General features: G+C 74.0%; 54 protein-coding genes (1 of these 54 running past the window's edge). 25 read left to right on the top strand and 29 right to left on the bottom strand.

All coding sequences use genetic code 11. From position 1 onward, the window contains the following. Positions 1–119: 119 nt before the first annotated feature. The 4 genes from ACGF07_RS23530 to ACGF07_RS23515 all read right to left on the bottom strand — a co-directional run bounded on the left by ACGF07_RS23530 (position 120) and on the right by ACGF07_RS23515 (position 3,130). Positions 120–779: a zinc ribbon domain-containing protein gene (locus ACGF07_RS23530; protein ID WP_392901745.1), complete on the bottom strand. Its 660-nt coding sequence runs from the start codon at positions 777–779 to the stop codon at positions 120–122. Between the two features lie 272 nt (positions 780–1,051). Further along, positions 1,052–1,300, bottom strand: a complete 249-nt coding sequence (locus ACGF07_RS23525) for a hypothetical protein (protein WP_350741176.1) — start codon at positions 1,298–1,300, stop codon at positions 1,052–1,054. A 218-nt stretch (positions 1,301–1,518) separates the two neighbouring features. Further along, on the bottom strand, positions 1,519–2,469 hold the full coding sequence (lepB, locus tag ACGF07_RS23520) for a signal peptidase I (RefSeq protein ID WP_392901743.1): 951 nt from the start codon (positions 2,467–2,469) through the stop codon (positions 1,519–1,521). A 64-nt stretch (positions 2,470–2,533) separates the two neighbouring features. Then, positions 2,534–3,130, bottom strand: a complete 597-nt coding sequence (locus ACGF07_RS23515) for a helix-turn-helix transcriptional regulator (RefSeq protein WP_350741180.1) — start codon at positions 3,128–3,130, stop codon at positions 2,534–2,536. Between the two features lie 240 nt (positions 3,131–3,370). On the opposite strand from ACGF07_RS23515, the gene ACGF07_RS23510 reads away from it, so the two are divergent. Further along, positions 3,371–4,744 (top strand): NAD(P)/FAD-dependent oxidoreductase, encoded by a 1,374-nt coding sequence (locus ACGF07_RS23510; RefSeq protein WP_392901741.1) that lies wholly within the window; start codon positions 3,371–3,373, stop codon positions 4,742–4,744. Positions 4,745–4,881: 137 nt separating this feature from the next. Here ACGF07_RS23510 and ACGF07_RS23505 read toward each other — a convergent pair whose 3' ends face one another. Then, a complete protein-coding gene (locus ACGF07_RS23505) occupies positions 4,882–5,802 on the bottom strand; it encodes a RimK family alpha-L-glutamate ligase (RefSeq protein ID WP_392901740.1) in 921 nt (306 codons plus the stop codon). A 278-nt stretch (positions 5,803–6,080) separates the two neighbouring features. On the opposite strand from ACGF07_RS23505, the gene ACGF07_RS23500 reads away from it, so the two are divergent. Continuing rightward, positions 6,081–7,682 (top strand): ABC-F family ATP-binding cassette domain-containing protein, encoded by a 1,602-nt coding sequence (locus tag ACGF07_RS23500; RefSeq protein WP_392901738.1) that lies wholly within the window; start codon positions 6,081–6,083, stop codon positions 7,680–7,682. Positions 7,683–7,831: 149 nt separating this feature from the next. Beyond that, positions 7,832–9,139 carry an aldehyde dehydrogenase family protein gene (locus ACGF07_RS23495; protein ID WP_392901736.1) on the top strand — a complete coding sequence of 436 codons (1,308 nt, stop codon included), beginning with the start codon at positions 7,832–7,834 and terminating at the stop codon, positions 9,137–9,139. Positions 9,140–9,213: 74 nt separating this feature from the next. On the opposite strand, the gene ACGF07_RS23490 is transcribed toward ACGF07_RS23495, so the two are convergent. Beyond that, positions 9,214–9,720, bottom strand: a complete 507-nt coding sequence (locus tag ACGF07_RS23490; RefSeq protein WP_392901734.1) for a DUF664 domain-containing protein — start codon at positions 9,718–9,720, stop codon at positions 9,214–9,216. 363 nt (positions 9,721–10,083) lie between these two features. Between ACGF07_RS23490 and ACGF07_RS23485 the strand changes: the two genes are divergently transcribed. After that, positions 10,084–10,860 carry a L,D-transpeptidase family protein gene (locus ACGF07_RS23485; protein WP_392901732.1) on the top strand — a complete coding sequence of 259 codons (777 nt, stop codon included), beginning with the start codon at positions 10,084–10,086 and terminating at the stop codon, positions 10,858–10,860. 172 nt (positions 10,861–11,032) lie between these two features. On the opposite strand, the gene ACGF07_RS23480 is transcribed toward ACGF07_RS23485, so the two are convergent. Then, positions 11,033–12,700 (bottom strand): Imm49 family immunity protein, encoded by a 1,668-nt coding sequence (locus ACGF07_RS23480; RefSeq protein ID WP_392901730.1) that lies wholly within the window; start codon positions 12,698–12,700, stop codon positions 11,033–11,035. Positions 12,701–12,888: 188 nt separating this feature from the next. Further along, positions 12,889–13,287 (bottom strand): VOC family protein, encoded by a 399-nt coding sequence (locus ACGF07_RS23475; protein ID WP_350742648.1) that lies wholly within the window; start codon positions 13,285–13,287, stop codon positions 12,889–12,891. A 220-nt stretch (positions 13,288–13,507) separates the two neighbouring features. Here ACGF07_RS23475 and ACGF07_RS23470 point away from each other — a divergent pair, with 220 nt between their 5' ends. The 4 genes from ACGF07_RS23470 to ACGF07_RS23455 all read left to right on the top strand — a co-directional run bounded on the left by ACGF07_RS23470 (position 13,508) and on the right by ACGF07_RS23455 (position 16,977). After that, entirely contained in the window at positions 13,508–13,963 is a 456-nt protein-coding gene (locus ACGF07_RS23470; protein WP_392901728.1) for an SRPBCC family protein, read from the top strand. A 214-nt stretch (positions 13,964–14,177) separates the two neighbouring features. Next, the gene (locus ACGF07_RS23465; protein ID WP_392901726.1) at positions 14,178–14,588 is read left to right on the top strand and encodes a hypothetical protein; all 411 of its coding nucleotides are present in this window, start codon (positions 14,178–14,180) and stop codon (positions 14,586–14,588) included. Positions 14,589–14,677: 89 nt separating this feature from the next. Continuing rightward, the gene (locus ACGF07_RS23460; RefSeq protein ID WP_392901724.1) at positions 14,678–16,471 is read left to right on the top strand and encodes an FAD-dependent oxidoreductase; all 1,794 of its coding nucleotides are present in this window, start codon (positions 14,678–14,680) and stop codon (positions 16,469–16,471) included. Between the two features lie 377 nt (positions 16,472–16,848). Next, positions 16,849–16,977: a hypothetical protein gene (locus ACGF07_RS23455; RefSeq protein WP_392901723.1), complete on the top strand. Its 129-nt coding sequence runs from the start codon at positions 16,849–16,851 to the stop codon at positions 16,975–16,977. 214 nt (positions 16,978–17,191) lie between these two features. On the opposite strand, the gene ACGF07_RS23450 is transcribed toward ACGF07_RS23455, so the two are convergent. Further along, on the bottom strand, positions 17,192–18,769 hold the full coding sequence (locus ACGF07_RS23450) for a CocE/NonD family hydrolase (RefSeq protein WP_392901721.1): 1,578 nt from the start codon (positions 18,767–18,769) through the stop codon (positions 17,192–17,194). A 746-nt stretch (positions 18,770–19,515) separates the two neighbouring features. On the opposite strand from ACGF07_RS23450, the gene ACGF07_RS23445 reads away from it, so the two are divergent. The 3 genes from ACGF07_RS23445 to ACGF07_RS23435 all read left to right on the top strand — a co-directional run bounded on the left by ACGF07_RS23445 (position 19,516) and on the right by ACGF07_RS23435 (position 22,524). Then, on the top strand, positions 19,516–20,277 hold the full coding sequence (locus tag ACGF07_RS23445) for an iron-containing redox enzyme family protein (protein ID WP_392901719.1): 762 nt from the start codon (positions 19,516–19,518) through the stop codon (positions 20,275–20,277). A 17-nt stretch (positions 20,278–20,294) separates the two neighbouring features. Further along, the gene (locus tag ACGF07_RS23440) at positions 20,295–21,590 is read left to right on the top strand and encodes a pyridoxal phosphate-dependent aminotransferase (RefSeq protein WP_392901717.1); all 1,296 of its coding nucleotides are present in this window, start codon (positions 20,295–20,297) and stop codon (positions 21,588–21,590) included. 238 nt (positions 21,591–21,828) lie between these two features. Next, positions 21,829–22,524, top strand: coding sequence for a YitT family protein (locus tag ACGF07_RS23435; protein ID WP_392901801.1), 696 nt, complete (start codon positions 21,829–21,831; stop codon positions 22,522–22,524). Between the two features lie 84 nt (positions 22,525–22,608). Here ACGF07_RS23435 and ACGF07_RS23430 read toward each other — a convergent pair whose 3' ends face one another. From ACGF07_RS23430 to ACGF07_RS23405, 6 genes are all read right to left on the bottom strand, one after another. Beyond that, positions 22,609–22,917 carry a hypothetical protein gene (locus tag ACGF07_RS23430; RefSeq protein WP_392901716.1) on the bottom strand — a complete coding sequence of 103 codons (309 nt, stop codon included), beginning with the start codon at positions 22,915–22,917 and terminating at the stop codon, positions 22,609–22,611. Further along, positions 22,886–23,476 (bottom strand): RNA polymerase sigma factor, encoded by a 591-nt coding sequence (locus ACGF07_RS23425; RefSeq protein ID WP_392901714.1) that lies wholly within the window; start codon positions 23,474–23,476, stop codon positions 22,886–22,888. The genes ACGF07_RS23430 and ACGF07_RS23425 overlap by 32 nt, the downstream gene beginning before the upstream one ends. Before the next feature lie 7 nt (positions 23,477–23,483). Further along, entirely contained in the window at positions 23,484–23,573 is a 90-nt protein-coding gene (locus ACGF07_RS23420) for a GGIII-like transmembrane region-containing protein (protein ID WP_392901712.1), read from the bottom strand. A 315-nt stretch (positions 23,574–23,888) separates the two neighbouring features. Further along, a complete protein-coding gene (locus tag ACGF07_RS23415) occupies positions 23,889–24,542 on the bottom strand; it encodes a CatB-related O-acetyltransferase (RefSeq protein ID WP_392901799.1) in 654 nt (217 codons plus the stop codon). A 273-nt stretch (positions 24,543–24,815) separates the two neighbouring features. Next, positions 24,816–25,574, bottom strand: a complete 759-nt coding sequence (locus ACGF07_RS23410) for a class I SAM-dependent methyltransferase (protein WP_392901710.1) — start codon at positions 25,572–25,574, stop codon at positions 24,816–24,818. A 725-nt stretch (positions 25,575–26,299) separates the two neighbouring features. Beyond that, the gene (locus ACGF07_RS23405; protein WP_350742623.1) at positions 26,300–26,878 is read right to left on the bottom strand and encodes a helix-turn-helix domain-containing protein; all 579 of its coding nucleotides are present in this window, start codon (positions 26,876–26,878) and stop codon (positions 26,300–26,302) included. Positions 26,879–27,034: 156 nt separating this feature from the next. On the opposite strand from ACGF07_RS23405, the gene ACGF07_RS23400 reads away from it, so the two are divergent. Together ACGF07_RS23400 and ACGF07_RS23395 are read left to right on the top strand one after the other, a co-directional pair. After that, on the top strand, positions 27,035–27,796 hold the full coding sequence (locus ACGF07_RS23400) for an SDR family NAD(P)-dependent oxidoreductase (RefSeq protein WP_392901708.1): 762 nt from the start codon (positions 27,035–27,037) through the stop codon (positions 27,794–27,796). A gap of 278 nt (positions 27,797–28,074) precedes the next feature. Further along, on the top strand, positions 28,075–28,749 hold the full coding sequence (locus ACGF07_RS23395) for a glyoxalase (protein ID WP_392901706.1): 675 nt from the start codon (positions 28,075–28,077) through the stop codon (positions 28,747–28,749). An 18-nt stretch (positions 28,750–28,767) separates the two neighbouring features. Here the strand turns inward: ACGF07_RS23395 and ACGF07_RS23390 are convergent, their stop codons facing one another. Continuing rightward, on the bottom strand, positions 28,768–29,544 hold the full coding sequence (locus tag ACGF07_RS23390; RefSeq protein WP_350742617.1) for a putative adhesin: 777 nt from the start codon (positions 29,542–29,544) through the stop codon (positions 28,768–28,770). 349 nt (positions 29,545–29,893) lie between these two features. Between ACGF07_RS23390 and ACGF07_RS23385 the strand changes: the two genes are divergently transcribed. After that, the gene (locus tag ACGF07_RS23385) at positions 29,894–30,274 is read left to right on the top strand and encodes a VOC family protein (protein ID WP_350742615.1); all 381 of its coding nucleotides are present in this window, start codon (positions 29,894–29,896) and stop codon (positions 30,272–30,274) included. A 207-nt stretch (positions 30,275–30,481) separates the two neighbouring features. Here ACGF07_RS23385 and ACGF07_RS23380 read toward each other — a convergent pair whose 3' ends face one another. After that, entirely contained in the window at positions 30,482–31,192 is a 711-nt protein-coding gene (locus tag ACGF07_RS23380; protein ID WP_392901704.1) for a rhomboid-like protein, read from the bottom strand. A 224-nt stretch (positions 31,193–31,416) separates the two neighbouring features. Here ACGF07_RS23380 and ACGF07_RS23375 point away from each other — a divergent pair, with 224 nt between their 5' ends. The 3 genes from ACGF07_RS23375 (at position 31,417) to ACGF07_RS23365 (ending at position 34,826) form a co-directional block, all read left to right on the top strand. Beyond that, complete coding sequence (locus ACGF07_RS23375) at positions 31,417–32,145, top strand: rhomboid-like protein (protein ID WP_392901702.1); 729 nt, start codon at positions 31,417–31,419, stop codon at positions 32,143–32,145. 323 nt (positions 32,146–32,468) lie between these two features. Continuing rightward, complete coding sequence (argG, locus tag ACGF07_RS23370; protein ID WP_350742609.1) at positions 32,469–33,881, top strand: argininosuccinate synthase; 1,413 nt, start codon at positions 32,469–32,471, stop codon at positions 33,879–33,881. 276 nt (positions 33,882–34,157) lie between these two features. Then, positions 34,158–34,826 carry a GAP family protein gene (locus ACGF07_RS23365; RefSeq protein ID WP_392901700.1) on the top strand — a complete coding sequence of 223 codons (669 nt, stop codon included), beginning with the start codon at positions 34,158–34,160 and terminating at the stop codon, positions 34,824–34,826. Positions 34,827–34,919: 93 nt separating this feature from the next. Here the strand turns inward: ACGF07_RS23365 and ACGF07_RS23360 are convergent, their stop codons facing one another. The 3 genes from ACGF07_RS23360 to ACGF07_RS23350 all read right to left on the bottom strand — a co-directional run bounded on the left by ACGF07_RS23360 (position 34,920) and on the right by ACGF07_RS23350 (position 37,003). Beyond that, positions 34,920–35,669, bottom strand: coding sequence for a hypothetical protein (locus ACGF07_RS23360; protein ID WP_392901698.1), 750 nt, complete (start codon positions 35,667–35,669; stop codon positions 34,920–34,922). Then, positions 35,666–36,235, bottom strand: coding sequence for an RNA polymerase sigma factor (locus ACGF07_RS23355; RefSeq protein ID WP_392901696.1), 570 nt, complete (start codon positions 36,233–36,235; stop codon positions 35,666–35,668). Before ACGF07_RS23355 ends, ACGF07_RS23360 begins: the two co-directional genes overlap by 4 nt. A 291-nt stretch (positions 36,236–36,526) precedes the next feature. Further along, positions 36,527–37,003: a MarR family winged helix-turn-helix transcriptional regulator gene (locus ACGF07_RS23350; RefSeq protein ID WP_392901694.1), complete on the bottom strand. Its 477-nt coding sequence runs from the start codon at positions 37,001–37,003 to the stop codon at positions 36,527–36,529. A 234-nt stretch (positions 37,004–37,237) separates the two neighbouring features. On the opposite strand from ACGF07_RS23350, the gene ACGF07_RS23345 reads away from it, so the two are divergent. Continuing rightward, positions 37,238–37,648, top strand: coding sequence for an organic hydroperoxide resistance protein (locus tag ACGF07_RS23345; RefSeq protein WP_350742600.1), 411 nt, complete (start codon positions 37,238–37,240; stop codon positions 37,646–37,648). A 150-nt stretch (positions 37,649–37,798) separates the two neighbouring features. On the opposite strand, the gene ACGF07_RS23340 is transcribed toward ACGF07_RS23345, so the two are convergent. Further along, on the bottom strand, positions 37,799–38,266 hold the full coding sequence (locus ACGF07_RS23340) for a hypothetical protein (RefSeq protein WP_392901692.1): 468 nt from the start codon (positions 38,264–38,266) through the stop codon (positions 37,799–37,801). 244 nt (positions 38,267–38,510) lie between these two features. Between ACGF07_RS23340 and ACGF07_RS23335 the strand changes: the two genes are divergently transcribed. Continuing rightward, on the top strand, positions 38,511–38,882 hold the full coding sequence (locus tag ACGF07_RS23335; protein WP_350745784.1) for a hypothetical protein: 372 nt from the start codon (positions 38,511–38,513) through the stop codon (positions 38,880–38,882). Between the two features lie 472 nt (positions 38,883–39,354). Here the strand turns inward: ACGF07_RS23335 and ACGF07_RS23330 are convergent, their stop codons facing one another. Beyond that, positions 39,355–40,005, bottom strand: a complete 651-nt coding sequence (locus ACGF07_RS23330; RefSeq protein ID WP_350745787.1) for a beta-glucanase — start codon at positions 40,003–40,005, stop codon at positions 39,355–39,357. A gap of 131 nt (positions 40,006–40,136) precedes the next feature. Further along, a complete protein-coding gene (locus tag ACGF07_RS23325) occupies positions 40,137–40,793 on the bottom strand; it encodes a CBS domain-containing protein (protein WP_392901690.1) in 657 nt (218 codons plus the stop codon). Positions 40,794–41,059: 266 nt separating this feature from the next. Here ACGF07_RS23325 and ACGF07_RS23320 point away from each other — a divergent pair, with 266 nt between their 5' ends. Beyond that, positions 41,060–42,997: a hypothetical protein gene (locus tag ACGF07_RS23320; RefSeq protein WP_392901688.1), complete on the top strand. Its 1,938-nt coding sequence runs from the start codon at positions 41,060–41,062 to the stop codon at positions 42,995–42,997. Here ACGF07_RS23320 and ACGF07_RS23315 read toward each other — a convergent pair. Further along, a complete protein-coding gene (locus ACGF07_RS23315) occupies positions 42,981–44,240 on the bottom strand; it encodes an FAD-dependent monooxygenase (protein ID WP_392901686.1) in 1,260 nt (419 codons plus the stop codon). The two genes, ACGF07_RS23320 and ACGF07_RS23315, sit on opposite strands and share 17 nt — an antisense overlap. Before the next feature lie 112 nt (positions 44,241–44,352). Here ACGF07_RS23315 and ACGF07_RS23310 point away from each other — a divergent pair, with 112 nt between their 5' ends. Both ACGF07_RS23310 and ACGF07_RS23305 read left to right on the top strand, forming a co-directional pair. Continuing rightward, positions 44,353–45,072, top strand: a complete 720-nt coding sequence (locus ACGF07_RS23310) for a TetR/AcrR family transcriptional regulator (protein ID WP_392901684.1) — start codon at positions 44,353–44,355, stop codon at positions 45,070–45,072. Between the two features lie 287 nt (positions 45,073–45,359). After that, entirely contained in the window at positions 45,360–45,629 is a 270-nt protein-coding gene (locus ACGF07_RS23305; RefSeq protein WP_350745797.1) for a GlsB/YeaQ/YmgE family stress response membrane protein, read from the top strand. A 53-nt stretch (positions 45,630–45,682) separates the two neighbouring features. On the opposite strand, the gene ACGF07_RS23300 is transcribed toward ACGF07_RS23305, so the two are convergent. After that, positions 45,683–47,584 (bottom strand): amino acid transporter, encoded by a 1,902-nt coding sequence (locus ACGF07_RS23300; RefSeq protein WP_392901682.1) that lies wholly within the window; start codon positions 47,582–47,584, stop codon positions 45,683–45,685. Positions 47,585–48,083: 499 nt separating this feature from the next. Between ACGF07_RS23300 and ACGF07_RS23295 the strand changes: the two genes are divergently transcribed. The 3 genes from ACGF07_RS23295 (at position 48,084) to ACGF07_RS23285 (ending at position 52,066) form a co-directional block, all read left to right on the top strand. After that, complete coding sequence (locus ACGF07_RS23295) at positions 48,084–49,649, top strand: N,N-dimethylformamidase beta subunit family domain-containing protein (protein WP_392901680.1); 1,566 nt, start codon at positions 48,084–48,086, stop codon at positions 49,647–49,649. Between the two features lie 187 nt (positions 49,650–49,836). After that, positions 49,837–50,589, top strand: a complete 753-nt coding sequence (locus tag ACGF07_RS23290; protein WP_392901678.1) for a polyprenol monophosphomannose synthase — start codon at positions 49,837–49,839, stop codon at positions 50,587–50,589. 208 nt (positions 50,590–50,797) lie between these two features. Further along, on the top strand, positions 50,798–52,066 hold the full coding sequence (locus ACGF07_RS23285) for an aromatic acid exporter family protein (protein WP_392901676.1): 1,269 nt from the start codon (positions 50,798–50,800) through the stop codon (positions 52,064–52,066). A gap of 134 nt (positions 52,067–52,200) precedes the next feature. Here ACGF07_RS23285 and ACGF07_RS23280 read toward each other — a convergent pair whose 3' ends face one another. The 4 genes from ACGF07_RS23280 to ACGF07_RS23265 all read right to left on the bottom strand — a co-directional run. Next, complete coding sequence (locus ACGF07_RS23280; protein ID WP_350738559.1) at positions 52,201–52,650, bottom strand: SRPBCC domain-containing protein; 450 nt, start codon at positions 52,648–52,650, stop codon at positions 52,201–52,203. A 4-nt stretch (positions 52,651–52,654) separates the two neighbouring features. Continuing rightward, positions 52,655–53,128, bottom strand: coding sequence for a VOC family protein (locus tag ACGF07_RS23275; protein WP_350738556.1), 474 nt, complete (start codon positions 53,126–53,128; stop codon positions 52,655–52,657). A gap of 123 nt (positions 53,129–53,251) precedes the next feature. Further along, positions 53,252–55,231, bottom strand: a complete 1,980-nt coding sequence (locus ACGF07_RS23270) for a phosphocholine-specific phospholipase C (protein WP_350738553.1) — start codon at positions 55,229–55,231, stop codon at positions 53,252–53,254. 14 nt (positions 55,232–55,245) lie between these two features. Then, on the bottom strand, positions 55,246–55,408 hold the 3' end of the coding sequence (locus ACGF07_RS23265) for an endonuclease/exonuclease/phosphatase family protein (RefSeq protein WP_392901674.1). Its footprint extends 1,274 nt past the window's final position; the window shows 163 of its 1,437 coding nt (coding positions 1,275–1,437); its start codon lies beyond the right edge, outside the window; it ends in the stop codon at positions 55,246–55,248.

Below are 55,408 nucleotides of genomic sequence, written 5' to 3'. Positions count from 1 at the left end.
GCCCGGCGACTGCCCGGACACGGCCGCCTCGAGGGGCACGGGGGGCGCGTGGACGACGAGGGCGGGGCGCCCCCTGGACCGAGGTCAGGGGGCGCCCCGCCGTCTCCGTCGGAGGGCGTTCAGCGCCTGGTCCCGCAGGACGGGCAGAACGCCGCCCCCTCCGGCACGTCCTTCTGACACTGCGTGCACTGCACGGGCTGCGCCAGTCTCGACCCGCAGCCCGGGCAGAACGGCGTGCCGTGCGTCTCGGCCTGGCAGTGCGGGCACACCAGTTGTCGCGGCGCCCGGACGTCGAACTCCGCGCCCGACTGCTGCCCCGCCTGGTAGGCGCGGTCCGCCACCATGTCGTTGAGGCCGCGCCGCTCCGCCGCCAGCGCCTCGGCTGCCGTGTCCGGGGCGCAGCTGAGGCACAGGCCCTGGGCCGGGTCGAAGCAGCGGCCGCAGACGTAGTGGGTGCACCGGGCGCAGCGGTTGAAGTGCGTCCGGGCGTTCTCGATCGCGCGCTGGAAGGCCGCGTCGCGCGAGCCGCCCCAGGTCTGGCCGGCCAGACCGTCGGCGGCGCTGCTGATGGTGTTGGCGTTCCCGCCGATGAGGTTCCAGGCCGCGCTGACGCCCTTGCCGATCCAGCCCGCCACCTGACCGGTGGTGAACCGCTCGAACGGCGAGCGCCAGGTGTCGGAGCAGCGGTAGCAGTAGAACTCGAACTGGAAGCCCGCGCCGGTCCCGTACTGCTCGCTGAGGTCGCGGTAGTTGCTGCTGAAGTAGATCTCGGAACTCACGTCGTCCCCGGTTGCTGGTGTGGCCTGTTCGGCGGTCGATCCCAGGGACGACAGGGGTCCTGGATCGGTTCCGCCGAGGATCGCGCCTGCCGTCCGGGTCTTTCCGGTCCGCCCTCCGGGGCGCCGGTCCGCCGACCCGGAGCCCCGGGTCCGCCGTCCCGAAGACCCCCGGTCCGCCGCCCCACAGGCCACCGGTCCGCCGCCCCACAGGCCACCGGTCCGCCGTCCCACAGGCCACCGGTCCGCCGTCCGGAGACCCCCGGTCCGCCGTCTCAGAGGCCCGAATCCGGCAGCAGCCGCACCCGCTCGGGATCGAACGGCCGCCAACCGGCCGGCTGCCCGCTGCGGCTGACCCGCAGTCGGCACCACTGCCGCCCGGTCGGGTCCTGCCACCAGCCGCTGATCCGGCCGAGCGCCCAGTCGCCGTCGCCGAGGTCGACCTCGACCGGCTGGTGGACCCACCGGACGTCGGTGTCGGCCGGGTCCACGGCCGGTGCGGTGCTGTGCCGGCCCTCGCTCACGATCCCGCCTCCCGCCCGTACGAACCGTTCCGGCCGTACCCCGGCCCGCCCCGATGTGGTCCGATCCGCCGCGTACCGGGCGCGGCCCGTCGCGACCCGGGCCCGGACCTGCCGCTCACCTGCCGTCTACCGGGTGCGGCCGGTAGCGGCCCGTCGCCGGAACTCTACAGCCGCGTAGAGCACGGCGGGTGGAGTTCCGGCGAAGCCCGTACCCCGCCTCAACCCGTCCGGCGCGCGGCCCGGCGACGGCGCCACAGCGCGACCGGGACGACGCCGGCGAGCGCGAGCGCGGCCGGTGCCGGGGGTGCCTCCGCCGGAGCGCCCGCAGCCCCCGAGGGCACCTTGTCGAAGGTGTCCGGGACAGGCAGGGCGGACCAGTCGGAGATCGGCCACGCCACCACGAAGGCCCGGCCGACCACGTCGTCCACCGGGACGAAGCCGTCCCCGGTCAGGTTCTGGTGCGGCCGGGAGTCCCGTGAGTTGTTGCGGTGGTCGCCCATCACCCAGAGCTTGCCCTTGGGCACGGTGACGGTGCCGACCGGGTCGTTGTCGCAGGGCGTCGCGCCCGGGAACAGGTAGGGCTCGTCCAGTGCGGCGCCGTTCACCTTCACCGGGCTGCCCGCGTTGCACTCGACGGTGTCCCCGCCGACCGCGATGACCCGTTTGATCAGGTCCTTCTCGTCCGCCGAGGGCATCAGCCCGACGGTGCTCAGCACCTTCTGCACGGTGTCCGAGAACCCGCCGTCATGGGTCGGCGTGCCCTCCAGCCAGCCGCCCGGGTCGTGGAAGACCACCACCTCGCCGCGCTCCGGCTCGGCGCCGAACCACGGGGTGAGCTTGTCCACCAGCACCCGGTCGCCGACCTGGAGGGTGTTCTCCATCGAACCGGAGGGGATGGAGAAGGCCTGCACGAAGAAAGTCTTGATGCCGAGTGAGAGCAGCAGGGCGATCACCAGCAGGATCGGCAGCTCCTGCCAGAACGGACGCTTCTTCCGCGCGGGCTTCGCACCCGGCTCCGCCTCGTTCACGTCGGCCGCCCCGCCCGCCGTGTCCGCCTCGTGAGTCCCTGGAGCGCCGGCAGCCCCGGTCGGTCCGGCCGGTTCGCCCGGCTCCACCCGCTCCTTCGCCCCACCGCTGTCGTCGGACTCCGTGCTCTGCTGCACACTCATTCCTCGGCCCCTCCCGACGGCCTGGCGGGAGCCCGAAGTGGAAGCCCCCTGCCAGGGAACGAACCTACCGAACAGAGGTTCCCGGGCGCGCCCTGACGTGGATGCGCTCACCCTGGGGGCCGAACAGGCTGAGGAACTCCACCGGCTGCGAACCGGCGTTGCCGAAGGCGTGCGGGGTACGGGTGTCGAACTCGGCGGCCTCACCGGCCGTCAGCACCAGGTCGTGCGTGCCGAGTACCAGCCTCAGCTTCCCGGAGAGCACGTACAGCCACTCGTAGCCCTCGTGGACCTTCAGTTCCAACTCCGGGGCCGTGTTCCGGCCCGGCGGCATGATCTGCTTGAACGCGTGCAGTCCGCCGAGGTGGCGGGTGAGCGGGACGATGGTCTGGCCGTTCCTGGTGACCGGGCGCGGGTGGATCCGAGGGTCGCCGGTGGCCGGGGCGCCGACCAGTTCGTCCAGCGGCACCCGGTACTCCCGGGCCAGCGGCAGCAGCAGTTCCAGCGTCGGCTTGCGCTGCCCGGACTCCAGCCGGGACAGCGTGCTCAGCGAAATGCCGGTCGCGGCCGCCAGCTTGGCGAGCGTGGTGCCGCGCTCGCGGCGCAGGGCCCGCAGCCGGGGGCCCACCGTGGTCAGGACGTTCTCGAACTCTTCGTCGGCCATGGCTGCCATTCGCCAGGACGGCAAGGGCGTTTGTCAATCCGGCACACCGTGGATCCCTCCGCGCCCGCGCCCTCCCCCGAGGGGGGGCGGCACCGGGAGCCACGCAACGAGGCTTCCCCGACCATCCGTCAACAGGCCGGTGCGGTAAAGACGTTCAGTCGGCCGAAACGGTCACGGACCGCTTCCTGCGGCGCACGATCGGGCGCGGACACCCCGGCGACCACCACTACGCTACGTGCCATGACTTCTTCGGAGACGGCCCCCGGGCGGGGCACTGCGGTGGTGATCGGCGGCGGTCTGGCCGGGGTGGTGGCGGCCTGGGCGCTGCGGGATTGCGCCGAGCGGATCATCGTGGTGGAGCGGGACCGCTATCCGGAGGAGCCGACGTTCCGGGCCGGGGTGCCGCAGGGCCGCCACGCGCACCTGGTGCTGGAGGCCGGGCATCGGGCGATGGAGGAGCTGATGCCCGGGATCAAGCAGGAACTGCTGGCCGCGGGCGCGCACCGGGTCGCCGCGTCGGGCGATCTCAAGTGGCTCAGCTCGGCCGGGTGGATGGCCGACTACCCCGCCCGGCTGGCCTTCCTCTCCTGCACCCGACCGGTGCTGGACAAGGCGATCCTGGACCGGGCCCGCACCGAGCCCACGATCCGGTTCCTGGAGGGCACCGACGTCGTCGGGCTGCTGGGTTCGGCGCGGGCGGTGACCGGGGTCAGGATCCGCGAACGCGGCTCGGCGCCGTCCTCCGAACACAGCGCGGCGCCGTCCTCCGAGCGCGGCGAGGTCCGGGACGTTCCGGCCGAGTTGGTGGTCGACGCGTCCGGCCGTTCGACCTCCGTCCCGAAGTGGCTCGCCGAACTCGGGTGCCGGCCGGTGCCCGAGGAGCGGGTGGACGCCGGCGTCGCGTACTCCTCCCGGCTGTTCCACCGCCCGCCCGGCGCCGACCTCGGCTGCCAGGCCGTCTACCTGCAGACCAAGGCGCCGGACGAGCCCCGGATGGGCGTGCTGCTACCGGTCGAGGGCGACCGCTGGATCGTCAGCCTGGCGGGGATGCGCGGCGCCGAACCCGGGCCCGGCGAGGAGGGTTTCACCGAGCACCTGGGCCGACTGCGAGACCCGAGCCTGCGCGACGCGCTGCTGGGCGCCGAACCGGCGGGCGAGGTCCGCGGCTTCCTGCCCGGTCCGGGCGTGCGCCGGCACTACGAGCGCGGCGCCCCGGAGGGCCTGGTGGTCGTCGGCGACGCCGCGAGCACCTTCAACCCGGTGTACGGCCAGGGAGTGACGGTGTCGCTGTTCTGTGCCCAGGCGCTGCGCCGCACCGCGCTGCGGCACGGCGGCGTGGGGCACGCGACGGCCCGCGACGCCCGGCGGGAGATCGCGGCGGTGTCCAAGAACGCGTGGGTGATGTCCTGCGCCGAGGACGTCCGGTTCGCCGCCACCACCGGCGGGCCCTCCGGTGCGCTCGTCAAGCTCCAGCACCGCTTCCTGGACCGGGTGCTGGCCACGGCGACCCGCAACCCGGAGGTCACCGAGGCCTTCCACGAGGTGCTCTCCCTGGTGTCGCCGCCCTCCCTGCTCTTCCGGCCCTCGGTGCTGGCCTCGGTCCTGCGCGGCTGACGGCTGACGGCTGACGGCTGACGGCTGACGGCTGACGGCTGACGGCAGCGGAACCGGCGGCCGTGAACCGCCGGTTCCCGGCCGCCGGTTACCGGGCGTCGGGCATCAGGCTTCGGGGCGGACGGCTTCCGTCCCGCTCACCCCGCGAGGTGCGCGGCGACGTAAGGCAGCGCGATCTGCTCCAGGGCGTACGGCCCGAAGGCCGGGTGGACGTTGGCCTCGAACACCACCCCGCCGCTCTCCGCGGCGAGGTCGACGCCCGCCAGCTCCAGTCCGAGGGAGCCCGCCGCGCTGATCGCCAACTCGGCCAGGCCGTCCGGGAGTTCCGCGACGTTCAGCAGGGTCGAGACGGCTCCCCGGCACTCGTTGCAGGGCGCGTCCGGGTCCGCCTGGACGTGCTCGACCGCGCGGACCACCTCACCGCGCAGCACCACCACGCGGTACTGGTGGCGCCGGCCGTCCGGGAGGAAGTTGCCGGCGTCGCGGGCGATCAGCCAGTCCACCCCCGCCTCGGCGTAGCGGCGGGCGGCGGCCTCGAGTTGGCCCGGGGTGGTCACGTGGAAGACGTCCTCGCCGCCCATGCCGACGCAGGGCCGCGCCCAGACGTCACCGCCGAGCCGCTCGAAGGCCGCGGCAGCGGTCTCGGGGCTCGCCCCGGAGAGCACGGCACTGGGCATCTGCGCGACGCCGTCCCGGGCGAAGCGCGCGACGGTCAGGTCCTTCTCGGTGGCCGCCCGCCACGCCTCGGGGTCGGCCCCGAGGGAGCGGACGCCGAGCGCGCGCAGCCTCCGCTGGCAGTCGGCGAAGGCACGGCGGCGGTGGGGCGGAATCTCGTACACGACCACCGCCCCGGCGGTGACGCTCCGCCCGTCCGCCGTGAGCCGGACCCGTCCCTCGCCGTCGGCCTCGATCCGCCCGCTCCCGCCCGCCATGAAGTGCCGGGCGTCGAGGTGGACGGGCTCGCCGCCGGTCAGTGTCCGCACCGCGGCGGCTAGGACGTCCCGGCTGCCCTCGGTCGAGCTGTGATCGGTCAGGAGAACGAGGTCACGTCTGCTCATGCGGCCATCGAAGCGGCCCCGCGGACTCCCGGACAAGACGACCCCGCGCGCCACGCTGACCGAAACCGCACACCGGTCGCCGCGAACCCGCCCGGCGCGGGCGGCACCGCTCGCGCCACGTCCGGTGCGGAGGACCGAGCGCCGCCACCGGTAATTCGAGTGCGGTCGTTCCACCCGGTCGCTAGGGTGGCCCCCATGTCGACGCCCCGAATTTCCTAGCTGACGGACCCGCCTCCACGCCACCCGTGTGTCCATCAGCTGTTTCGGAGCGTTATCCCGTGATCACCACTCGTGGTGTCGACCTGCGCGTCGGCGCCCGCCTCCTGCTGTCCGACGTCACCCTGCACGTCGCCCCCGGCGACCGGATCGGCCTGGTCGGCCGCAACGGCGCCGGCAAGACCACCCTGCTCGCCACCCTCGCCGGCCACCTCCAGCCGGCCGCGGGCACGGTCACCCGCACCGGCCCGGTCGGCTACCTCCCGCAGGACTCCCGCGCCGCCGACCCGACGGTCACCGTCACCGACCGCATCCTGTCCGCCCGAGGCCTCGACACCGCCGTCCGCGCGCTGCGCGCCGCCGAGCAGGCGATGGCGCGGGCCGGCTCCCCGGCGGAGGAACGCCGGGCGATGGACGCCTACAGCCGGGCCGAGGCCCGGTTCCAGTCCAGGGGCGGCTACGCCGCCGAGGCCGAGGCCGCCCGGGTCGCCGCCGGGCTGGGACTACCCTCCGGCCTGATGGACTCCCCCGTCGGACCGCTCTCCGGCGGACAGCGTCGCCGGGTGGAACTGGCCCGCATCCTGTTCGGCGACCAGGGCACCCTGCTGCTCGACGAGCCCACCAACCACCTGGACGCCGACTCGGTCGCCTGGCTGCGCGGCTTCCTCGCCGCCCACCAGGGCGGGCTGGTACTGATCAGCCACGACCTGGAGCTGGTGGAGGAGACCGTCAACCGGGTGTTCCACCTGGACCCGGCCCGCGCCGCCCTCGACATCCACAACACCGGCTGGCGGTCCTACCTCGCCCAACGCGCGGCCGCCGAGCGCCGCCGCGCCCGGGAGCGGGCCAACGCCGAGCGCAAGGCCGCCGCCCTGCACGCCCAGGCCGACCGGATGCGAGCCAACGTGGCGACCGCGACCACCGCCCGCAGCATGGCCCGCCGCGCCGACCGGATGCTGGCCGGGCTGGAACCCGTCCGGCAGGCCGAGCGCACCGCCCGCGTCCGGCTCCCCGAGCCGGCGCCCTGCGGCCGGACGCCGCTCGGCGCGATCAGCCTGGCCAAGGCCTACGGCGGCCGGGCGGTGCTGGCCGGTGTGGACCTCGCCGTCGACCGCGGCAGCCGGCTCGTCGTCCTCGGCCCCAACGGCGCGGGCAAGACGACGCTGCTGCGGATGCTGGCCGGCCACGAGACCCCGGACGCCGGCCGCGTCGTCGCCGGTCCGGGTCTGCGGCTCGGCTACTTCGCCCAGGAGCACGACACCCTGGACCCGGCGCTGAGCGTGCTCGGCAACCTCGCCGCGGCCGCTCCCGACCTCACCGACGGCGAACTGCGCCACGTGCTCGGCGCGTTCCTCTTCCGCGGCGACGACGCCGGCAAACCGGCCGGCGTCCTCTCCGGCGGCGAGAAGACCCGCCTCGCCCTGGCCACCCTGGTGCACTCCGGCGCCAACGTGCTGCTCCTGGACGAGCCCACCAACAACCTCGACCCGGTCTCCCGCTCCGAGGTGCTGGCCGCGGTCGGCAGCTACCCGGGGGCGATCGTGATGGTCACCCACGACCCGGGCGCGATCGAGGCGCTGCGCCCGGACCGCGTCCTGCTGCTGCCGGAGGGCGACGAGGACCTCTGGCACGACACGTACCTGGACCTGGTCACGCGGGCCTGACACCGGAGGACCGTTCGTTCCGCGCCCGGCAGGAGCCGCCAGAAATGATTGACAAACTCAACCTTTCACCCCTAGAGTCGAAAATTGCTTCAGGTAGTGAAAGTTCCATGCGCCAAGCACCCCCACCCCCTCAAGACCGCGAGATCCTCATGCACGACAGCATCCCTTCTGTGGTCGCCCGACTGCGGGCCGAATTCAGCACCGGCCGGACCAGGCCGCTCGCCTGGCGCCTGGACAAGCTGGCCGCCCTGCGCACCCTGCTCACCGAACAGGCCGAGGTGTTCCAGCAGGCCCTGCACGCCGACCTCGGCAAGAGCGCCGCGGAGGTGCACCGCACCGAGACCGGGTTCACGATCAACGAACTCGACCACACGGTGGCGCACCTGGCGGACTGGCTGCAGCCCAGGGCCGCCGCGGTGCCGGAGGTCTTCCGCCCCGCCGAGGCCCGGGTCGTCCGCGACCCGCTGGGCGTGGTGCTGATCATCGCGCCCTGGAACTACCCGCTCCAGCTCGCCCTGGCCCCGGTGGTGGGCGCCCTGGCCGCCGGGAACACCGCCCTCGTCAAGCCCAGCGAGCTCGCCCCGGCGACCTCGGCGGCCATCGCCGAACTGCTGCCCCGCTACCTCGGCGAGGAGGCGGTCGCGGTCGTCGAAGGCGCCGTCCCGGAGACCACCGCCCTGCTCGAGCAGCACTTCGACCACATCTTCTACACCGGCAACGGCACGGTCGGGCGGATCGTGATGGCCGCCGCCGCGAAGCACCTGACGCCGGTCACCCTGGAGCTCGGCGGCAAGAGCCCCGTCGTGGTCGAACCCGGTGCCGACCTGGCCGTCACCGCCCGGCGGATCGCACGCGGCAAGTTCCTCAACGCCGGCCAGACCTGCGTCGCCCCCGACTACGTCCTCGCGATCGGCGACACCGCGGCCGGCCTGGAGAAGGAACTCGCCGACGCGGTGACCGAGTTGTTCGGTCAGAACCCGGCCGAGAGCGCCGAGTACGGACGGATCGTCAACGAGCGCCACTTCGACCGGCTCACCGCCCTGCTCGACGGCGGACGGACCGTCATCGGCGGCGACCACGACCGCACCGAGCGCTACCTCGCCCCGACCGTCCTCGCCGACGTCCCGGCCACCGCCCCGGTGATGCAGGCCGAGATCTTCGGCCCGATCCTGCCCGTCCTGGCCGTCCCGGACCTCGACGCGGCGATCGCGTTCATCAACGAGCGCGACAAGCCACTCGCCCTCTACGCCTTCACGGAGTCCGCCGACACCAAGCGGCGCCTGACCGAGGAGACCTCCTCCGGCGCCCTGACCTTCGGCTTCCCGGTCTCGCACCTGGCGATGCCCGAACTGCCCTTCGGCGGCGTCGGCGAGAGCGGCATGGGCCGCTACCACGGCGAGTACTCGATCGACACCTTCAGCCACACCAAGGCCGTCGTCGACAAGCCCCTCGCCTGACCCCCGTCCCCGAGGCGCCGGCCCTCGGCCCCCAGAGCCCGGGGCCGAGGGCCGCCGCCGGGGGCCGGGGGCCGTCAGCGGTGGGTCAGCAGGCCTCGTACGTAGGCCGCTTGGCCGACGTGCTGGAGGTCGTCGGCGATCACGCTGATCAGCCGCACCCCCAGGGTGACCGGGGGCTGCCACGACTCGTCGACGATCCTGGCGAGGGACCGGTTGTCGAGGCCGCGCACGTAGTCGACGGTCCGTGCGTGGACGGCCTCGTGGTAGCCCACGAGGAGGTCGGCGGTGGCGGTGACCTTGGCGACCTGTGCGGGCCGGTGCCCGTAACCGGTGGACGACGCGGCGAACGGCAGGGCGAACCGCCCCGCCCAGCCGTCGGCGGTCCACACCTGTTCCCGGTCGGCCGCGTCGGCGAGGTGGTCGTCCTGGATCCGGGTGAGGTGCCAGACCAGCCAGGCGATCGAGTTGGCCGAGTGCTGCACCCGGAACGACAGCTGCTCCGGGGTCAGGCCGTCGACCACGTCGGCGACGGTGTCCCGGATCCTGTCGAACGCGTCCACCAGAAGATCGGTACTGGTCACACCGGCCACAGTCGCCTCCCGGTCGAGTACCCCGCCCAGCCGGCGGCGCGGCGGATCACGCTCCGCCCCGACGATTGTGTCCCGCCCGCGGAGCCCCGGCCACCCGGGCCCGACGCGCCGTCGCCCGGGCAGCGCCTCCGGCGGCGGGCGGTGCCGTCCCCGTCCTCCACCGCGTCCGCAGCCCGGCGGTGTCGGTGCTGGCGCGGTCGCCCCGGCGACCCGATCATGGCCTGGCGTGGCCGGGACCGCCCCGGGCGGGCAAGGGCCGACCGGAGCACCACCCGGTGGCAGCGAGGAACCCCTCCCTCCCCGCACGTGCCGTTCCGCTCCGCCCCTGCCGACCCAGACCAGAAGGGCCCCTCCATGGCCGTCTCCCGGGCACCCCTCGCCGACCGCCCCGGCTCGGCGCTCCGCCGCGCGGGCGTGGCCCTCGCGCTCGGCGCCGCCGTCGCACTGACCGGCCCGGGCGTCGCCCCGCACGCCTGGGCCGACGAGAGCCCGTTCCCGGTGCCGGTGACCGTCGGCCGCGCCCACCAGGTGATCACGGTCGAGGCGGACGGCACCCGCGCCACCGTGACCCTGTGGGACCGCCGGGACGGCGTCTGGCGATCCCTCGGATCCACGGCCGACGCACGCATCGGCTCCGGCGGCCTGCACGACGGCCTCACCCGCGTCCAGGGGACGGGGACCACACCGACCGGTACCTACGGCATCACCCAGGCCTTCGGCCTCTCCCCGGACCCGGGCACGAGGATGCCGTACCACCACGTCACCGCGCACGACTGGTGGGTCCAGGACCCGTCCTCCGCCTACTACAACCGCATGCGCACCGACATCCAGGGCGGCTTCCACCTCACCGCGGACGGACCGCTCGGCAGCGAACACCTCGTCGACTACCCCGTCCAGTACGACGACGTGCTGGTCATCGACTTCAACACCTCCCCCGTGGTGAAGGGCCGGGGCGCGGGCATCTTCCTCCACGTCCTCGGCCCCCAGGCCGGCGCCACCGGCGGCTGCGTCGCCGTCCCCGCCGCCTTCATGGCCCGGACGATGCGGTGGATCGACCCCGCCGACCACCCCGTCATCGCGATCGACCGGAAGCTGCCGGGCCGCCAGGAGGTACGCACCCCCGGCGCGTGATGGTCCGTGCCGGCGGCGGCTTGGCCGCCTGGTGCCCCGGGGCGGCCGGCCGACTCGCACAGCCGGTCGCGGTCCGCGTCGACGCCGAAGCCCGGGACCGTCCGAGAACGGGCGGGGCCGCGGGCGGAGGGAGCGGCAGGGGCGCCCCCTCCCCGGGCTTCCCGGCGCCTCGTCAGGCCCGCCCGGCCGCTTCGAGCAGGCGCGCCGGGAGGTAGGGGGACCGGATGCGGACGGCCCAGCCGCGGCTGCGGCGGGCGTGGCAGGCGAGGGCGAGGATGCCGAGGTTGAGCGCGGCGGCCGGCTCGGCAGCGCGGTCGGCGACGGAGTGGTGGTCGCGGTGGGCTTCCAGGGCGTCCAGCAGAGCCAGGTTGAAGCTGGTCTCGTCGCCCCGGAGCAGCTGCGAGAAGAGCACGACCGGGGGCGGCGGGAAGCCCTTGTCCCTCGTGCGCTCCACCTGCTCCAGGGCCCGTTCGGTGGCCGGGAGCGGGTCGGCGCCGCGCAGGTGGTCGTGCAGCGCGGTGCGGTACGGGGCGAACGGTGACGGGTCCTCGGTGGCGATGGTGGGACCGGCCGCGACGAGCGGCTCGAGGTCTTCGGCACTGCCGGTGACCAGGGCGTAGGACAGGGCGGTCTCCCAGAGGGCCGGTCCGAAGGCCCTGTCCCGGCAGGCGGGGAGGCGGAGCGTCCGGCCGTCGACGGTCACCTCGGCCTCGGTGCCCGGCTCGGCGAGGGCGACCCGGAACGCGGCGGCGCCCAGCCGGGAGCCGAGCCGCAGGTTGCCGAGCAGGGCATCGGTGGCGTCGGCGGACGCCGAGGCGCGCGCCGCCAGCAGGTGGGTCTGGTAGCCCAGGGCGGCCGTGAGGTCCCACGCGTCCAGCGGCTCGCCCTCCTTCGGCGTGAGGACCTCCCGGGTGCGCCGCTCGAACCACGCCTCGTCGTCCGGGGCGGGCGAGCGCAGCGGGCCCGGCCGCTCGACGTCGACGGGCCCGGCGGCGAGCCGGGCCACGGCGTCGGGGCGCGGGTCGCGGCCCAGGGCGCGGACCCGCGGGCCGGGGGTCTCGAAGCCGGTGACCAGGGCGCGGGGCAGGTAGTCGGTGTCGACCGCCACGGTCCAGCCGTGGGTGCGGTACGCGAGGGCCGCGAGGGCGATCGGGACGAGCGGCAGGAGGCTGCGGGGACCGGTGCCGTGCGGGCCCTCCTGGAGAAGCGCGAGCAGAGCGGCGTCGAAGGCCTCGCGGTCCCCGACGGTGAGGGCGCGCAGCGCGCGCAGCCCGGGCTGCGGTTCGGCTCCGGCGTCGGCGCCCCGGAGCTCGGCCTCCCCGAAGAAGTGGGCCGCGAAGCCGTCGACGAGCTCGAGGGTGGGCGTGACCGGCTCGTCGGGCATCAACTGCCGGGCCCAGCAGAAGGCCTCGCCATGGGCGGACACCGTGTCGGCGACGATCGCCAGGCAGAAGGCGTCGAGCCATTCGCGGGCGGTGACCAGGTGGTGGGGATCGCGGTCCTGTCCGTCCTCGCGGGCGTAGCTCATCCCGAAGTTCGGGTAGTCGAGGAAGACGTGGAAGCCGTCGTGCGGGTAGTAGGCGGCGAAGGAGACGGCGCCGACGGCGGCCTCGGCGGCGTCCTTGAGGACGGCCCTGGCCTCGGCGCAGTCCAGGTCGGGCCGGGTGGTGGAGAGGGCTCCGAGGTAGTCGAGGAAGGAGTCGGCGATCAGCTGCCACTCGGTGGTGGTCATCAGGCCGGCGCGGGAGTAGGAGTGGACCTGCCTCCCGATCCGGTCCACGAAGTCCTCGCGGGCGCGTGCCACCCGCTCCTCGTCCACCTGGTGACGTTCGATCCGCACGGCCCCTGCCCCCTTGATCATCGGTGTCGGCCCAGCCTAGGCAGTGGGTCGGACATCGCGGTCGGCAGGGTCACGGCGCAGTGCCCCGGCTCGGAGGAACGGAGGCACGGAGGCGCAGAGGCACCGGCGCGGGTCGTCGTCTCCCCCGCGCGGTGTTCGTTCCGGTGGGCGCGGCGCCGTCGGCGGCCTCAGCGCGGCTCGTACGGGCTGCCGATCCGCAGCAGGTTGCCGCTGCGGTCGACCAGCGCGAACTCCCGCATCCGGTGGGCGGTGTCGACGGGCGGCGTCAGCCGGCTGCCGGTGGCCCGGTCGGTGGGCACGCCGAGACGCGCCCAGTCGCGGTGCAGCGCGTCCGCGTCCCGGACCCGCAGGTAGCAGCTGCCGGCCGTGGCCAGCGGGTCCACCCCGGGGTCGTGGCGGAAGTGCAGTTCGACCGTGCCCCGGACGACGATCAGGTAGCCGTCCGCACCCTCCCAGCGCCCGCGCGGCTCGAACCCCAGGCGGGAGTAGAACGCCGAGGTCTCGTCGAGGTCCCGGCTCGGCAGGATCGGTACCGCGTACTCGTCGCATTCGTCACCCTCGTCCATGGGCGCCACCGTAGGGCATCCCACTGACACGGCTCGTCGTCGTCCCGTGGTGCGTCATGCGTGGGCCGGGCCGGCCCGGCCGGGGGCCCGCCGGTTGCCGCGGTCCGGCGCACGGCCCAGATTGGCAGGGACAACGGCTGACAGCGGCTGCCCGGTCCCGCTCCCTCGCGGCGGGCGCTCCGCGGGTCGACCGGCAGGACGGCGCGGAAGAGGTGCGGAGATGAGCCGGGTGGAGGAGTCGATCGACGTGGACGCGCCCGTCCGCGTGGTCTACGACCAGTGGGCGACCTTCGAGGACTTCCCGAAGTTCATGGACGGCGTGGAGGAGGTCACGCAACTGGACGAGCGCCACGCCCACTGGCGCACCAGGATCGCCGGCCTCTCCCGGGAGTTCGAAACGGAGGTCGTCGACCGGGTCCCCGATGAGCGGGTCGCCTGGCGCACCACCGGCCGGAGCGTCAAGCACACCGGCACGGTCGAGTTCGAGCCGCTCGGCGCGACCCGGACCCGGGTGCGGATGGCCATGGACTTCCAGCCCACCGGCCTCGCCGAGAAGGCCGCCGACAGGCTGGGCGTCCTCGGCATCCAGGTTCGCGGCGACCTTCGCCGCTTCAAGCGGTTCATCGAGGCCCCCGCCACCGGGACCGGCCCCGGGTCGGGACCGGAGGCCGGCTGACGGCAGCGGGAGCGCGTAGCAGCGGGAGCCGGAGCGCACGGCAGTGACCTGCAAGCGGCTCGGACGCGCGCGGTGCGGCCGTCACGGCCGAGCAGACCCGGGCCGCCGAACTCCCGTACCCCCATACGGGTGAACGGTTCCGCGTCGAGGAGCCCCGGCGGCGGTGGAGTCCGTTGAGCAGCTGGACACATCACGCCCTCCAGGAAGGACTGCCATGCTCGGCCGTACTCGGCTCGCCGCCACCGTGGTCGCCGCCACCGCACTGATCGCCCCGCCGGCGCTCACCGACGCCCAGGCGGCGGTGCGGCGCGCCGTGGGCCTGGGCAACGGCGACGCCGGCAGGGCCGTCACCGTCAGGTCGGGCGACACGGTCCGGGTCAGCCTCAAGGCCGTACCGGGTGACGGGATGAACTGGGTGTGGGACGAACCCACGACCTCCGACGGCCAGGTGCTGTCACGGTCCTCGGTCCGCACCGTGGCCAACGGGGACGCCGAAGCCACCTTCCACGCCCAAGCCGCCGGGCGCGCCGCCGTCACCGCGCACCGCCGCTGCGTCGTCACTGCTCCTGGGCACGTCTGTCCCCGTGCCGTCGCCCTCTGGAACGTTACCCTCGACGTCCGTTGAGGGCCTGGCTCCCCGGTCGGCAGCCCGGGAGCCGCGGCCGGGAGCGGCCCCGACCGTGCCTCCCACCTGCGCGGGCTCGTTGACGGGGCATGCGAACGATCACGGCAGTCGAACACACCCGGCGCGCTCTGCTCACCACGGCGGCCGGGACGGCCACCGGTCTCGCGCTGGCGGCCACCGGGCCGGCGCGGGCGGCGCCGCCGTCCGACGGGCGGCCGGGGCGGCGGGTCGCCGTGCTCGGCGGCGGAGTCGCCGGTCTGAGCGCGGCACAGGAACTGGCCGAGCGCGGCTACCGGGTGACGGTGTACGAGCGCAACGACGTGCTGGGCGGCAAGGCGCGCAGCATGGACGTGCCCGGCACCGCCCGGGGCGGCCGGCGGCCGCTGCCCGGCGAACACGGCTTCCGCTTCTTCCCCGGGTTCTACCGCAACCTGCCCGACACCCTGCGCCGGATCCCCTCGTCCCCGGGGGACGCCGGCCGCACCGTCCACGACAACCTGGTGGACGCCACCGAGGAACTGTTCCCCCGCGCCGCAGGGCGCCCGGCGCTGCGGCTGCCGTTCCGTACCGTGACCACGCCGCCGCTGCTCGGCGAGCTGCTGCCCGACGCGCTGCTCCAGACGCTGACGGGTCTGCTGGACACCGCGCTGCACCTGCCGGCCACCGAGGTCGCGTACTTCGCCAACCGGATGCTGGTCCACTTCACCAGCTGCGAGCTGCGCCGCTACGAGCAGTGGGAGCGCGTCCCGTGGTGGCGGTTCATCCGGGCCGGCGAGATGTCCTACGACTACCAGCGGCTGCTGGGCGTCGGCATCACCCGCAACGTCGTCGCGACCAGGGCGGAGGAGGCCAGCACCCGCACCGTCGCCCGGGTCCTCCAGGCGTTCGTCTACAACGTCCTGGGCCGGGGCGCCGACGGCGAGCCGGACCGCGTCCTCAACGCCCCGACCAGCGAGGCCTGGATCGGCCCCTGGGAGGCCCATCTGCGCTCCCTCGGCGTCCGGTTCGAACTCGGCGCCGAAGTGGAGGAGTTGCTGTACCAGGGCGGTCGGATCTCCGGCGTGCGGCTGCGGAACGCGGACACCCCCGTCCTCGCCGACCACTATCTCAGCGCCCTGCCGGTCGAACACGCCCGTGCCACCTGGGGCCCCGCGCTGCGCGCCGCCGACCCGCAGCTCGCGCGCTGCGACCGGCTCCGGACCGACTGGATGGTCGGCGTGCAGTTCTACCTGCGCCGCCGCACCCCGATCGTGCACGGCCACGTCGACCTGGTCGACTCCCCCTGGGCCGTCACCTGCATCGGCCAGGCCCAGTTCTGGCCCGGCCGGGACTTCCGGCGGGACTACGGCGACGGGCAGGTCGCCGACTGCCTCTCGGCGATCGTCTCGCAGTGGGACACCCCGGGCATCGTCTACGGCAAGCCCGCGCTCAAGTGCTCCCGCGAGGAGGTGGTGCGCGAGACCTGGGCCCAGCTCAAGGACTCCCTCAACAGCGGCGGCCGGCGCGTCCTGGACGACGCGGACCTGGTGACCTGGTTCGTCGACCCGGCCGTCACCGGCCTCGGCGGCCCGGAACCGGCCAACCGCGAACAGTTGCTCGTCCACCCGTCGGGCACGCTGTACAACCGCCCGTCCGCCGCGACCGCCGTGCCCAACCTCTTCCTGGCCGGCGACTACGTCGCCACCGACATCGACCTGGCCACCATGGAGGGCGCCAACGAATCCGCCCGCCGGGCGGTCAACGCCCTGCTCGACGCCGACGGTTCACCGGCCCCGCGCTGCACGGTGTGGCCGCTCTACCAGCCGCCCGAGCTGGCCGCCCTCCAACAGCAGGACGAGGCCCGCTACCGCCGGGGCCTGCCGAACGCGTTCGACGCGGGCTGACGGGCGCGGCGACCGGAGGGCCGCCGTCGACCCGATCGGTCGACCACCTCCCCTCCCGCGGCGCCCGCGCGCCGGTTCCGGCCGCGCGTCGGGCGCAGGCGGGCTGAAATGCCCTCGCCCCTGGGCTCAGGTGCGCCACGGCGACCCGCGCCGGACGTCGTCCCGCACGTCGCCGGGGTCCTTTCCCGGTCGTGGGTGCGGGATTGCCCTTCGCGAGGACGGGGGAACCCGTACGGAGGGAGGGCGAGATGGCGGTGTACAGCTGGGGAAGGACCGCGTGCGAGCAGTGCGGGCATTCCCGCCAGGGGCACGAGTCCTACCGGGGGCGCTGCGCCGTCGGGTGTCCGTGCGAGGGGTTCCGGCCGGAGGAGCAGTCGGTGGAGCGGGGGCCGGAGCCGTGCCTGTGGTGCAAGCACGCGAGGCACCTCCACCTGGACCGGGCGTGCGAGGAGTGCGGCTGCGGGGAGCCGGACGAGCCTCCTGTCTGGGAGCGCACCTACTACTGACGGCTGAGCCACGGCCGCAGCCGCTGCCGGTGACGCCGGCAGGCGCGCACGTCGGGCGGGCGACGGTTGTCGACGGGCGGCTCCGGTCCTGGTGCTGCGGCGCACTCGGGAGGGTACGCGGTGCTCGCGCGGGAATCTGACTGCTGGTCGGAAGCGCTCAGGGGCCGGGGCGGCCGACCGCGGGGGCCGGCCGCCCGGAGCGCGCCCGGGGAGCCTAGCGGACGGGCAGGGAGACGTCCGCCGGGCCGAAGGTCACGGTGCTGCCCGGGGGCGTCTCGGCGCCGTACAGGTCGTCCCGCGTGCCGAGCACGAGCGCGAGGCGGTGGCCGGCCGGGAGGTCGTACGCGGTCGGGAAGAGGGTGACGTCGAGCGGGAAGGGCTGCCCGGCGGGGCGTCCGGTCCAGCTCTGCGGGGCGTGCGTGACCAGGCGGCCGACGCCGAGCGCGTCCACGTCGTAGAGGTAGGCGATGGCCGTACCCTGCGGCGCGGAGCTGGTGACGGTGGTGTGCACCCGGGCCGCGCCGCGTACCCGCAGTCCCTGCCCGTACGGCTCCGACTGGCGGACGGCGGCTGCCGAGCGGTCGATGAGCGGCACGGCGACGGTCGGCGGCTGGTGCAACCACTGGTCGACCATGCCGGAGAGCAGGACGGTGCCGCCGCTCGCACCGGAGGTCTCGCCGCCGCGCACGGTGGCGGTGCCGCCGAACGCCGGGTGCTCGGTGCGGGAGCTGACGGAGCGCCAGTCCGGGTACGCCTCGTGGGCGCCGGTCGGGCGGACCTCCAGGTCGACGCCCGGGGGCAGGCCCGCGCCCGCCGTGCCCATCAGGTGCTGGTCGAGCCAGCCGCGGGCGTTGTCCCAGGTGGCGTCGGAGAAGCCGAGCAGGCCGGTGAACTCCTGGCTCGCGTGGTCGCCCGGGCGCAGTTCGAGGCGCTTGGGGACGGTCAGCCGCTGGTAGAAGTCGGTCATCTGGCCGGGGTTGAAGAAGCTGTCGCTCCAGCCGTTGGCGAGGTAGATCGCGGCGCCGTTGGCGTTGATCCGGTCCAGGTAGCTGGCCGGGGAGCGGACGTCCGCCCACGTGATGACATCGGGCAGGTCGCGGTCGGCGAACAGGTCGTCCAGGACTTCCGCGAACTCCGGGCTCTTGCGGCCGGTCAGGCGCTCGATGTCGGCCAGCCTGGTGGCGGCGGCGGTGTGCCGGGTCCGGCCGCTGTACAGCGCGTCCGCCAGGTCGGCCCAGCCGCTCAGCGAGGCGACGGCCTTGATCCGCGGGTCGAACGCGGCGCCGAGGAGGGTGAGCCCGCCGCCGAGTGACAGCCCGATCATGCCGACCCGGTCGGGGTCGGCGGCGGTGTGGGCGAGCGCCCAGTCGATCACCGTCGAGATGTCGGCGACGTCCTTGGGCCCGGCGACGTCCACCTGCCCGCCCGACCCCCAGAACCCGCGCACCGTGTACGTCACGACGACGTACCCGGCCGCGGCGAACCTGTGCCCCTGGGCGACGTACTCCAGGTCGTTCTGCCCCCAGCTCGCCGGCTGCACCACGACCGGGTACCGGCCCCGGGCGTCCGCCCCCGGCGTCCCGGCGGGCGGGGTGAACACGTCGGCCTTCAGCACCACCCCGTCCGAGGCGGTGATGCTCGCCAGCCGGAACCCGCCGAACGCCGACGCCGCGGTCGACACCGCGGGAGCCGCAACGGCAGGCCGGGCGGCGGCGCCTACGCCGAGGGCCAGTGCCGCGGCCAGCGCGACGCTCACCGCCCGCTGTCCACCGCTGCGGCGGGGTCGTGCCATCACACTGCTCTCCCTACTGCTCATACGATCCGATCGCAGGGAGCCTAGCGATCTGACGCTGCATCAGAGGAGCCGATGATCAGCCAAACTACTGGCTGGTAACCTACCGCTTCGGGAACGACCTCGGCAGGCGGCCCACCTCGTCGACCCGACGGCCGCAGGACCCGACCCCCGGCGGCGGCGGTCGAACGGCGACCGAACGACAGCCGGAATCGGCCGCCCGCCCGGCGGTGACGGGCGGGACCAGGGGGCCGCGCCGCGCCCCGGCTGTTCACGAGCGGCTCAGCGACACCACGAGGCCGGCCCGGTCCGGGCGGCTCGGCGACGGTCCGGCGGCGACCCGCCCGGGTCGCCGCCGAGCTGGGACTCTCCGCTCCGAAGGGCGGGCCTGACCGGGAACGAGCCCGGGCGGGCCACCGCCCCGCAGACGGCCCCGATGGACCGGCCAAAAATGACCTGCCCCCGTCAAGGGCTCCCGGGCACCATGGTCGTGAGCGAACCGCCGTGCCTCAGGGCTCCGCCGCACCAGCGCGCGGGGCCGCTCCCGGTCGCCCCGCCGACGGGGCCGGGGGGCACGGCGGACGCCACGTCAGCGTGCGCGGACGAGCGACGACTCCCAGGGGGACGGACCGGTCCGGCGGCGGTCGACCGACCACGCCACGGCCGTCCGCTCCGGCACGCCCGGCCGCGCTCCGGCACTCCCATCCGTCGTGCACCGCCTGCCCAGAAAGGGAGCAAGCAGCGCTATGACCGCCACCACCGACAGCGGAATGCGGGACCGGGTCGCCGCACTGATGAACGGTTTGGGCGACCATCCGGTCTACGGCAACGAGTACTTCCGGATCCTGCGCGACGACCCGTGGACCGGGCCGGTCTACGACTTCCACCGTGCCAACTTCTTCCACCGGACGGAGGGCACCGTCAAGGGCATCGCCTACGTCTGCGCCCAGGCGGCCGCCCACGACGACCGCGACACGCTCGTGCTGTTCTCGCACATCCTCAACGAGGAGACCGGCGACGGCCGGGCCGAGCACTGCCACGAGGTGCTCATGGAACAGGCCCACAACCACTACGGCGAGGTCGAGTTCGGCCTGCCGGCGCTGACCGTGCGGGAGTCACGCGACAGCGAGCTGCTGATCCCGGAGACGGTCGAGTACCGCGACCGCACCCTGGAGCTGCTGACCGCCAACTACCACCGCATGCTGGGCGTCGCGATGGCCCTGCAGTCGCACGCCGACCCGATGCTGAGGACCTGCCGCACGGCCTTCCGCAACGCCCGGAAGAACCTGCCCGAGAAGGCGTTCGTGGACACCGTCGAGGTCTACTTCAACGTCCACGTCGGGGACGAGGGCGTCGAGGAGCGCCACGCGGCGGACGCGCGGCAGTGCGTGCTGAACAACTGCCGCACCGACGCCGACCTCGCCGAGGTCGCGCTCGGCGCCGAGCGGACCCTGGACGTCCAGCTGGCCATGTGGAGCGCGATGGCCAAGGCCGTGGGGGCACGGTGACGGCCGGAGCCGGAGAGGTGGACCCGGTCATCGTGCAGAAGAACCGCGGCATCGCGGACGCCGTCCTGAACCTGCCGGACTCCGTCACCCACGGGACGGCGGCGCGGCTCGCCGAGCTCAACCGCCACCGGCCCGCCGGGCAGCAGGTCATCGACCTCAGCATCGGGGCGCTGGACACCCCGGCCGACACCCGGATCGACGACGGACTGGTGAGGTTCGTCCGGGACAGCCCGGACCTGGCCCACTCCTTCGCGCCGGTCCGCGGGTTCTCCTTCCTCCGGGAGTCCATCGTCGCGCGGGCGCGGAGGCTGTACGGCGTCGACTACGACCCGGAGTCCGAGATCCTGGTCACCCCCGGCGGCGTCAAGGGGGCCATCTCGGTGGTCTTCCACGCCCTGCTGAACCCCGGCGACGAGGTCGTCATCCCGGTGCCGAACTGGCCGCACTACGCCGACATGGTGCGCCTGCACGGGGCCGTTCCACGCACCGTGCCGGCCGACGCGGCCAGCGGGCTGACCGCGTCGGCCCTGACGGGGGCGCTCGGCCCGGACACCAAGATCGTCATCCTGGGCGACTGCATCAACCCCACCGGCAAGGTCTACTCCACCGCGGAACTGACCGCGTTGGCCGAGGTCCTGGCCAGGCACAACACCCGGCGGGAGGCGGAGGGCCGGAGCCCCGTGCACGTCCTCTTCGACACCCCGTACGAGGCCCACGTCCTCGGCCCCCGCGCGGCGACCTTCGCCGCGATCGAGCCCCGACTGCCCGACGGCACGCCCGTACCGGTGCGGCCGTGGACCCTGCACGTCACCGGGCCGGGCAAGACCTACGGCATGCACGGCGACCGCATCGGCTACCTCCACGGCCCGCCGGACCTGGTCGACGCCGCCGCCCGCGCCCAGGTCAACCTCACCTCCTTCGCCTCCACCTACGGCCAGTTCGCCACCCACGTCGCCCTGAGCCCGGACCTGGACGACGTGCCGGTCGCCCGGGCGCGCGAGGCCCGCGCCAACCTGGAGTCCGTGCTGGCGGAGCTCCGGACCGTCCCGTCCCTGCACATCGACCTCCCCCAGGGCGGCTACTTCCTGTTCGCCGACTTCTCGGCGCACGCGGAGGCGTACCGGAAACAGGGTCACGCCACCGCCGAGCAGTTCCTGCTGGCCGAGGCCGGGGTCGCGACCCTCAGCGGCACCCACTTCACGGACGGGCACCCGCTCGACCACCACGTGCGGATCAACTGCGGCCGCTCGGGCCCCGTCCTGAGCGAGGCCGCCCGGCGGATCCGCGCCGCCGTGGGGCGGCTGAGCCCCTGATCCGGGGGTAGGACCGTCCCGACCTGCGCGCACCACCCGCTTGACGCACCACCTGCTCTACGCACCACCTGATCCATGCACGACCCGATCCACGTACGACCCGACGAGCGCCGGGAGGCGACCCACCGTGGACACCAGCGGCCACCACGTCCCGCGCCTCCAGCGCCGTCGGCCGGTACGCGACCCACAGCACGATCCGGAGCACGCCGCCGGCCCCCGGCCGCCCGCGCTCGGCTACCTGCCGCTGGCCGAGCGGCCGTTCCTCCGCCTCACCCAACTCGTCGTCGGCCTCGCCCTGTTCGGGTTCAGCCTGGCCCTGATGGTGCGCACCTCCCTGGGCGTCAACCCGTGGAGCGTGCTGTACGAAGGGCTGCACTACCACACGCCGTTGAGCTTCGGCATGATCAGCGCGGTGCTCGGCGTCCTGGTCCTGCTGCTGTGGATCCCGCTGCGGCAGAAGCCCGCCCTCGGCACCGTCGCGAACATCGCCGTGGTCGGCGCCTCCTCCGACCTCGGCCTCGCGCTCGTCCCCGAGCACCTCGGCCTGCCGGTCCGGATCGCCCTGGTCGCCGTCTGCATCGTGCTCAACGGCCTGTCCATCGCGGTCTACGTCGGCGCCCGTCTCGGCCCCGGTCCCCGGGACGGCCTGATGACCGGACTGGCGGACGTGACGGGTCGGTCGATCCGCCTGGTCCGCACCCTGCTCGAGCTCACCGTGCTCGGCATCGGCTGGCTCCTCGACGGCAGCGTCGGCATCGGCACCGTCCTGTACGCCCTCCTGGTCGGCCCGGTCACCCAGTACTTCCTGCCCCGGTTCAGCTACCGCCCGGACACCGCCGCGCCGGCCCGGCCACGGGCCTCGGCCGCGACCGGTACGGAGCGCCACCCCCGGCGACTGCGGCTGCGGCCCTCTCCGCCGGACTCGGGCTGCTGAGGGGGCCTCGCCGCAAGGGCGTCGACCGCCGCCCGCCTTCCCGGCCACGGTACGGGCGGCGGCGCTCACCCGGCATGGACGGGCTCAGGAGCCGACCTTCTCCGGATGCCGGCCGGCGACGCTCAGCCTGCAGGCGCCGTTCCGGCAGGAGCGCTGCAGCCGGCCCCGCGAGACGGTCTGCATCAGGCCGATGGCCCAGCAGGTCGGGCAGCCGCGCATGGCGACCAGTCCGACCGGCAGGAGGACCAGGCTGATCGGCCCGACCACCGGCACGAGGGCGACCGAGCCGATCAGCGAGCCGAAGCCGACCACGCCGCGCACGATGTGTTCGGGCAGGGACCTGCTCGAGAAGTCGGTTCCGTCAGACGTCGTGCCGGGCTTCGATCCGGTCATCATTCCCCCCAGGAGTCGGCTCCGGGCCGGTGAGCAGGGCCAGTTGGACCGTCCGCCGGGCCCGGTGCAGACGGGACTTCATCGCCGCGGTGGTGAGGCCGAGGGCGTCGGCGACCATCCGGCCGCTGAGGCCCTGGATGTCGCGCATGATCAGCACGCGACGCTGGTCGGGCGGCAGGGCGGCGACCGCGGCCGCCACCCTGCCGGCTTCCAGGAGTTGCAGGACCTCGTCCTCGGCCGAGGCGACGGCGGTGTCGCCCGGCAGCGGCACCGGGGTGGTCCGCAGCGCCGCCCGGGCCCGGCGCAGGCACTCGTTGCGGACGATCCGGAACATCCACGAGGACAGCGCGGCCGTGGCCCGCAGCGTCCCGATCCTGCGGTACAGGATGATCAGGGCTTCCTGCGCCGCGTCCTCCGCGTCCTCCGGTGTGGCACAGAGGGAGCGGGCGAAGCGCTGCACGTTCGGGTGGGAGCCCGACACCAGCGCGGCGATCGAGTCGACGTGTCCGCTCTGCGCGGCGAGCACCAACTGCTCACCCGGCCAGGTGTACTTCGCCACGGTGCCCTCAACCCCGCCCGGCGCGCTTGCGCCTCATGACGACCAGGCAGGTGCAGAGCAGCACCAGGACGACGGCGATGCCGATTCCGATGATCACGAGTTCCTCCATCATGTCTGCGTCCCGACGTCTGTCGGTACGCCCATAGGAGGCGCGCACGGGCAGGAAGGATTCGGCCCGCACCGAAGAAGTTTTCGACAGGCAGCCCCGTGGTCCACGACCGGCCGCGCCCGCAGAGTCAGCGCACAGCCGAGCGCCTCCGGAAAGGCGACGGCCTGGGTGCGGAGCCGGTCGGCGACCGTGGTGTGGTGGAGCCGAACAGACGTACTGACGGCTTGGTTCTCGGTGCCGGAACGGTGGATCGCGGTTCGCCGGGCGAGGTCACCCGCGCAGGTCGTCCTGGGCCGGGTCCGTTCAACGGCCCGTGGCGCTGCTGGACGTCGGGTCCTGAGGTGCCTCTTCGACGTGCCCGGGCGCCGCGTTCTCCAGGTCGTCGATGCTGCCGGACATGATGGTGCGGATGTGTTCGGTGATGTGCTGGAGCGGCCAGTCCCACCAGGCCAGGGCGAGGAGGCGGTCGACGTCGGCGTCGCTGTAGCGGCGGCGGATGAGGCGGGCGGGGTTGCCGCCGACGATGCCGTAGTCGGGGACGTCGTCGACGACGACGGAGCCGGAGGCGATGATCGCTCCGTGGCCGATGCGGACGCCGGGCATCACCATGGACCGGTAGCCGAACCAGACGTCATGGCCCACCACGGTGTCGCCCCGCCCGGACAGGCCGGTGATGAGGTCGAAGTGCTCGGACCAGGAACCGCCCATGATCGGGAAGGGGAACGTGGAGGGGCCGTCCATGCGGTGGTTGGCGCCGTTCATGATGAACCGCACGCCCTCGCCCAGCGCGCAGAACTTCCCGATGACCAGCTTCTCCGGTCCGTAGTGGTACAGCACGTTGCGGGACTCGAAGGCGGTCGGGTCGTCGGGGTCGTCGTAGTAGGAGAAGTCTCCGACCTCGATCAGTGGCGAGGTGATCAGCGGCTTCAGCAGCACCACCCGCGGCTGTTCGGGCATCGGGTGCAGCACGGTCGGGTCGGCGGGCGTGGGGGGTATCACGAATGTCGTCCTTCCTGAAGGGATGTCTGCGGGGCCGGAGGACACCCAGCAGGAGGCCGACAGGCCCGATCGCGCCGGCTCCAGCCGACCGGTCAGCAGCTGTCCGAGCGCTCTCGACGCGCGAACCCGCCGGACCCACCTTAGGGGGTATGACAGGCCGTCGCCCGGGAATAACGGATGCTCACCCGGGCCGGGACGGCCGACCGGACCCTCCCGGCCCGATCGGTCGATCTACTTGTGCGCCTCGATCAGGAAGCGCGCCGAGTGGGCCACGAACGGCCCCTCGGCCCGGATCCGGGCGTCCAGCTCGCGCAGCCGGTCCCGGTAGGCGTCGACGGTGAAGCCCGGGACCATCCAGACCACCTTGCGCAGGAAGTACACCACCGCGCCGATGTCGCGGAACTCCATCCGCAGCCGCTCGGAGCGCAGGTCCACCACCTCCAGCCCGGCCGCCCGCGCCTCGGCCGCCTCCGCCTCGGGCCGTCGGCTCTCGCGCGCCTCCGGCTGGGGTCCGAGGAAGTACTCGACCAGTTCGAAGACCGACGCCGGGCCGACGTGCTGGGCGAAGTACGTGCCACCGGGCCGCAGCACCCGGGCGATCTCCGACCACCAGGCGCGGACCGGGTGCCGACTGGTGACCAGGTCGAAGGCCCCGTCCGCGAACGGCAGCGGCGGCTCGTCCGGGTCGGCGACCACCACCGCGCCCAGCGGGTGCAGCAGCCGGGTGGCGGCGGCCAGGTTCGGCGGCCAGGCCTCGGTGGCCGCCAGGGTGGACGGGCCCCCGCCCAGCCGTACGGCGCCGGCGAGCACCTCGCCCCCTCCGGTCTGGATGTCCAGGGCGGCCGTCGCGGTGCCCAACCGCTCGGCCAGCAGCCGCTGGTAGCCCCAGGAGGGCCGCTCCTCGGAGGCCCGGCCCGCCAGCCAGGAGAAGTCCCAGCCGTCCACGGGCACGGACTCGGCCTCGGCGATCAGCTCTTCGAAGGTGTGCATCCCCGCATCATCGCGGCGCCGACCGCACCGGGCCAACTCGTCATCCCCCGGGCGAGTGCGCCATATCCAACGGACATGACAGCACCGGCAGCGCCTGGTACCACTGGGTACTGTCCTGGCGATCATGAACGCCCGCTCCCCTCCCAACTGCCGCTGCACCGCCGCAAGTGACCCCAGGTGACTCATGGGGGGCCACTCGGAAGCGGGCCCACAGGCACTCTGCAGGCCCTCGCCCGGCTCAGTGGGTACGGTCAGCATCTGCGATGCCACCACGCCAGCCGCGAGTCTTCCGTCGGTTCGTGATGCGTTCGCTTCAGGAGCACCGCGTCCAGGCGCTCGACCTGCAACCGAAGTTCGCCCGCGGCCCTCGGCGGAAGCATGAACAAAGCATCCTGCAGCTTGTCCCTAGCCCAACCCTCGCCGCAGCAGGAGCAGGTGAACTCCGCCTCCCACTGTCTCCACCGGCGCCTCGTGCCGTGAACGCGCACGGACCACACGCTCAGCGCCACCGCCACGATGCCCGGAGACAATCGTTCCCGTTCAAGCACACGGACAGCAGCATTCGCCGCTCCCGACAGACCTGGGACATCGCGATACCGCATCCAGGGGCTACCCCGGCCGCGTTCCCGCGACCGAATCGAAGCTGGTGTTCTACGAGGCACGGCCCCTTCGGATGCATGTCATGAACCGAATCCTCCCACAGCCCAAGATCGGCCGGACAGAATTCAGACACCCGTTCCGTGGGTCAGTCCGTCCAGGGTGAGGTCGAGGAGGCGTTCGGCCTGCTCGCGCTGCTCGGGTCTTCCGGCGGCCAGGGCGACGCCGGTGAGGGCGGCGAACAGGTCGGCCGCGCTGATGTCCCGCCGGATGGTGCCGGCGGCCGTGGCGGCGTCCAGGAGCGAGGTGAGGGCGGTCATCATCAGCTCGTGGCTGTGGGCGTAGGGGTTGACGCCGGTGGCCACCACGGCGCGCAGGGCCTCGGCCATCCCCAGTTTCGCGGTGGCGTAGTCGATGAAGCGCCCCATCCAGGCGCGCAGCGCCTCACGCGGCGGCATGGCCGCCAGGAGGTCGGGGGCGGAGTCGCACAGCCGGGTCAGTTCGCTGCGGTAGGCGGCCTCGATCAGCGCTTCCCGGGTGGGGAAGTTGCGGTAGAGGGTGCCGGAGCCCACGCCCGCCTCCTTGGCGATGCGTTCGAGGTGTGCCTCGAGTCCGTCCTCGGCGAAGACGCGTACGGCCGCCGACAGGATCTTCTCCCGGTTGCGCCGTGCGTCGGCCCGCAGTGGGCGCCCGGTGTCCGCGGTCACGACACGTTCCTTCCTGGCCTGGGGTAGCTAACCGGAGGCGTCGCCGCTTATAGTCCCAAGCAACCGGCGGCGCCTCCACTTCGAAAGTCTACGAGTGTCGAGGACGCGCCGTCGCGCCCGCACCGTGCGGGCACTCGACCCCCCGAGGAGCACACGATGAACCTCCCCCTCGACGGCAGAGTCGCCGTGGTCACCGGCGGCGCGTCCGGCGTCGGCCTGGGAATCGCCCGGGAGTTCGCGGACCAGGGCGCCCGCGTGGTCATCACCGATCTCGAGCGGGAGCCGCTGGACGAGGCGGTCGCCACCATCGGCCCGAACTGCTCGGGCATCGTCGCCGACGTCACCAGGCTCGCGGACATGGAGGCGATGTACCGCGAGGTCATGGCGCGGCACGGGCGCCTCGACACGGTGGTGGCCAACGCCGGCATCGGCGCCCACGCCCCGCTCGGCGCGACGACCGAGGAGCAGTTCGACCGGACCTTCGGCGTCAATGCCAAGGGCGTGCTGTTCACCGTCCAGCCGGCGATCGCCCTGCTGCCGCCCGGCGGCACGATCGTCATCATCGGGTCGACCGCGTCCGTCCAGCCCCCGGCCGGCATGGGCCTGTACGGCGGATCCAAAGCCGCGGTGCGCGCCTTCGTCAGGTCCTGGATCCAGGACATCAAGGGCTCCGGCATCCGCATCAACGTCCTCAGCCCCGGCGCCGTGGACACCGAGTCCCTGCGGCACGCCCTCGCCATGGCGCAGGGAGCCGACGCCGTCCCGGCCGCGGTCCGGACGATGGGCGAGGGCAACCCGACCGGCCGGATCGCCGACCCCCGGGAGATGGGCACCGCCGCGGCGTTCCTGGCCGGCGACGCCTCCAGCTTCATCACCGGCGTCGAACTCTTCGTCGACGGCGGCATGGCGCAGGTCTGACCTCCCGGTCGCCCCCGGCCCCTGCACCGTGCCCACCTGTTCGCGACGACGGCCGGGCTTCCCCGCCGGATGCGGCCCAGGGCGCAACTCCCTTGTTGGGCACGGGCCTTCGCGCCGGCCCCAGCCGGAACGCGGCGACGCCGACGGCGGAGGACGGGCCCGGGCGGTACCAAGCGGGGCCGGGCGAGGCACGGGGCAGGACCGGACGGGACCACGCGGGACCGGAGGACACCGGTCAGGATTCGAGAAGCCCCGCCCACCGGCCCGCTCGTAGCGTGATGCCCATGGGAACCAACGAAACCACCACGTCCGCCGTGTCCCTCGCGTCCGTGACCCTCGAGGTGCCCGACGCCGGGGCCGCCCACCGGTTCTACACCACCTTCGGCGTCGAGCAGTACGTGCGCATGCGGGAGTCCGGAGCGCCCTCCAGCGGGTTCCGGGGCTTCGCGCTGGCGCTCACGGTGTCCCGGCCTGCCACCGTCGACGCCTTCCTCGCCACCGCCGTGGACGCCGGTGCCACGCTGCTCAAGCCCGCGGCGAGGTCGCTGTGGGGCTACGGCGGCGTCGTCCAGGCGCCGGACGGGACCGCCTGGAAGGTCGCGACCTCGGCGAAGCGGGACTCCGGCCCGGCCACCCGCGAGATCGACGACGTCGTCCTGCTGCTCGGCGTCGCGAACGTCAAGGCCACCAGGGAGTTCTACGTCGGTCAGGGCCTGACCGTGGCCAGGAGCTTCGGCGGCAAGTACACCGAGTTCGCCCCCGGCGGGCCCGGCGCGGTGAAGCTGGCGCTGTACAAGCGCCCCGCGCTGGCCAAGGAGGTGGGCGTGCCCGCCGACGGCACCGGCTCGCACCGGATCGTCCTCGGCAGCACGGCGGGCTCCTTCGCGGACCCGGACGGGTTCGTCTGGGAGGCGGTCACGGCGGCCGCTTCCGCGCCCGCCACGCGGCCCTGACCCGTCTGCGTGCAGCCGCTACCCCTTCCGGCGGCGCTTGGGCGGCGCCTCCGGTTCCGGGCTCGGGGTCCTCGGCGTGGTGCGCATCATCACCGTGTAGTTGCGGTGGACGAAGAGCCGGTCGATCTCCGGGACGCTGGAGGAGCCCACTCCGCAGCAGGCGTAGTGGATCGTCAGCGGCGGGGCGTCCTCGCCCTGGTCCTCGCGGGCCTCGAGGAGTTCCTGCACCTTGTCCCGCAGCGTGCCGGCGTCGACCGAGACCGCACCCTCGGCCAGGTGCCTGGCGTCGAGGGGCATCAGTTTGTAGTTGATGACCTCCTCGCCCGCGCGGAAGGTCTTGGGGTAGTCCGGCGGCATGGGCTTGCGCTTGTTGTTGTCCCCGACCAGTTCGAGTTCGTCCGTGGTCGGGGGGTTGCCGGACTCGACGCGATTGGCCACCTCGTTCTCCAGCCACGCGCCGGGCGGGGCGTAGACGACGAGTTCGACGCCCGCGGGCACCGTGAAGGTGGCCTTGAGGGCGCGGCTGCGCGGGTTGTCGGGGTTCTTGGGCAGGCGCTGGTTGTCGCCGAACCGCCCGTGCCCGCTGATCACGGTCGAGGGCTGCTCCTGTTGCCCGTCGCTGCCGGGCATCCGCTGGACGGCCGTCGCCCGGCCCGCGAGCATCCGGCCGACGGCGGCGTTCCCGACCGTCCCCTGGAGGTCCGCCAGCGAGCGGGACCGCGACGGTGCCGCGGTGGCCGGTGATGTCGCCGGCCGCGGCGTCCTACGGGTCCGGCGGCCTTCCTGCGCGTGCATGGGCTCGCTCCCTCGGTCCGGGATCGCTCGGGACGGCGGTCAGGGGCGATGGTAGGCCCCGCGTGCGGCGGGCGGCAGGCCGCGGCGGCCACAACCGGGGGCAAGGACGGCTGCCCTCGGAGCCCGGGCGGGACCCTGGCTGCCGGGAGCGGCCGGGCGGCCCCAGGGCGGCGACGTCGCCCCACCCGCCTCCCCCGCGGGGCACCCTGCGCGGCGACCCCTCGCCACCCCTCGCGACCCCCCGCACACTCCTCGCGAACTCCTCGCGAACTCCTCGCACCGGCCGCCCGCTCGCCGGGCGACCGGCACTCGAACTCCCTAGCCTGGTAACTGAGAGGAGGCGAACACCATGCTTGGAGACGGACCGCTGCAAGCAGTCATCCCCGCCGCCGATCTCGCCCGCGCGAAGGCCTTCTACACCGACACGCTGGGCCTCAAGCTCACCGCGGAAACGGAGGAGGAACTGACCTGCGACTGCGGCGGAACCGAGTTCACGATCTACCACACCCCCAGCGGCGGACAGGCCGCCCACACCCTCGCCAGCTTCAAGGTCGCCGACCTCGACCGTGAGATGACCGCGCTGCGCGAGCGCGGCATCACCTTCGAGGAGTACGACTTCCCAGGGCTCAAGACCGTCAACGGCGTCGCCGAGAACGACGACATGCGCGCGGCCTGGTTCAAGGACAGCGAGGGCAACATCCTCTGCGTGGCCCAGCGCGTCAAGCAGTGACCGACCGGTGACCGGGGGCCCGGCTCCCGCCACCCCACCCGGCCGACGAGCGGCTCCCCGGGAACCGCCCGCCGGCCCGTTGCCGCCCCGCCGCCGCCACTGCCCCGCCGCCCCGGCGCTTGCTTCCCCTGCCCCGCCGCCCCGGCGCTTGCTTCCCCTGCCCACCCCGTACGGCGACCGACCGGCCGCCCGCCCACCGGGCGGAGCTCACTTTCCGCCGCGCCGTCGCAGCAGCGCCCGCGCCGCGGCGACCGGATCGAAGACGCCCGGCCGGTCCCGGGTCACCGGGTAGCAGGCGAGCCCGATCAGCACCGCGCTCAGGTGTCCGATGCTGGTGTAGTCCCGGTTCTGGTGGAGGGCGACTCCGTAGACGGCCAGCACCCCGGCGAGGTAGGCGTACCGCCACGGCCGCGCGATCCGGTAGGTGAGCACCCCGATCACCCCGACGAGCGCGTAGCTGACGCCGTAGTCCAGGGTGTAGACGGCCTTGGGCGGGGCGAGGCCCCGGTGGATCGCCCAGCCCAGGACCCCCTCGCTGAGGTACGTCGCCCCGACGTGGGCGACCATCGCCACCGAGATCCAGCGCAGGGTGCCGAGCCAGCGTTCGGCGGGCACGTGGAAGACGTTGTAGAGCGCGAAGTAGCCCAGCCAGCCGCCACCGGCGATCCACAGCGCACTCGTCGCGAGCACGCGGACCGGCGACACCTGGAGGTGGTGCAGGTTGGTCGAGCGCCGTTCCAGGATGCGGTCGGCGGTGGCGGTGTCGACGTGCCGGATCACCTCGGTGGTGACCAGCAGGATCGCCAGCCAGACGTAGGTGCCGGGGGCGCGCCTGACGTACGCCCGGACCGCGCGGGCCGCGCGGGCCCACCAGCGCCGCCGACGCGTCTCGGGCACCCCGGTGGTGCTGCCGGACATCGGCGCCTCCTCGACGGTTCGTCCCCACCCTCGCCCGGCGTCCCCGCGGGTCGCCGCCGCGGCGGCCCTTTCGGGTGATCCGGCCGCGGCCCCGCACCACTGCCCGGCTCGTTCGGCGCTGCCGACCAGCCCGGCGGCCACCGGGCCCTGGCATAAGCTGATCCTCCGGCCTTCCGCGGGACGGCCGGCACCTGAGACACGCGACAGCAAGGGCACCAGGCACGATGACGGACCGCCTCAGGACGACCGGACCAACGGCCGGCGACACCGTCCGTCACCCTGCCCTGCGAAGCGCCCTCCGCCTGCGGCTCACCGCGACCTACGTGATCCTGCTGGCCGTCACCGCCTGCTGGCTCGCCACCCGGAGCCACGCCGAACGGGTCCGCTTCATGCGGCACAACAGCAGCAACGTCCACCACATGGAGGTCGGCAAGTGGTGGACGATGTTCACCAGCGGCCTGGTGGTCGACGGGGTCCCGGCCTGGGTGGGGATCGCCGGCGTCGCCGCCGTCCTGGGCCTGGCGGAGTGGCGCTGGGGCCCGGCCCGCGCGGGCGCGGTCTTCGTGTTCGGGCACCTGGGTGCGACGCTGCTCACCGAGGGCGCGATGTGGGTCATGCTCACCGTCCGGATCCCCGGCGCGCTCTCCCGGGCCCGGGACGTCGGGATCAGCTACGGGCTGGTCGCCACCGCCGCCTGCCTGCTGGCGCTCGGCCACCGCTCCCTGCGCCGGTACGCCCTGCCGGCCCTCGCCGTGGCCCTCGCAGCCGCCTGGGCGCTGGACCAGCAACTGGCCGACGCCGGGCACCTGGTCGCACTGGGCCTCGGCGTCCTCGCCTCCCGCACTCCCTGGCTCCGGGCCTGCGCCGCCCAGCCCTGGGGCGGCGAGCCCGGCAGCGGGTCCGGCGCCGCCCCCGATCGCGAACCTGCCCGAAGCGGCGCCCACAGCGGCTGACCCTCCGCGCGCCCGGCGCCCCTTCCTCACGGCGGAACGCCCTGCGGCCCCGTCGGTGCCACCCAGCCGTACCGGCCGCCACCCGGCGCGCGCCCCGGCCGGTCGGCCACCCGAACTCACGCTCCGCAGCAGGGAATTGACCGCGCGGGCAGCCCTCGCCGAACGGTACGGGGAGCGCTGCCTTCCACCCCACCGCTCCGTATGCTCTTGCGCTACTCTGCAAATCTATGCCAGAGTGCGGGCATCGGATCGAATACGCCGAATCCCCTCACACGTCGCTACATCAGGAGCCCGCGCCGCGCGGGTGGGTCAAGGGTGCATGCATGTCGAAGGTCTTGAGCAAGCTGCCGGTCGGTGAACGGATCGGCATCGCATTCTCGGGTGGGTTGGACACCTCCGTCGCGGTCGCGTGGATGCGCGAGCACGGCGCCGTCCCCTACGCCTACACGGCCGACATCGGCCAGTACGACGAGCCGAACCTCGCCGACGTCCCGGCCCGCGGCCGCGCGTACGGCGCCGAGCAGGCCCGCCTGGTCGACTGCCGGGCACCGCTGGTGGAGGAGGGCCTGGCCGCCCTCGCCTGCGGCGCCTTCCACATCCGCTCCGCCGGGCAGACCTACTTCAACACCACTCCGCTCGGCCGCGCCGTGACCGGCACCCTGCTGGTGCGCGCCATGCAGGAGGACGGGGTCTCCATCTGGGGCGACGGCTCCACGTACAAGGGCAACGACATCGAGCGGTTCTACCGCTACGGCCTGCTCGCCAACCCCAACCTGCGGATCTACAAGCCGTGGCTGGACCAGGCCTTCGTCACCGAGCTCGGTGGCCGCAAGGAGATGTCCGAATGGCTCGCCGAGCGTGACCTGCCCTACCGGGACTCCGCGGAGAAGGCCTACTCGACCGACGCCAACATCTGGGGCGCGACCCACGAGGCCAAGCGCCTGGAGTACCTGGACGCCTCGATGGAGATCGTCGCCCCGATCATGGGCGTCGCCTTCTGGGACCCGGCCGTCGAGATCCAGACCGAGGACGTCACCGTCGACTTCGAGTTCGGCCGCCCCGTCCGGATCAACGGCCGGGAGTTCGGCACCGCCGTGGAGCTGGTGCACGAGGCCAACCTGATCGGCGGACGGCACGGTCTGGGCATGTCGGACCAGATCGAGAACCGGATCATCGAGGCCAAGAGCCGCGGCATCTACGAGGCCCCGGGCATGGCGCTGCTGCACATCGCCTACGAACGCCTCCTGAACGCGATCCACAACGAGGACACCCTCGCCACCTACCACGCCCAGGGCCGCCGGCTCGGCCGGCTGCTGTACGAGGGCCGCTGGTTCGACCCGCAGGCGCTGATGCTGCGCGACAGCCTGCAGAAGTGGGTCGGCCAGGCCGTCACGGGCAGCGTGACGCTGCGGCTGCGGCGCGGCCAGGACTACTCGGTGATCGACACCCAGGGCCCCAACTTCAGCTACCACCCCGAGAAGCTGTCGATGGAGCGCAGCGTGGACGCCGCCTTCGTCCCGGACGACCGGATCGGCCAGCTGACCATGCGCAACCTGGACATCGCCGACTCCCGCAGCAAGCTGGAGCAGTACGCCGGGCACGGTCAGCTGGCCCCGTGGAGCGGCCTGATCGGCGAGCTCGCGCCCGGTGGCGCCGCGCCGATCGCGGCTGGCAACGGTGACGAGGAGGACTCCACCGCGCTCGACCACGCGGCGATCGAGTCCGGCACCGACTGACCGGTCGGCGGGCCGGCCGACTGACCGGTCGGCGGGCCGGCTGACTGACCGGCCGGCCGGTCCGGCCGCCGGACGCACCTGCGCAGGGCCGTCGCACCCACCGGTGCGGCGGCCCTGCCGCGCTCCCCGCCGATCCGCCAGGGCTGACCCGCCACGGCTGAGCCACCCCGACTGACCCGTCACGACTCACCCGGACGGTCCAACCGGCCGTGCGCGCCGCCCCCGGCCGTAGCTGAATGGCGGACGGCGCCCGGCCACGGGAAGGCAGGTGCGGGGATGGGCGAGGCGATCGGCCCGATGCTGGCCTCGGCGGTGGCGGTCGCACTCAGCCCGCTGCCGTTGATCGCCGTGCTGCTGATCCTCGCCGCGCCGCGCGGCCGGACCAACGGGCTCGCCTTCACCGCCGGCTGGGTGCTCGGGCTGGGCGTGGTCGCGACCGTGGTCGTGGTGGCCGGCAACGCCCTCGACCCGGACGACGGCCGGCCGACCTGGTCGTACTGGTTGAAGCTCGGACTCGGCACCCTGCTCCTGCTGCTCGCCGTACGGCAGTGGCGCGACCGCCCGCGACCGGGTCACATCACCGCGCCCCCGACCTGGCTCCTGGGGGTCGACCGCCTCACCGCGGCGCGCGCGGCCGGCCTGGCCGTCACTCAGGTGGTGGGCCACCCGAGGACCCTGCTCCCGGCGGTCGGCGGCGCCGCCTCGATCGCGGCCGCTCCGACCGGCGCCGGGGCGAAGGCCGTGGCCGCCGCCCTCCTGGTGCTGATCGGCTCACTGGGCGCGATCGTCCCGCTCACGGTGCACCGGCGCGGCACCGAACGCTCGATCCGCGCCCTCGGCGAGTGGCGCGCCTGGGCGGCCACCCACAGCGCGGCGATCACGACCACCGTGCCGGCGGTCCTCGGCGCCGCCTACCTCGGCGACGCGCTCGCCGGGCTCACCTGACCACACCCGCCCTGCCTGCCGCTGCCACCCGGACCGGTCCCCCTGCACGCGCCCTGCGGCGGCGCTGCGGCCGGGCGGCGCAGCCGGTCGTGGTCACCGGGTCCGCGCCGCCCCCCGGCCCCGCACCATCCGCGCTCCCAGCCGCCCGCCGCCATGGCCGTCGCCATCGCCGTCCCATGCTCCGGGCCGGTCCCCCGCGCCGCCGCCGGCGCGCGCCCCGGCACCGACCGCGTCCCGGAGCGTCAGCAGGATCTCGCCGTCGTACCGCTCCGCCAGTCGCCGCGCCAGCTCGGCCGCCCCGCTCGGCCGGGCGTGCGGGGCCAGTTCCGGCAGCCGCCCGGGGCCGCTGAGGTCCTCGGCCTCGGCGGCCCAGCGCGCGGCGTCGTCCCACGCGCCCTCGGCGGCGTAGTGCACGGCCAGGCAGTGCACGGCCAGTTCGTCGCCGTACTGGACGGCGATCCGCCACCAGAAGACGCCGTCCGCCGTACGGCCCATCCCGTAGAGCAGGCAGCCGAGGGTGCGCAGGGCGGTCTTCTCGGCGAGTTCGAGGTCCAGGGCCAGTTCTCCCGGCTCCGCCGCTCCCGCGACGCCCGCGCACAGCTGCCGCAGGTCGCGCCGCAGGTCGGCCCGCCCGTCGGTCCGGGGGCGCCCGCCCGGGGACGGGACGTGCGGCGGCCGGGCAGCGGCGGGCGGCCGGGCGGGCCGCTCGCGCGCGGTCGGGGCGCTCCGTCGGGCGGCGGTCAGCCGCTCGGCCAGTCGCCGGGTGAAGGCGGCCGGGTCGTGGTCGCGGAGTTCCCGGTCGAGGTCGGTGGCGTGCGCGCGCAGCAGCTCGGTGATCCTCATGTCGCCTGCCCGTCGTCCGGGTGCTCCAGCAGGTACTCCAGGTGGCGCCGCCCGAGGCTGTAGTACGTGCGGGCGGTGGTGTGCGCGAGGCCGAGTGCCCGGCCGATGTCGTGGTAGGACAGGCCCGCCTGGCGCAGCCGGACGACGTCCGCCTGGACCGGCGCGGCGCGGGCGAGCTCCTCCATGGCCCAGTCCAGCGCGTCGAGTTCGGCGAGTTCCTCCAGCTCGTCCTGGCTGGTGTCGGGGCGGCGCTGGGCGATCACCCGCAGTCGCTTGCGTTCGGTGCGGCGGCGCTCGCGCATGACGTCGACCACCGCGTCCTTGACGATCTTGAAGGCGAAGGCCTGCGGGTCCTCACTGGCCAGGGCCCGGCGCCAGTTCCGGTAGAGCGTGGTGCCGGCATTCTGCACGGCGTCCTGGGCGTCCTCGCGGTGGCGCAGCCGCTGCTGGGCGTACCGGAGGTAGCCGGAGTTCTCACGGGTGAAGAAGGCCTCGAAGTCGGTCGGCAGGTCGTCGAGCGGGTCCGCCCGCAGACCACGCTCGTCGCCCGGCCCGGGAGTGTTCACACGCGCCCCCTCTTCCTGGGTCAGCTGGCCGGCCCACCGGGTGGCACGCCGACGGCCCCTTCGGGGGCTCGTGGTGTAACCGTCCGACGGGCCCGCGTTGTCGACCGGATCGGGCGGACAATTGGCGACCGTTTCCGTTCACTTCTGAACAGCCCCGCTGACCTGCCGGTTCGGGCGGCGCAGTCCACCACCGGCGACGGATACGTGACCCAGATCACAGCAGCCCGAGGCCCGACTTGACAACCGCCGCGACCCCGCGGCGCGCCCGTCCGCGCTCACCCCATGACCGCCCTACGGCACGGGCTCCACCACGGCCGAGTCCAGCGCCCCGGTCACGCGCTCCAGCAGCTCGCGCAGCGCGGCCAGGTCCTCGACCGGCAGCCCGGTCGCCGCGAGCAGCCGGCGCGGCACCTGCCCGGCGCGCTCGCGCAGCGCCGAACCCTCCGGGGTGAGGCCGACGGTCACCGACCGCTCGTCCTCCGCGCTGCGCTCACGCCGCACCAGGCCGGCCGACTCCAGGCGCTTGAGCAGCGGGGAGAGCGTCCCCGAGTCGAGCCGCAGGCGCTCTCCGATCCGCTTGACGGGCAGGTCCCCGCCCTCCCAGAGCACGAGCATCACCAGGTACTGGGGATAGGTGAGCCCGAGATCCCGGAGCAGGACCCGGTAGACGCCGCCGAAGGCGCGTGAGGCCGCGTTGAGCGAGAAGCAGATCTGCTGGTCGAGGCGGAGCAGTTCCTCGTCCGCCAGGCCCGGGGGGAGCGTGGTCATGGACCCATGGTACCGATGGCCATCGCGCCACTGAGTTGTGCGCAATTGAATTGCGTGCTCTACTTATCGGGCGGACAGCGACGACCGGGCCGCCGCCCGACGGGCGGGGAACCGCTCGAGCCCTGACCTGGGACCGGCCCCCGGACCCCAGGAACCCGGGAACCCGGGAACCCGGGCACAGGCTGTCCGCGACCGACGCACCGCCAGACGAGCAGCACTACGAAGGGACCCCTCATGGACGCGCTCTACACCGCCGCCGCCACCGCCAACGGCCGCGAGGGCCGCGCCGTCAGCTCGGACGGCCAGCTCGACCTCGCCCTCGCGATGCCCCCCGCGCTCGGCGGCAGCGGCCAGGGCACCAACCCCGAGCAGCTGTTCGCGGCCGGCTACGCCGCCTGCTTCGCCAGCGCCCTCGGCCTGGTCGGCCGCCAGGCCCGGGTGGACACCAGCGAGGCCTCGGTGACCGCCGAGGTGTCGATCGGCAAGGACGGCGAGGGCTTCGGCCTGTCCGTCGTGCTGCGCGTCGAGCTGCCCGACGCGCTCGCGGGCGAGGCCGGCCTGCTGCTGGTCAAGCAGGCGCACGAGGTCTGCCCGTACTCCCGCGCCACCCGCGGCAACATCCCGGTCGAGCTGGTCGTCGAGTAGGTCGCCGAGTAGGTCCAGGGCACGGGCCGGGCAGCAGCGCGGACCGCAGCCGCACGCCCCGGCCCGAGCGCGGGCGCCCGTCGCCCGTCCGGCCCGAGCACCGAGGCCCGCCGCACCCCCGTGCGGCGGGCCTCGTCGCGTACCACCGGCTCAGACACCGCTCGGTCGGCCGCCGCCCGCCAGGCCGCCGTCCGGACCGCCGCCGCCCGGGCCACCACCGGCCGGACCGCCGCCACCTGCGACGCCACCGCCCGGACCACTGCCGCCCGGACCACTGCCACCCGGCCCGTTCGCCGACCGCAGCGTCTCCAGTCGGTGCCGGTACTCCTCCGTGTCGATCTCACCCCGCGCGAAGCGATCCGCGAGCACCTGCTCCGGGGTCGGCCCGTGCGCCCAGCCACGCGGCCCGCCCGCCCAGGACCCGCCGGCCCACGGCCCGGCGGCACCCGCAGCGGCGGCGCCGTGCGGAACCGGCTGCCGCGAGCGCGAGAGGTACCGGAACAGTGCGACGGCCAGCAGCACCAGGAGCGCCAGGACCACCAGCGACCCGATCGCCATCATGGCGATGCCCCAACCGCCCGGCCCGTGGCCGGGCCCGTACCCGTGCCAATGCCTCATCGAGACCTCCTCCTCGGCCCCGACCGGGGCCCGCCGAGGTGACCGGCGCCGTGCCGCACGAGGCGCCGTGCCGCCGGAGGTGCCGTCACGCCTGGTGAGCGGGTCCGCCGGGGAGCCGGAGCCGCCCGAGGTGATCAGCGCCTTATCACCATCCTGCGCCCGGGACCGGTCAAAGCGCCGTGAAGAAAGTCTGAGAAATCGTTCCTGCGATCGCGGGCCCGGGCACCCGGTAACGTTGCCGCCCATGAACCACCACCCGCCGGACGACCACCGCTCCCCCGAGCAGCTCGTCGCCGCCGGACTGCTCCGCCACCACACCGACGGTCGCCCCCACCCGGCGCTCGGCCACTCCCCGATCGCCTACGTGTCCACCGCGCTCTGGGCCGAACTCACCGCCCTGGCCATCGCCCCCTCCGCCGCCGAGGCCACCGCCACCGCCCTGCTGCGTGCCATCGCCGACGGAGCCGTGGACGCGGCGCTCGCCCCGGGCAACGAACGCGCCCCCCGGCACGACCTGTACGTGGCCGACCCGGCCCACATCGGCCCCCACCGCCGGGCCGTCTGGTTCCGCCGCTACGGCCCGGGCGGCCCCATCACCGCCGCCTTCGCGCCCTAGCGGAATCCCCGGCCTGTGCGGCGGGGTCGCGAAGCGCCGTCCCCAGGAGGAGAGCGAAGAGCTCGCGACGGCCAGGCGGTCCTCGGCGCGGGATGCCGCCTCGCGTGATCGACTTTCCCGATGCGCTTGCCCCGTCCGAGAGTTGGTCCTTCGGCACCGCGCGCGAGCCGGCCGAGTTCTTCGCGGCCGAGGTGGTGGGCGTGCCCGGCGTCCAGCACGCCGGCAGCCAGGGCCGCACCCGTGCGGGATCCGCGGCCAGTACCTGGAGGTGCTCCTGCACCACTTCCAGCCGCAGGCGCCGGCCTCGTGACGGAGGTGCCGGCCGCCGGCCGAAGCCGGCCCGGGTCGAGGAGGCCGACCGGCAGCACCTGGTCGCCCTGCCGCCGGGCGGCCGCGCATCGCGCGCAGGGGGTGGGCGCGCCTGCCGCGGCTGCGCCCGGCCCCGGCGTTCCTCGGGAGCCGGCTTCGGCCCTCAGCGTTCGACCCGCAGGCTGTGGCACACCCAGCTGAGGCGGTTCGGGCCGTCGGCCGGCGGCCGGGCGTGGTAACTCCCGTCCGCGACCGAGAGGTTGACGATCAGGTAGGCGTGCCAGCCGGTGCCCACGCCGTGCAGGTCCGCATAGACCAGCTGACCCCCGACGTACCAGTCCACCGAGTGGGCGCCGAGCACCACCTTCAGGTCGACGGTCGATCCCGGTCCCACCCCCGCGTTGCCGCCGTGCCAGTACCGGAATCCGCCGCGGACGTGGTTGGAGATCTCCAACAGGTCCGGGTTGTCCGGGTGGTACTCGAAGACGTCCACCTCGTTGCCGCCGTCCCGCCAGGTCCAGATCGCCGGCCAGGCGCCCAGCTCGACGGGCAGCGTGACCCGCGCCGACAGCGTGTCCCCGGTGCGGACCTGGAAGCCCTCCGGACTCCCCTCGGTGGTGAGGAGGTTGCAGGTCCACAGGCCGCCGGTCGGCCGCCGGACGGCGGCGAACACCCCGCCGGGGCAGTACTGGCGGCTCAGGTAGTCGAGCTTGTGGTCGCTTCTGTTGGTCGGCCCCATCCGGGGATAGGCGCTGCTGCGCCCCGCGATCCACTGCCTGGTCGAAGTGAAGTCCGCGTCGAACACGACTGCCACGGCCGTCTCCCCAATGCTCCGGGATCCCGGCACTCCGAACCGCCGGGCACACAGAGTGAGTTACCCGATACGCTCCGCAGTATGCGAAGCGTATCAACGGCTCTTGGGGAGCGACCCTTCCGTGACCCGGTTCAGCCGACCGACGCGGTGGCGCCCCCGGCGCGCAGCCGGTCGGTCACCGAGACCACTCCGTCCACGGAGCGGCAGAGGTTCAGCACGACCGGCACCAGGTGCGCCTCCGGCACGGTGCCGCTGAGCACCACCCGACCCTGGGTGACCTCCACGCCGATCTCCGCCGGGCTCACGCCCTCGATCCGGCCGAGCACCTCCTCGACGATCTCCCGCCGAATCACCCCGTCCTCGCGCAGGAACACCCGCAGCAGGTCGCCGCGGCTCACCATCCCGATGACCCGCCCCTCCTCGTCCAGCACGGGCAGCCGCTTCAGCCCGTGCCGGCTCATCAGCCGTGCCGCCGCGACCACGCTGGTGCCGGGGGTGGTGCAGGTCGGCTGGGTCGTCATCAGGTCGGCCGCGGTGATCTCGCCACCGGGCCCGGCCTGCACCGACTCGGGCGCGGGCAGCAGGCTGCCGTGGTCCTCCTGCGCGGCCAGGGTGCGCAGCAGGTCGGCCTCCGAGACGAGGCCGAGCGGCCGCCCGTCCGGGTCGACCACCGGCACCCCGGTGATGTCGTAGTCGGTCAGCAGCGCGACGATCTCCCGGAACCCGGTCTCGGGCGTCACCCGGACCACGGGGCTGGTCATCACGGATTCGACGGTGGCATGCCGCACGCCGGTTCACCTCGTCCAACGGTGCTGTAGGTCCGGGCGCGGACCGTCCCGGCCGGTACCCGCAGCATGACCCCGAACGGGCTAGATCGCCAGGGACCAAGGGGCTGAACGGGTGGGGCCAACGGCTCTGACGTGCGAACACGGCGCCCACGTCCGGGGCGCGCGCCCCTCGGCCGCGCCCCGGGGCCACGAACGGCGCAACCATCACATGATCGACTCGTTGGACCGTCCACCACGACAGCACGCACGGCTCCGGGAGGGCCCCCTTGGCAGAACGGACGGCGGGCGCGGCGCCGACCGCCCAGCGCGCCGCGGCGCATCCGGTGGCGGAGGCCGAGGCGGCGCTGGTGCGCCACTACCGGAGGCTGGCCCGGCTCGCCTACCTGGCGCTGCCCGCGGACCGGGACCGGCACAGCCGGGTGCTCGCCGCCCACGGCGCGGTCCAGCGCGCGCTGCCCTTCCGCTGGAGCCGCCGGGGCGAGTCCGCAGCGCCGGGCGGGGATCCGGTGGACCCGGTCTACGCGGCCCTGCGCCTGCGGCTCCTGCGCGCCGCGCTGCGGCCGCACCCGGCCGCACGGTTGTCCGCGCCCCGGGTCTGGGGCCTGCGGCTGTTCACCCCGCCCGGGGGCGAGGAGGACGCGGCGCTGGACCACGCGCTCGCGGGGCTCGACGCCCCGGCCCGGGCCGCCTTCGCGCTGCGCGTGGTCGACGGGCTGGACGCCGACCAGGCGGCCGAGGTGCTGCGGCAGGCCGGGGTGGCGCTCCCGGCGGAGGCACTCGCGGCCGTCGCCGACCTCCTGCCCGGGCCGGCGGCGGAGCCCCCGGCCTTCGACCCGTGCGCCGTGCGGGTGCAGCCCACCGACCTGCTGCGCCGCCGCCGGACGCTGACCGCCGCGCTGGCGGTCGGGCTGCTCGGCCTGACCACGACGGCGGCGGTCCTGGGCGACGCCGGGCGGGCGCCGAGCGGCCCGGAGCCGACGGTCCGGGTGGAGACCGACCCGGCCCGGCTGGTGCGGGTGGCTCCGGACGCCTGGCAGCACACCGCACGGGTCGACTTCACCGCCTGGCCCGCGCGCGGTGACCGCCGCGGGGACGACGCCCTGCTCGGCCGCGCCCTGGCCGCCTGGGCGCAGCCCGGACCGCGGACCCGCGCCGAGCCCGGCACCGACACCGCCCCGCCCGCCGCTCCACCGAACCTGCTCTACGCGGGCACGGTGGACGGCACCGACGTGGTGCTGTTGTCCGACGGCCGGCGGATCGCGCGCTGGACGGACGGTCGTCCTGACGGCCGGGGCGGTGGGCTGGACCTCGCCCGGGTCGACGGCTCCGATCCGACGACGGCGGGCGCGGTGGCGCTGCACCGGACGGGCACGGCCGTCCGGTACCTGCTGGCGCCCTGGGTGGACGGCGCGGAGACGCGCCGGATCGACCAGCCCGACGCCCCGGGGCATCCGTTGGACCACCCCGACGGGCTGAGCGCGGCGGTGCCCGGCGGCGGGCTCGCCGACTGCCAGGGCGCGACCGTGCTGCAGCTGCGCTCCTCCCCGGTGATCGCCGAGAAGCACGCCTTCCTGCTGGCCGACGTGGGCGGGCTCGTCCCGGCCCACCTCACCTACGCTCCGCCGCCCGACCGCGCCCAGTCCAACCGCACGGCAGCCGACCGCACGCCGGCCGACCGCGCCCAGCCGGACCGCGGCCCGACCGACCGGGATCCGCGCGAGGCGGTCGCCCAGGACGCGTTGCAGGCCTGGGCGCGGGCCGGCTGCGCCGTCCCGGACGGCGGCCCGGGCGTCAAGCAGGTGAACCTGTGGGCGTTCGCGGTCCAGCCGCTGCCGCAGAACGCGGGCTCGGCCGCCTGGTTCTGCCTGCGCACCGACCGCTGGACGGGCGAGGGCAGCGCGGCCACGGCCGTGCTGCTGCCGGCCGCCCGGGGCGCCCAGCGCACCGGTGGCGGTCCCGGCCGGGCGTGCAGCCGGTTCGAGCAGGACACCGTGGCCTCCACCTGGTGGCGCTCCCCGCAGGGTTCGGAGTACCTGCTCGCCGCGGGCAGCCGCAGGGTCGCCCGGCTCACCGTCCGGGGTCCGGACTGGTCGGCCGACCGCCCGGCCCCGGACCACACCCTGGCCGTCGAGCGGCCGGCCCGGGCCGCCGTGCAGGTCGAGGCGGTCCTCGACAACGGCACCCGGATCACCCCGCCGCACTGACCGTTCCGGCCAACGCCTGCTCGTAGTCCGGCAGTTCGACGCTCGACACCTGCTTGCCCAGCTCCAGCATCCGCTCCAGCGCCCACCGGCGGTTGAGCACGGCGTTGCGCAACCGCAGCCCGGCCGCGGTGCGGGGCGCCAGGAACGGGCCGGTCCGGTCCCCGCCCTTCTGGCAGCCCTGGGCGTAGCCGCGCAGCAGGCGCTCGTACCGGGTGAAGGCAGCCCGGTGGTCGCCCCGGGCGAGGGCCAGCTCGCCCGCAAGGACGTACGCGGCCACCACCGCCGTCCCGGTGCCCATGCCGCCGATGGTGGCGCCGCAGGCGGCGTCGCCGAGCAGGGCGATCCGGCCGTGCGACCAGTGGGGGACGTCGGCGCGGCTGATCGAGTCGAAGTACAGCTCCGGGGCCGCGTCCAGGCTCTCCAGCAGTTCCGGCACCCGCCAGCCGAAGCCGGCGAAGGCCGTCCGCACCAGTGCTTTCTGCTGCTCCGGGTCGTGGCGGTCGTAGTGCAGCTCGGGCGAGGCGAACAGGCAGAAGGCGCCCGCCCGGGCCGGGTCCCGGTGGTCCGCGCCGACGGACATCAGCCGGCCCGGGACGTTGAGGCCGACTCCGCCGACCGGCAGTCCGGTGCGGTTCGGCAGCTGCCAGGTGGCCGCGTAGTAGCCGAGGTGGCGGACGAAGCGCCGCTCGGGGCCGAAGGCGAGCCGCCGGACGTTGGAGTGCAGGCCGTCGGCCCCGATCACCAGGTCGAACTCGCGCGGCGCGCCGTGCCGGAAGGCGACCCGGACACCCTCCGCCATCTCCTCCAGGGCCGTGACGGAGTCGCCGAAGACGTACTGGGCGCGGGCGCTGCTGTGCCGGTGCAGCAGCCGGGCCAGCTCGCCGCGCGGGACTTCCACCTCGCCGCCCGCGAACTCCGCGGGCAGGTGCAGCAGTCGGCGCCCCCGCCGGTCCACGAGGGTGATCGGGCTGCCGCCGGTGGCGAGCGCGCGCAGTTCCTCCAGGACGCCCATCCGCTCCAGCACGGTGAGGTGGGTGGCACCCCGGAAGTCGACGTCCTGGCCGCCGCCGCGCAGCGCCGGGGCGAGTTCGACCACGGTCACGTCGAAGCCGTACCGGCCCAGCCAGTGGGCGAGCGCCGGGCCGGCGATGCTCGCGCCCGAGATCAGCACCCTGGTGCGCCGGGAGCCGCGCGGAACGCCGTCCCGGGAACCGCCGTGGGCGCGGTCGAGCAGATCGTTCATGGGAACCACCCCGTCCGAGGTCGAATAACTGTGTCTGTCGGACACTGTTCGCTGCTGTGTACGGTAGACACAGTTGGCGCGGACGGGCAACCCCCGGGACGGGAGCGGATGGATGGGCGAGGCGGCGAACGACACGGTGCGGCTCCTCTGGGGCCCCCCGGCCAAGCCGACCCGGGGGCCGAAGCCGGCCCTCAGCCTGGAGCGGATCGCCGCGGCGGGCGTCGAGGTGGCGGACACCGAGGGGCTGGGCGCCGTCTCCATGCAGAAGGTGGCCGGACTGCTCGACTTCACCAAGATGTCGCTCTACCGCTACGTGCCCGGCAAGGCCGAACTCATCGCCCTGATGGTCGAGTCGGCCCTCGAGGAACCCCCGGCACCCACCGTGGGGAGCCACTGGCGGGAACAGCTCACCGCCTGGGCGCACCACTTGGCCCAGTGCTTCGGCCGTCACCCCTGGCTGCTGGACGCCACCGTCGGGCCCCGGGTGCCCGGCCCGAAGGAGCTCGCCTGGCTGGAGCGGGTGGTGGCCGCCCTCGACGGCCACGGCCTGACCGGCGCCGAACGCATGGACGCCGCCGTCCTGCTCGCCGGACACGTGCGCGGCATCGCCGAGCAGGTCCGCGCCACCCGCCCGAACGGCTCCCCCGAGGCCGAACTCCTCGCCGCCCTCGGCACCGTGGTGCACCACCACGCCGACCGCTACCCCGCGCTGGCCGCCGCCATGGCCGAGCCGGGCGGGCACGACCAGGCCCTGGACTTCGGCCTGGCCCGCATCCTGGACGGCCTGGCCGCCCTGATCAGCCGCCGGACGGAGCGGCCGCAGGCCCGCTGACCACGCGAGGGGCGGCCCGGGCACGGCGAGCCTTCGGCCCGATGGCGACGTTCGCGGCCGCCCGGGCATTGACCACGGCCCGACGGGGTAGCCGCTGAGCCGCATGACCTCCCGCACGTCGTCCGACCCGGCCGGACACCGGCCCGGACGACACCGGCGGCAGGCCCGCGACCTGCGGTTTCCCGGTCGAGGTGCCCGTCCGGCCGAACCGGGTGATCATGGGACGAACCGTGACTTCGGCGATCAGGCGTGCCGGTGCCACCCGGCGGCGCCCGGAAGGGACCGCGATGTTCCAGCTCCTGTGGATCCTGCTCATCGGCTTCGTGCTCGGCGTACTCGCGAAACTGATCCTGCGCGGCCCCCAGTCGATCCCCTGGTGGCTCACCATGCTGCTCGGCGCCGCCGGCGCCTGGCTCGGCAACGCCGTCTCCGGCTGGATCGGCGTCCGCCACACCTCGGGCATCGACTGGATCCGTCACATCCTCCAACTGGCCTTCGCCGTCGCCCTGGTGGCCATCGTCGCGCCCGCCTGGAGCAGGTCCCACCCGCCCCGCTGACCCGGCCCGCCCTGCTGACCCGGCCCGCCCCGCGCTCCCCGGCCCGCGCTGCCTCAGCCCACGTGCACGGCGGGTCGGCGGGTGCGGTCGGGCTCGGCCTCCCGCAGGACCTCGCGGGTGACGGGCGCGATCTCGCCCTGCCCGAAGAGGAAGAACCGCAGGAACTGGGCGAAGGGATTGCCCTCGGTCCACTCGAAGTAGATGTGCGGCTGCTGCCCGGTGAGGTCGCGGACCTGCAGCAGCAGGGCGGCCAGGGCGTTGGGCACGCTGGAACTCTCCAGTGACAGCACCCGGTAGCGGTCGTGCAGCACCTCGCCGCGCACCGTCAGCTCGGCCTCGAAGTCGGACGGGTCGAGGACGGTCACCTCGACGAAGACCAGGTCGTCCTCGGCCGGGATGTCGTTGTCCCGGCGGATCTGGTGGAGCTTGTCACGGTACTCGGCGAGGTCCCGGCTGTTCGGCTCGTTGGCGATCAGCCGCAGCGGGCGGTGCAGGTAGTCCCGGACGAACCGTTCGGCGACGTCGTCCAGCACCACGTCGGTGACGCGCAGTTCGAAGGCGCGCTTGAGCCGGGACAGGAAGGACACCAGCATGATGCCCGCGATGAAGCAGGCGCCGATCTTGACGCCGTCCGGCCGCTCGGCGATGTTCACGGCCGTGGTGTAGACGAACACCGCGGCGATCACCGCGAAACCGGCCGTCCAGCGCCGCTGCCCGGCCTTGTGGGCGGCGATGGTGACGGCGATCGCCGCCGACGAGATCAGCACCAGCACGCCCGTCGCGTACGCGCTGCCCTGGGCGTCCACGTTGGCGTCGAAGAGCCAGGTGACCAGGAAGGCGATCAGGGTGAGCACGATGACGGTCGGGCGCACCGCCCGGGCCCAGTGCGGTGCCATGCCGTACCGGGGCAGGTAGCGCGGCATCAGGTTGAGCAGGCCGGCCATCGCGGAGGCTCCGGCGAACCAGAGGATGGCGATGGTGGAGAGGTCGTACACGCTGCCGAAGGCGCTGCCGAGGTTCTCGTGGGCGAGGTAGGCGAGCGCCCGCCCGTTGGCCTCGCCGCCCTTCTTGAAGGCGTCGGGCGGGATGAGCAGCGTGGTGATGAGGCTGGTGGTGATGAGGAAGCAGCTCATGATCACGGCGGCGGTGGTGAGCAGTTTGCGCGCGCCCCGGATCCGGCCGGTGGGCTTCTCCTCGGTGTCGTCCGGGTCGCCCTCGATGTGCGGCATCACGGCGACGCCGGTCTCGAAGCCGGACAGGCCCAGCGCCAGTTTCGGGAAGACGACCAGGGCGACGCCGATCATCGCGAAGACGTTGCCGTGCTCGGCGGTGAGCGCGTCCGTCCAGTCGCTGAACAGGTGCGGGGCCTTGAGCACGTGCCAGAGCCCGTTGGCGACCACGACGACGTTGAGCGTCAGGTAGACGCCCACCAGGAAGACGGCCAGGCCGATCGCCTCGCCGAAGCCCTTGAGGAAGACGGCGCCGAGCAGCGCGATCATGATCAGCGTCAGCAGGACCTGCTTGCCGGTGAGCGCGCTGTGCAGGTGCGGGTTCTCCACCAGGTGCGCGGTGGCGTCGGCGGCCGACAGGGTGATGGTGATCATGAAGTCGGTGGCCGCGAAGCCCAGCAGGGTGAGCACGAACAGCTTGCCCTGCCAGAACGACAGCAGCCGCTCCAGCATCGCGATCGAGCCCTCGCCGTGCGGGCTTTCCTGGGCCACCCGCCGGTAGACCGGCAGCGCGCCCAGCAGGGTGACGATCACCAGCACGATGGTCGCCAGCGGTGAGACCAGGCCGGCCGCGAGGGCGGCGATGCCGGGCTGGTAGCCGAGCGTGGAGAAGTAGTCGAGGCCGGTCAGGCACATCACCCGCCACCAGCGCTGGCCCTTCTCGTGCGGCGCCTCGGCGTGCGGGCCGGGGTGCTGCTTGGCCATGTCGGCCAGGCCTTCCAGCATCCACGCCCGGAACCGGGCGCCCCGCGTCGACGGACCCGCCACCGGTTCGGCCGAACCCGAGGAAACCACGTACACCCCTGTCCACGACGTCGGCCGGCCGCGTGCGGCTCCGGCCCCCCTGGCGGCCGCCGGACGGCGGGCCCGGTCAGGTTAGGTGACCGGATCGCCGGCGGCCGGCAACCGCGCGGGCCGGCGCACCGGGATGCGCCCGAACGGCCCCGCCGGGTGACGGCCCCTCCGGGCGGTGGCCGCGGATCCGGCGCGGCGGTCGGCATGAATCCCCCGGAACGGGCGAGGATGTCCGCGCGCGTTGACGCAGGCTTTGACGCACGGTGTTGACGCCTCGCATTGACGGATCGCACGGACGCGCGACAGCCGCGCGCGACGGTGCCCATCGGGTCGACGCACCCCGCACGGTCGGCGCTCCCGCGAGGAGGCCCGACGGAAAACGCTCAGCGACCGGCACCGACGGACGACGACGGACCACAGGGAGGCCGCAGTGGTGGAACCGAGCCGACGGGGGATTCTGGGCCTCGGCCTGCTGGCGGCCGCCGCCACCTCCTGCGGCGCCCGTCACCCGGAGGCGGCGCCCCAGGCCACTCCCGACGCCCACGGTGTCCCCCGCGAGGGTGACCCCACCGCCGACCGGCACACCGGCCCGGGCAGCGAGCAGTCCCAGCCCGGCACCCCCGACTGGGAGATCACCGACCCCGGACCCGCCGACGCCATCGAGGGCTTCGCCGACCGGGTCAGCGTGCTGCCCGGAGAGCCCTTCGGACTGCACGTCTCCACCACCGCCTCCGCCTTCACCGTCTCCGCGTACCGGATGGGCTGGTACGGCGGAGCCCGGGCCCGTCTGGTCTGGCGCCGCGAGCACGTCCCCGGTGCCAAGCAGGCCGCTCCCCGCGTCGACCAGGGCACCCGCACCGTGCTGACCGACTGGCAGCGCACCGTGAGCGTGGACACCTCCGGTTGGCCCGAGGGCGCCTACCTGCTGCGCCTGGACGCCGAGGGCGGCCCCGGCCGCCGCTACGTCCCGCTCACCGTCCGCTCGGCGAGCACCGCCGGCAGGACGGTGGTCATGAGCGCCCCGGCGACCTGGCAGGCCTACAACGAGTGGGGCGGCTACAGCCTCTACAACGGCCCGTCCGGGACCCTGGCCACCCGCTCGCTGCGGGTCGTCTTCGACCGCCCGTACGACTACGACCACGGCGCCGGACTGTTCCTGGTCTACGAGGCACCGCTGGTGGCCCTCGTCGAGCGGCTCGGCCTGCCGCTCGCCTACACCACCGGGATCGACGTGGCCCGCGACCCGGGGCTGCTGCACGGCGCCGCCGCCGTCCTCTCGCTCGGCCACGACGAGTACTGGTCCCCGGAGCAGCGCGCCAACGTGGTGGCGGCCCGCGACGCCGGGACGAACCTGGCCGTCCTGGGCGCCAACTGCTGCTTCCGCCGGGTGCGCTTCGAGCCCACCGCCCTCGGCCCCGACCGTACCGTGGTCTGCTACAAGGACGCCTGGGCGCAGGATCCGGGCCACCAGGCCGGTGCGCCGGCGACGACCGACTTCCGGGTCGGCCCGGGCGCCGACCCGGAGAGCTCGATGCTCGGCGTGATCTACGACGGCTACCCGGTCGACGCCCCGTACGTGGTCACCTCGCCCGGGCACTGGGCGTTCGAGGGGACGGGCGTCGCAGCCGGGGCGTCCTTCCCGCACCTGGTCGGCGTCGAGTACGACCGGGTGGACACCGGCTTCCCCACCCCGAGGCCGATCGAGGTCATCGCCCACTCCCCCGTGATCTGCGAGGGCCGCCACTCCCACTCCGACACCGCCTACTACACGGTGCCGAGCGGCGCCGGGGTCTTCGCCAGCGGGACGATGCGCTGGGTGGAGGCCCTCGACGCGCACGGCCCGGGTGGCGGCCAGGCCGTCCACGGCATCGACTCCAGCGCCGGGGACCTGGTCCGCAAGGTCACGGAGAACGTCCTGCGCGCCTTCGCCGCCGGCCCGGCCGGCCGCACCCACCCGGCGGCGGACAACCTCGCCGCCGTCTACGGCCCGGCCTGAGCGGCGGAACTCCATACCTGACGCCCCGTCAGCGACCGGTCCCGGTGCCGGGGCGGAGACGGGCGCGCGCCCCGGTTACACTCGCACGGTCTCGTCGAACGCCGACGAGCGGACCAGCAGAGCCGTCCAGGACAACCGACCGGTGTGGCGCCGATGCCGGCCGGCAAGGGCACGAGGGAAACAGAACATGGTCGAGGCCTCCCCCAAGGTCGTTGTCGTCGTCCCCACGTACAACGAGCGGGAGAACCTTCCGGTCCTCGCCGGGCACCTCGCGGAACTCCCGGTGCCGAACCTGCACCTGCTGGTGGTCGACGACAACTCCCCCGACGGCACCGGTGAGCTCGCCGACAAGCTCGCCGCCGACTCCGGCGGCACCGTCGGCGTCCTGCACCGCACCGAGAAGGACGGCCTCGGCCGCGCCTACCTGGCCGGCATGGCGCGCGCCCTGGACGAGGGCGCCGACGTCGTGGTCCAGATGGACGCCGACCTCTCGCACCCGGCCTCCGCCATACCGGAGATGGTGCGGGCCCTGCTCGCCGACGACACCGCCGTGGTGCTCGGCTCCCGCTACGCGCCCGGCGGCTCCATCGCCGCGGAGTGGCCCTGGCACCGCAAGGCGCTCTCCGCCTGGGCCAACTTCTACGTCAACGCGATCCTCGGCCTGGGCGTGCGGGACGCCACCGCCGGGTTCAAGGCCTGGCGGGCGAGCACCCTGCGGGCCATCGACCTGCCGACCGTCCGGAGCAGCGGCTACTCGTTCCAGGTCGAGATGAACTACCGGGTGATCCAGCGCGGGCTGACCATCAGCGAGGTGCCGATCCGGTTCGAGGAGCGGGTCGTGGGCGCCTCCAAGATGAGCGTCGGGGTGCAGGTCGAGTCCGCCCTCGCGCCCTGGAAGCTCCGCTTCAACCGCGACGGCGAACCCGCCGGGCGCGACTGACGCCCCGTCGTCCGTCCGCGACCCGCGGACGACCGCGCACGGCCCCGCGGACGACCGCGCACGGCCCCGCGGACGAGCGTGCGCGGCCCCGCGGACGACCGCGCGCGAGCGCCGCCGCGGCGCAACCGGCCCCCTCCGACGTGGTCATTCGGGTAGCAACCCGGCCGGGGGGCGGTGTCAGCCGCGGCTGTGGGGAAAGAAGGCCGTCATGCCCCTTCTCCCGGAGTCCTTCACGACCCTGGTCCGCCGCGGCGCCCGAGAACCCTTCGTCGTCCAGACCGTGCGGGCGACCGTGGCCGCCACCCTCGCCTACGCGGTGGCGACCCGGCTCAGCAGCGAGCCCGCGCCGCTGACGGCACCGCTGACCGCACTGCTGGTGGTCCAGGTCACCGTCTACTCCACGCTCAAGACCAGCATCCGCCGGGTCAACTCCGTGGTGGTGGGCGTGCTGATCGCGATCGGCTTCAGCGCGGTGGTCGGGCTGTCCTGGTGGAGCCTCGGCATGATCATCCTCGCCTCCCTGGTGATCGGCCGCTTCGTCCGGGTCGAGGAGTTCGTCCAGGAGGTCGCGATCAGCGCGATGCTGATCCTGGGCGTGACCAAACTGGCCTCCCAGGCCTGGGACCGGGTCCTGGAGACGATGATCGGCGCGGCCGTCGGGCTGCTGTTCAACCTGCTCTTCGCCCCGCCGGTCTGGGTGGACACCGCCGGCGAGTCGATCGAGGACCTCGCCCGGCGGGCCCGGCACCTGCTCGTGGACATCGCCGAGGAGCTGGGCCGGCCCATCCCGGTGGCCCGGGCGGCCGAGCGGCTGCACGAGGCCCGGCGGCTCGACCACGCGATCGCCGAGGTGGACGCGGCACTGCGCCAGGCGGAGGACAGCCTGCGGTTCAACCCCCGGATCAGCGAGGGCCTGCTCTCCCGGCTGGTGCTGCGCACCGGGCTGGACACGCTGGAGATCTGCGTGGTGGTGATCAGGGTGCTGGCCCGCTCGCTCACCGACCTGGCCAAGCGGCGCGGGCCCGGCGAGCGGCTCTTCCCGCCGGACGTCGCGGTGGCCCTGGAGGAGCTGCTGGAGCACGTCGGCGGCGCCATGGTCGGCTTCGCGGTGCTGATCACCACCCAGGTCAGCCGCAACGCCGAGGAGGCCGAGGAGCGGCTGACCGCCGAACTGGCGGCGGCCTGGGCCTGCCGGGAGAACGTCGCCCAGCTGCTGCTGCGCCAGGTCCAGGAGCACCCGGAGGCCTGGCAGCTGCACGGCTCGATGCTGGCCGAGGTGGACCGGATCCTCGACGAACTGGACCTCGAACACCGCAGCCGGCGGCTCATGGAGGAGCTCGACCGGGCGTCGGTGGCGAACCGGGAGCGGTTCACCCGGCTCGCCGGGCTGCGCCGCTTCGTCCGGGGCGAGCGGAGCCCCGGCCGCCGCCGGGCGCCCGCGGCGGCGGAGCGCCCGGCGGCGAGGGCCGGGCGCTGATCCCGCCCCGGTGCCCCGCTGCCGGGGCCGGCGGACGCCGGAACACCAGGGGTACCGGGGCGCCAGGGGCACGGGGCATCAGGGACGCCGGGGCGTCAGGGCGCGGGGTATCGGGGCACCGGGGTGTCAGGGAATCAGGGCATCAGCCAGGGCTGCTGCGGCAGCGGGTGGCCGGTCTCCAGGTAGGTCTTGAGGTTGGACAGCACCGCCGACCAGCCCTGTTCGGCGTCCGCCCGCTCCGTCTCGTCCGCGAGGTCCTCGTGGGTGACGGTGAGCCGGGTGAGGTCCTGCCAGCGCTGGATGACGAAGCTGACCCTGGAGGGGCCGCCCGGGCGCTGCTCCTGCGGTCCCGCCCAGCTGGTGACCAGGTGGTATGGGCGCACGGCGACCTCGACGACGCCGATCACGTCGGCGATGCCGGAGCCGTCGGCCCGCTGGTGCTCCCAGGGGGCGCCGGGCAGCCAGGTCGAGACGTTGCGGTGGCCCCAGTAGACGCCGGACTCGTCGGCGTTGGTGAGCGCGTGCCAGACGCGTTCGGGGTCGGCGCGCAGGTAGAGGATGCTGCGGTGCGTGAAGGCGGTCACCGTGTCAGCCCCCGGCCGCGTCGAGCAGCGGCTGGATCTCGATCTTCCCCATCCGCAGCATGGTCGCCATCACGCGGTCGGCCTTGGCCCGGTCGGTGTCGGCGATCAGGTCGAGCAGGATGCGCGGAGTGATCTGCCAGGAGAGTCCGTAGCGGTCCTTGAGCCAGCCGCACGGGCCCTCCTGACCGCCGTCGGCGGTGAGCCCGGCCCACAGTTCGTCGATCTCCTGCTGGTCCTCGCACTCCACCTGGAGCGAGACGGCCTCGGTGAACCTGAACTCGGGGCCGCCGTTGAGGGCGGTGTACTCCCGGCCGGCGAGCCGGAAGTCGACGGTCATCACCGAACCGGCCGCGCCGGGGCCGGCCTCGCCGTAGCGGGTGACCCTGGTGATCCCGGAGTCAGGGAACAGCGAGGTGTAGAAGCCGGCGGCCTCTTCGGCCTGGTCGTCGAACCAGAGGAAGGTGGTGATCTTCTGCATGCGCCCGACGGTAACGGCGGGCTCCGCCACGGCGGGCCAGCCACGGCCGGGGGTCACCGGATCGGCGCCCCCGGCCGGGCCGACCGGCCGGGCCGACCGGCCGGCCGCGTACCGCGTCCCGCGTCAGTGCACCCAGCCCGCGTAGCGCTGCACGAAGCGCCGGCCGGTGTGGGCGGTGACGACGACGTCGTAGCGGCCCTGGGCGTCCAGCGGCCAGGCGAGGTCGACCTGCTGGCCGGGCCTGACCCAGACCGTCCGCGCGGTGCCCGCGAAGTCGTTGGGCGCGGCGGTGAAGCCCACGTCGGTCATGCCGTCGTTGGCCACCTGGAGGGTCAGCTTCAGGTTGCCGTGCAGGTCGGCGGTGACGATCGGGACGCCGACGTCGTTCTGCCCGTCCTGCCCGTCCCGCACCACCGTGCCGGCGAAGCGGCGCACGAAGCCGTCCGGGCCGTGCACGGTGAAGTCGTACCGGCCGTTGGTGGCGGCCGCGTCCCAGACGTACGTGGCGCTCGCACCGGGGGCGACGGTGTAGGGGGTGCCCGCGAACGGGAGCAGGATGTTCGGGTAGACGGTGTACGGGAACGCCACCGAGCCGTCGTTGCTCATCACGCAGGTGACCTTGCCGCTCACGCGGTCCACCGAGACGTCGGCCCACGGCTGGTACGGCAGCGGGCGGTGCGGGCGCTCGCCGCGCTCCTGGACGGGCATCGACTGGGTGCCGACCGCCGGGAGGGCGACGCCGGGCAGCTTGGCGCCCGCGTCGGCCTTGGCCATCAGGGCGTTGGTGTCCGGCAGCTTCGGCAGCGAGTGGTCCGGGGCGGCGAAGTCGAAGCAACTGGTGAGGTCGCCGCAGACCGCCCGCCGCCAGGGCGAGATGTTGGGCTCGGCGACGCCGGTGACCAGCTCCATGAAGCGCAGCACCGAGGTGTGGTCGAACACCTGGGAGTTGACCCAGCCGCCGCGCGACCAGGGCGAGACCACCCAGAGCGGCACGCGGTTGCCGAGGCCGATGGCGCGCCCCTGGGCGAACTCCTCGGGGGTGCCCGGCTCGGGAGTGGGCGGGACCATGTGGTCGAAGTAGCCGTCGTTCTCGTCGTACATGACCAGGAAGACGGTGTGCCGCCAGACGTCCGGGTTGGACATCAGCGACTGCAGCGCCTGGTCGACCCAGTGCGCGCCGTAGGCCGGGCCGGCCTCCGGGTGCTCGGAGAACAGGTACGGCGCGACCAGCCACGAGATGGTCGGCAGGGTGCCGTCCTTGCAGTGCCGGTCGAAGTCGCTCGGGTCGAACTTGGTCATCGCGTTGACGTACCGCGGGTCGTCGTGCGGGAAGGCGTGGAACTGCTTGAAGTAGGAGAGGGCGTTGTCGTCGTAGTCGCCGGTCCGGTCGTCCTTGCTCGGGTTGTGGTAGACCCGCCAGCTGACGCCGGCCGCCTCCAGCCGCTCGGCGTAGGTCGTCCAGTCGGCGACGGGGTTGTCGGTGACCGGGGTGTTGTCGATCCAGGGGCCGGTGGTGCCGTCGCGGCCGGGGCCGGCGGTGCCGGTCCACAGGTAGAGCCGGTTGGGGTCGGTGGGGCCGGCCAGCGACGTGAAGTAGGCGTCACAGAGGGTGAACGCGTCGGCCAGGGCGTACTGGTAGGGGATGTCGTCCCGGGTGAAGTAGCCCATGGTGCGCTCGCCCTTGGCGGCGATCCACTTGTTCATCGCGCCGTTGTTGATGGCCTGGTGGCCGGTCGCCCAGTCGTGGGCGAGGCCGCCGGCGTTCTGCGCGTTGTACTTGGCGGTGTCCATTCGGTACGGCAGCATCACCCCGCCGTCGCTGCGGCGGCTGTCGGGCTGGCGGAACACGTCGGTCCCGTCCGGGAACTGGAGCGCCTGCTTGTCCCCGAAGCCCCGCACGCCGCTCAGCGTGCCGAAGTAGTGGTCGAAGCTGCGGTTCTCCTGCATCAGGACGACGACGTGCTTGACGTCCTTGATCGTCCCGGTGAGGGCGGTGCCGCCGGCGGGGGCGGCTGCGGCCTGGGTGGCGGACAGGCCGGTCAGGGCGGTGGCGCCGACGGCCGCGGTGGCGCCGACGAAGGTGCGGCGGGAGAGCTCGGGCATCACGGACTGGCCTCTCAGAGCTGGAAGGTGGCGACGGCGGCGGCGGTGTCCGAGGGCCACTCGTTGACCGCGGAGTTCGGTTCGGCCTGCGGCCAGTCGGCGACCAGGGTGTGCGCCTCGACCAGCTTCAGGGGGCCGGCGTACTGGACGTAGTCGATGCGGTCCTGCGGCTCCGGC

The sequence above is a fragment of the Kitasatospora sp. NPDC048194 genome (genome assembly GCF_043202455.1).
GTDB lineage: Bacteria > Actinomycetota > Actinomycetes > Streptomycetales > Streptomycetaceae > Kitasatospora.
Note: the sequence above shows the minus strand (reverse complement) of the source record. Positions and strands in the feature narration are given on the sequence as shown.

Bases quoted from the DNA above. Each gene is read 5' to 3' on its own strand.
- lepB (WP_392901743.1), bottom strand. From the start codon at position 2,469: ATGAGTGTGCAGCAGAGCACGGAGTCCGACGACAGCGGTGGGGCGAAG.
- ACGF07_RS23515 (WP_350741180.1), bottom strand. From the start codon at position 3,130: ATGGCCGACGAAGAGTTCGAGAACGTCCTGACCACGGTGGGCCCCCGG.
- ACGF07_RS23510 (WP_392901741.1), top strand. From the start codon at position 3,371: ATGACTTCTTCGGAGACGGCCCCCGGGCGGGGCACTGCGGTGGTGATC.
- ACGF07_RS23505 (WP_392901740.1), bottom strand. From the start codon at position 5,802: ATGAGCAGACGTGACCTCGTTCTCCTGACCGATCACAGCTCGACCGAG.
- ACGF07_RS23495 (WP_392901736.1), top strand. From the start codon at position 7,832: ATGCACGACAGCATCCCTTCTGTGGTCGCCCGACTGCGGGCCGAATTC.
- ACGF07_RS23485 (WP_392901732.1), top strand. From the start codon at position 10,084: ATGGCCGTCTCCCGGGCACCCCTCGCCGACCGCCCCGGCTCGGCGCTC.
- ACGF07_RS23475 (WP_350742648.1), bottom strand. From the start codon at position 13,287: ATGGACGAGGGTGACGAATGCGACGAGTACGCGGTACCGATCCTGCCG.
- ACGF07_RS23470 (WP_392901728.1), top strand. From the start codon at position 13,508: ATGAGCCGGGTGGAGGAGTCGATCGACGTGGACGCGCCCGTCCGCGTG.
- ACGF07_RS23465 (WP_392901726.1), top strand. From the start codon at position 14,178: ATGCTCGGCCGTACTCGGCTCGCCGCCACCGTGGTCGCCGCCACCGCA.
- ACGF07_RS23460 (WP_392901724.1), top strand. From the start codon at position 14,678: ATGCGAACGATCACGGCAGTCGAACACACCCGGCGCGCTCTGCTCACC.
- ACGF07_RS23450 (WP_392901721.1), bottom strand. From the start codon at position 18,769: ATGGCACGACCCCGCCGCAGCGGTGGACAGCGGGCGGTGAGCGTCGCG.
- ACGF07_RS23445 (WP_392901719.1), top strand. From the start codon at position 19,516: ATGACCGCCACCACCGACAGCGGAATGCGGGACCGGGTCGCCGCACTG.
- ACGF07_RS23430 (WP_392901716.1), bottom strand. From the start codon at position 22,917: ATGACCGGATCGAAGCCCGGCACGACGTCTGACGGAACCGACTTCTCG.
- ACGF07_RS23415 (WP_392901799.1), bottom strand. From the start codon at position 24,542: ATGCCCGAACAGCCGCGGGTGGTGCTGCTGAAGCCGCTGATCACCTCG.
- ACGF07_RS23410 (WP_392901710.1), bottom strand. From the start codon at position 25,574: ATGCACACCTTCGAAGAGCTGATCGCCGAGGCCGAGTCCGTGCCCGTG.
- ACGF07_RS23400 (WP_392901708.1), top strand. From the start codon at position 27,035: ATGAACCTCCCCCTCGACGGCAGAGTCGCCGTGGTCACCGGCGGCGCG.
- ACGF07_RS23395 (WP_392901706.1), top strand. From the start codon at position 28,075: ATGCCCATGGGAACCAACGAAACCACCACGTCCGCCGTGTCCCTCGCG.
- ACGF07_RS23390 (WP_350742617.1), bottom strand. From the start codon at position 29,544: ATGCACGCGCAGGAAGGCCGCCGGACCCGTAGGACGCCGCGGCCGGCG.
- ACGF07_RS23385 (WP_350742615.1), top strand. From the start codon at position 29,894: ATGCTTGGAGACGGACCGCTGCAAGCAGTCATCCCCGCCGCCGATCTC.
- ACGF07_RS23380 (WP_392901704.1), bottom strand. From the start codon at position 31,192: ATGTCCGGCAGCACCACCGGGGTGCCCGAGACGCGTCGGCGGCGCTGG.
- ACGF07_RS23375 (WP_392901702.1), top strand. From the start codon at position 31,417: ATGACGGACCGCCTCAGGACGACCGGACCAACGGCCGGCGACACCGTC.
- argG (WP_350742609.1), top strand. From the start codon at position 32,469: ATGTCGAAGGTCTTGAGCAAGCTGCCGGTCGGTGAACGGATCGGCATC.
- ACGF07_RS23365 (WP_392901700.1), top strand. From the start codon at position 34,158: ATGGGCGAGGCGATCGGCCCGATGCTGGCCTCGGCGGTGGCGGTCGCA.
- ACGF07_RS23360 (WP_392901698.1), bottom strand. From the start codon at position 35,669: ATGAGGATCACCGAGCTGCTGCGCGCGCACGCCACCGACCTCGACCGG.
- ACGF07_RS23350 (WP_392901694.1), bottom strand. From the start codon at position 37,003: ATGACCACGCTCCCCCCGGGCCTGGCGGACGAGGAACTGCTCCGCCTC.
- ACGF07_RS23345 (WP_350742600.1), top strand. From the start codon at position 37,238: ATGGACGCGCTCTACACCGCCGCCGCCACCGCCAACGGCCGCGAGGGC.
- ACGF07_RS23340 (WP_392901692.1), bottom strand. From the start codon at position 38,266: ATGAGGCATTGGCACGGGTACGGGCCCGGCCACGGGCCGGGCGGTTGG.
- ACGF07_RS23335 (WP_350745784.1), top strand. From the start codon at position 38,511: ATGAACCACCACCCGCCGGACGACCACCGCTCCCCCGAGCAGCTCGTC.
- ACGF07_RS23315 (WP_392901686.1), bottom strand. From the start codon at position 44,240: ATGAACGATCTGCTCGACCGCGCCCACGGCGGTTCCCGGGACGGCGTT.
- ACGF07_RS23310 (WP_392901684.1), top strand. From the start codon at position 44,353: ATGGGCGAGGCGGCGAACGACACGGTGCGGCTCCTCTGGGGCCCCCCG.
- ACGF07_RS23305 (WP_350745797.1), top strand. From the start codon at position 45,360: ATGTTCCAGCTCCTGTGGATCCTGCTCATCGGCTTCGTGCTCGGCGTA.
- ACGF07_RS23300 (WP_392901682.1), bottom strand. From the start codon at position 47,584: ATGCTGGAAGGCCTGGCCGACATGGCCAAGCAGCACCCCGGCCCGCAC.
- ACGF07_RS23290 (WP_392901678.1), top strand. From the start codon at position 49,837: ATGGTCGAGGCCTCCCCCAAGGTCGTTGTCGTCGTCCCCACGTACAAC.
- ACGF07_RS23285 (WP_392901676.1), top strand. From the start codon at position 50,798: ATGCCCCTTCTCCCGGAGTCCTTCACGACCCTGGTCCGCCGCGGCGCC.
- ACGF07_RS23275 (WP_350738556.1), bottom strand. From the start codon at position 53,128: ATGCAGAAGATCACCACCTTCCTCTGGTTCGACGACCAGGCCGAAGAG.
- ACGF07_RS23270 (WP_350738553.1), bottom strand. From the start codon at position 55,231: ATGCCCGAGCTCTCCCGCCGCACCTTCGTCGGCGCCACCGCGGCCGTC.